This is a genomic window from Glaciibacter superstes DSM 21135 (genome assembly GCF_000421145.1).
Lineage (GTDB): Bacteria > Actinomycetota > Actinomycetes > Actinomycetales > Microbacteriaceae > Cryobacterium > Cryobacterium superstes.
This window is the reverse complement of sequence record NZ_ATWH01000005.1, coordinates 287,873-344,905: the sequence shown is the minus strand read 5'-3', so window position 1 is coordinate 344,905 and position 57,033 is coordinate 287,873. Positions and strand designations below refer to the sequence as shown.

General features: G+C 62.0%; 55 protein-coding genes and 2 pseudogenes (2 of these 57 only partly in view). 21 read left to right on the top strand and 36 right to left on the bottom strand.

The annotated features are described in order from the left end of the window. A protein-coding gene (locus K323_RS0109200) for an acyl-CoA dehydrogenase family protein (RefSeq protein ID WP_022884996.1) crosses the window boundary here: on the top strand, positions 1-422 show its end. Its footprint begins 757 nt before the window's first position; only the last 422 of its 1,179 coding nucleotides appear in the window; the start codon falls outside the window, past its left edge; its stop codon occupies positions 420-422. Between the two features lie 119 nt (positions 423-541). Here K323_RS0109200 and K323_RS0109195 read toward each other — a convergent pair whose 3' ends face one another. Then, positions 542-1,417: an NAD-dependent epimerase/dehydratase family protein gene (locus K323_RS0109195; RefSeq protein WP_022884995.1), complete on the bottom strand. Its 876-nt coding sequence runs from the start codon at positions 1,415-1,417 to the stop codon at positions 542-544. A gap of 187 nt (positions 1,418-1,604) precedes the next feature. Here K323_RS0109195 and K323_RS0109190 point away from each other — a divergent pair, with 187 nt between their 5' ends. Continuing rightward, the gene (locus K323_RS0109190; RefSeq protein WP_022884994.1) at positions 1,605-2,051 is read left to right on the top strand and encodes an SRPBCC family protein; all 447 of its coding nucleotides are present in this window, start codon (positions 1,605-1,607) and stop codon (positions 2,049-2,051) included. Positions 2,052-2,218: 167 nt separating this feature from the next. Then, on the top strand, positions 2,219-2,746 hold the full coding sequence (locus tag K323_RS30025; RefSeq protein WP_169515620.1) for a hypothetical protein: 528 nt from the start codon (positions 2,219-2,221) through the stop codon (positions 2,744-2,746). Here K323_RS30025 and K323_RS30860 read toward each other — a convergent pair. Continuing rightward, positions 2,634-2,864: a helix-turn-helix domain-containing protein gene (locus K323_RS30860; protein ID WP_084697123.1), complete on the bottom strand. Its 231-nt coding sequence runs from the start codon at positions 2,862-2,864 to the stop codon at positions 2,634-2,636. The two genes, K323_RS30025 and K323_RS30860, sit on opposite strands and share 113 nt — an antisense overlap. A 115-nt stretch (positions 2,865-2,979) precedes the next feature. Beyond that, entirely contained in the window at positions 2,980-4,389 is a 1,410-nt protein-coding gene (locus tag K323_RS0109180; RefSeq protein WP_022884992.1) for an HNH endonuclease signature motif containing protein, read from the bottom strand. Positions 4,390-4,506: 117 nt separating this feature from the next. Here K323_RS0109180 and K323_RS0109175 point away from each other — a divergent pair. The 4 genes and pseudogenes from K323_RS0109175 to K323_RS0109160 all read left to right on the top strand — a co-directional run. Then, positions 4,507-5,421, top strand: a pseudogene (locus K323_RS0109175) (IS1595 family transposase); the annotation flags it as partial. A 238-nt stretch (positions 5,422-5,659) separates the two neighbouring features. Then, positions 5,660-6,964: an O-antigen ligase family protein gene (locus K323_RS25205; RefSeq protein ID WP_022884990.1), complete on the top strand. Its 1,305-nt coding sequence runs from the start codon at positions 5,660-5,662 to the stop codon at positions 6,962-6,964. Positions 6,965-6,973: 9 nt separating this feature from the next. After that, positions 6,974-8,278 (top strand): O-antigen ligase family protein, encoded by a 1,305-nt coding sequence (locus tag K323_RS0109165; RefSeq protein WP_022884989.1) that lies wholly within the window; start codon positions 6,974-6,976, stop codon positions 8,276-8,278. 152 nt (positions 8,279-8,430) lie between these two features. After that, positions 8,431-9,534 carry a glycosyltransferase family 4 protein gene (locus K323_RS0109160; protein WP_022884988.1) on the top strand — a complete coding sequence of 368 codons (1,104 nt, stop codon included), beginning with the start codon at positions 8,431-8,433 and terminating at the stop codon, positions 9,532-9,534. Between the two features lie 134 nt (positions 9,535-9,668). Here K323_RS0109160 and K323_RS0109155 read toward each other — a convergent pair whose 3' ends face one another. From K323_RS0109155 to K323_RS25195, 10 genes are all read right to left on the bottom strand, one after another. Further along, positions 9,669-10,295: a Fic family protein gene (locus tag K323_RS0109155; protein WP_022884987.1), complete on the bottom strand. Its 627-nt coding sequence runs from the start codon at positions 10,293-10,295 to the stop codon at positions 9,669-9,671. A gap of 291 nt (positions 10,296-10,586) precedes the next feature. Then, positions 10,587-11,144, bottom strand: coding sequence for a hypothetical protein (locus tag K323_RS0109150; protein WP_157509395.1), 558 nt, complete (start codon positions 11,142-11,144; stop codon positions 10,587-10,589). A 22-nt stretch (positions 11,145-11,166) separates the two neighbouring features. Next, positions 11,167-12,354 (bottom strand): DegT/DnrJ/EryC1/StrS family aminotransferase, encoded by a 1,188-nt coding sequence (locus tag K323_RS0109145; protein ID WP_022884985.1) that lies wholly within the window; start codon positions 12,352-12,354, stop codon positions 11,167-11,169. A gap of 1 nt (position 12,355) precedes the next feature. Then, entirely contained in the window at positions 12,356-13,318 is a 963-nt protein-coding gene (locus K323_RS0109140) for an NAD-dependent epimerase/dehydratase family protein (RefSeq protein WP_022884984.1), read from the bottom strand. Position 13,319: 1 nt separating this feature from the next. Next, complete coding sequence (gmd, locus tag K323_RS0109135) at positions 13,320-14,351, bottom strand: GDP-mannose 4,6-dehydratase (RefSeq protein ID WP_022884983.1); 1,032 nt, start codon at positions 14,349-14,351, stop codon at positions 13,320-13,322. A gap of 310 nt (positions 14,352-14,661) precedes the next feature. Beyond that, positions 14,662-15,609, bottom strand: a complete 948-nt coding sequence (locus K323_RS0109130; RefSeq protein WP_022884982.1) for a sugar phosphate isomerase family — start codon at positions 15,607-15,609, stop codon at positions 14,662-14,664. Next, positions 15,602-16,732 carry an ABC transporter permease gene (locus tag K323_RS25200; protein WP_022884981.1) on the bottom strand — a complete coding sequence of 377 codons (1,131 nt, stop codon included), beginning with the start codon at positions 16,730-16,732 and terminating at the stop codon, positions 15,602-15,604. Before K323_RS25200 ends, K323_RS0109130 begins: the two co-directional genes overlap by 8 nt. Then, positions 16,729-17,496: an ATP-binding cassette domain-containing protein gene (locus K323_RS0109120; RefSeq protein WP_022884980.1), complete on the bottom strand. Its 768-nt coding sequence runs from the start codon at positions 17,494-17,496 to the stop codon at positions 16,729-16,731. Before K323_RS0109120 ends, K323_RS25200 begins: the two co-directional genes overlap by 4 nt. Before the next feature lie 11 nt (positions 17,497-17,507). Continuing rightward, positions 17,508-18,491, bottom strand: coding sequence for an ABC transporter substrate-binding protein (locus tag K323_RS0109115; RefSeq protein ID WP_022884979.1), 984 nt, complete (start codon positions 18,489-18,491; stop codon positions 17,508-17,510). Positions 18,492-18,568: 77 nt separating this feature from the next. Next, complete coding sequence (locus K323_RS25195) at positions 18,569-19,543, bottom strand: Gfo/Idh/MocA family protein (RefSeq protein ID WP_022884978.1); 975 nt, start codon at positions 19,541-19,543, stop codon at positions 18,569-18,571. Positions 19,544-19,714: 171 nt separating this feature from the next. On the opposite strand from K323_RS25195, the gene K323_RS0109105 reads away from it, so the two are divergent. Then, entirely contained in the window at positions 19,715-20,947 is a 1,233-nt protein-coding gene (locus K323_RS0109105) for an ROK family transcriptional regulator (protein ID WP_022884977.1), read from the top strand. Next, positions 20,862-21,653 (top strand): PIG-L deacetylase family protein, encoded by a 792-nt coding sequence (locus tag K323_RS25190; RefSeq protein WP_084697121.1) that lies wholly within the window; start codon positions 20,862-20,864, stop codon positions 21,651-21,653. Before K323_RS0109105 ends, K323_RS25190 begins: the two co-directional genes overlap by 86 nt. An 84-nt stretch (positions 21,654-21,737) precedes the next feature. Here K323_RS25190 and K323_RS25185 read toward each other — a convergent pair whose 3' ends face one another. Beyond that, the gene (locus K323_RS25185) at positions 21,738-22,838 is read right to left on the bottom strand and encodes a glycosyltransferase family 4 protein (RefSeq protein ID WP_022884975.1); all 1,101 of its coding nucleotides are present in this window, start codon (positions 22,836-22,838) and stop codon (positions 21,738-21,740) included. A 71-nt stretch (positions 22,839-22,909) separates the two neighbouring features. Here K323_RS25185 and K323_RS0109090 point away from each other — a divergent pair, with 71 nt between their 5' ends. Continuing rightward, positions 22,910-23,806, top strand: a complete 897-nt coding sequence (locus K323_RS0109090) for a glycosyltransferase family 2 protein (RefSeq protein WP_026851456.1) — start codon at positions 22,910-22,912, stop codon at positions 23,804-23,806. Positions 23,807-23,841: 35 nt separating this feature from the next. On the opposite strand, the gene K323_RS25180 is transcribed toward K323_RS0109090, so the two are convergent. Next, positions 23,842-24,414, bottom strand: coding sequence for a TetR/AcrR family transcriptional regulator (locus K323_RS25180; protein WP_022884973.1), 573 nt, complete (start codon positions 24,412-24,414; stop codon positions 23,842-23,844). A gap of 120 nt (positions 24,415-24,534) precedes the next feature. Here K323_RS25180 and K323_RS0109080 point away from each other — a divergent pair, with 120 nt between their 5' ends. The 3 genes from K323_RS0109080 (at position 24,535) to K323_RS0109070 (ending at position 26,733) form a co-directional block, all read left to right on the top strand. Beyond that, positions 24,535-25,497 (top strand): NAD(P)-dependent alcohol dehydrogenase, encoded by a 963-nt coding sequence (locus tag K323_RS0109080; RefSeq protein ID WP_022884972.1) that lies wholly within the window; start codon positions 24,535-24,537, stop codon positions 25,495-25,497. 118 nt (positions 25,498-25,615) lie between these two features. Beyond that, positions 25,616-26,356, top strand: coding sequence for a glycosyltransferase family 2 protein (locus tag K323_RS0109075; protein ID WP_022884971.1), 741 nt, complete (start codon positions 25,616-25,618; stop codon positions 26,354-26,356). Further along, complete coding sequence (locus tag K323_RS0109070; RefSeq protein ID WP_022884970.1) at positions 26,353-26,733, top strand: DUF2304 domain-containing protein; 381 nt, start codon at positions 26,353-26,355, stop codon at positions 26,731-26,733. The genes K323_RS0109075 and K323_RS0109070 overlap by 4 nt, the downstream gene beginning before the upstream one ends. Positions 26,734-26,746: 13 nt before the next feature. Here the strand turns inward: K323_RS0109070 and K323_RS0109065 are convergent, their stop codons facing one another. The 3 genes from K323_RS0109065 to K323_RS25175 form a co-directional block, all read right to left on the bottom strand. After that, positions 26,747-27,913, bottom strand: a complete 1,167-nt coding sequence (locus K323_RS0109065; RefSeq protein WP_022884969.1) for a hypothetical protein — start codon at positions 27,911-27,913, stop codon at positions 26,747-26,749. 99 nt (positions 27,914-28,012) lie between these two features. Beyond that, entirely contained in the window at positions 28,013-29,074 is a 1,062-nt protein-coding gene (locus K323_RS0109060; protein ID WP_022884968.1) for an NAD-dependent epimerase/dehydratase family protein, read from the bottom strand. Between the two features lie 36 nt (positions 29,075-29,110). Beyond that, on the bottom strand, positions 29,111-30,307 hold the full coding sequence (locus K323_RS25175; RefSeq protein WP_169515632.1) for an acyltransferase family protein: 1,197 nt from the start codon (positions 30,305-30,307) through the stop codon (positions 29,111-29,113). A 150-nt stretch (positions 30,308-30,457) separates the two neighbouring features. Here K323_RS25175 and K323_RS0109050 point away from each other — a divergent pair, with 150 nt between their 5' ends. Further along, positions 30,458-32,011, top strand: coding sequence for a DUF2142 domain-containing protein (locus tag K323_RS0109050; protein ID WP_022884966.1), 1,554 nt, complete (start codon positions 30,458-30,460; stop codon positions 32,009-32,011). 22 nt (positions 32,012-32,033) lie between these two features. On the opposite strand, the gene K323_RS28840 is transcribed toward K323_RS0109050, so the two are convergent. After that, positions 32,034-34,325, bottom strand: a complete 2,292-nt coding sequence (locus K323_RS28840) for a hypothetical protein (protein WP_022884965.1) — start codon at positions 34,323-34,325, stop codon at positions 32,034-32,036. After that, on the bottom strand, positions 34,325-34,597 hold the full coding sequence (locus K323_RS0109040) for a hypothetical protein (RefSeq protein ID WP_157509393.1): 273 nt from the start codon (positions 34,595-34,597) through the stop codon (positions 34,325-34,327). Before K323_RS0109040 ends, K323_RS28840 begins: the two co-directional genes overlap by 1 nt. A 371-nt stretch (positions 34,598-34,968) precedes the next feature. Here K323_RS0109040 and K323_RS0109035 point away from each other — a divergent pair, with 371 nt between their 5' ends. The 3 genes from K323_RS0109035 to K323_RS0109025 all read left to right on the top strand — a co-directional run bounded on the left by K323_RS0109035 (position 34,969) and on the right by K323_RS0109025 (position 38,698). Then, positions 34,969-35,889 (top strand): ABC transporter permease, encoded by a 921-nt coding sequence (locus K323_RS0109035; RefSeq protein WP_022884963.1) that lies wholly within the window; start codon positions 34,969-34,971, stop codon positions 35,887-35,889. A gap of 2 nt (positions 35,890-35,891) precedes the next feature. Continuing rightward, positions 35,892-37,064, top strand: coding sequence for an ABC transporter ATP-binding protein (locus K323_RS0109030; protein ID WP_022884962.1), 1,173 nt, complete (start codon positions 35,892-35,894; stop codon positions 37,062-37,064). A 77-nt stretch (positions 37,065-37,141) separates the two neighbouring features. Further along, entirely contained in the window at positions 37,142-38,698 is a 1,557-nt protein-coding gene (locus K323_RS0109025) for a DUF2142 domain-containing protein (protein WP_022884961.1), read from the top strand. Positions 38,699-38,730: 32 nt separating this feature from the next. Here K323_RS0109025 and K323_RS25165 read toward each other — a convergent pair whose 3' ends face one another. From K323_RS25165 to K323_RS25155, 5 genes are all read right to left on the bottom strand, one after another. Then, a complete protein-coding gene (locus K323_RS25165; RefSeq protein WP_022884960.1) occupies positions 38,731-39,153 on the bottom strand; it encodes a GtrA family protein in 423 nt (140 codons plus the stop codon). Between the two features lie 65 nt (positions 39,154-39,218). Then, entirely contained in the window at positions 39,219-40,223 is a 1,005-nt protein-coding gene (locus tag K323_RS25160; protein ID WP_022884959.1) for a glycosyltransferase family 2 protein, read from the bottom strand. After that, positions 40,220-41,146 (bottom strand): NAD-dependent epimerase/dehydratase family protein, encoded by a 927-nt coding sequence (locus tag K323_RS0109010; RefSeq protein ID WP_022884958.1) that lies wholly within the window; start codon positions 41,144-41,146, stop codon positions 40,220-40,222. The genes K323_RS25160 and K323_RS0109010 overlap by 4 nt, the downstream gene beginning before the upstream one ends. Further along, the gene (locus tag K323_RS0109005; protein ID WP_026851454.1) at positions 41,139-42,371 is read right to left on the bottom strand and encodes a rhamnosyltransferase WsaF family glycosyltransferase; all 1,233 of its coding nucleotides are present in this window, start codon (positions 42,369-42,371) and stop codon (positions 41,139-41,141) included. The genes K323_RS0109010 and K323_RS0109005 overlap by 8 nt, the downstream gene beginning before the upstream one ends. Positions 42,372-42,436: 65 nt before the next feature. Further along, positions 42,437-43,630: a rhamnosyltransferase WsaF family glycosyltransferase gene (locus K323_RS25155; RefSeq protein ID WP_022884956.1), complete on the bottom strand. Its 1,194-nt coding sequence runs from the start codon at positions 43,628-43,630 to the stop codon at positions 42,437-42,439. Positions 43,631-43,769: 139 nt separating this feature from the next. On the opposite strand from K323_RS25155, the gene K323_RS25150 reads away from it, so the two are divergent. Further along, positions 43,770-44,825, top strand: coding sequence for a glycosyltransferase family 2 protein (locus K323_RS25150; RefSeq protein ID WP_022884955.1), 1,056 nt, complete (start codon positions 43,770-43,772; stop codon positions 44,823-44,825). 52 nt (positions 44,826-44,877) lie between these two features. On the opposite strand, the gene K323_RS30420 is transcribed toward K323_RS25150, so the two are convergent. Together K323_RS30420 and K323_RS30415 are read right to left on the bottom strand one after the other, a co-directional pair. Continuing rightward, positions 44,878-45,588, bottom strand: coding sequence for an ATP-binding protein (locus K323_RS30420; protein WP_245570959.1), 711 nt, complete (start codon positions 45,586-45,588; stop codon positions 44,878-44,880). 147 nt (positions 45,589-45,735) lie between these two features. Further along, positions 45,736-46,077, bottom strand: a pseudogene (locus K323_RS30415) (AAA family ATPase); the annotation flags it as partial. Positions 46,078-46,535: 458 nt separating this feature from the next. On the opposite strand from K323_RS30415, the gene K323_RS0108985 reads away from it, so the two are divergent. Beyond that, on the top strand, positions 46,536-47,408 hold the full coding sequence (locus tag K323_RS0108985) for a glycosyltransferase family 2 protein (protein WP_022884953.1): 873 nt from the start codon (positions 46,536-46,538) through the stop codon (positions 47,406-47,408). Here the strand turns inward: K323_RS0108985 and rfbA are convergent. Next, positions 47,405-48,277, bottom strand: coding sequence for a glucose-1-phosphate thymidylyltransferase RfbA (gene rfbA, locus K323_RS0108980; RefSeq protein ID WP_022884952.1), 873 nt, complete (start codon positions 48,275-48,277; stop codon positions 47,405-47,407). The two genes, K323_RS0108985 and rfbA, sit on opposite strands and share 4 nt — an antisense overlap. Before the next feature lie 2 nt (positions 48,278-48,279). Then, on the bottom strand, positions 48,280-48,888 hold the full coding sequence (locus K323_RS0108975) for a dTDP-4-dehydrorhamnose 3,5-epimerase family protein (RefSeq protein ID WP_022884951.1): 609 nt from the start codon (positions 48,886-48,888) through the stop codon (positions 48,280-48,282). A 129-nt stretch (positions 48,889-49,017) separates the two neighbouring features. Here K323_RS0108975 and K323_RS25145 point away from each other — a divergent pair, with 129 nt between their 5' ends. Then, positions 49,018-49,419 carry a helix-turn-helix transcriptional regulator gene (locus K323_RS25145; protein ID WP_022884950.1) on the top strand — a complete coding sequence of 134 codons (402 nt, stop codon included), beginning with the start codon at positions 49,018-49,020 and terminating at the stop codon, positions 49,417-49,419. 99 nt (positions 49,420-49,518) lie between these two features. Here K323_RS25145 and K323_RS0108965 read toward each other — a convergent pair whose 3' ends face one another. The 7 genes from K323_RS0108965 to K323_RS25135 form a co-directional block, all read right to left on the bottom strand. Next, complete coding sequence (locus tag K323_RS0108965) at positions 49,519-49,836, bottom strand: type II toxin-antitoxin system RelE/ParE family toxin (RefSeq protein WP_022884949.1); 318 nt, start codon at positions 49,834-49,836, stop codon at positions 49,519-49,521. Further along, complete coding sequence (locus K323_RS0108960; protein WP_022884948.1) at positions 49,833-50,102, bottom strand: ribbon-helix-helix domain-containing protein; 270 nt, start codon at positions 50,100-50,102, stop codon at positions 49,833-49,835. The genes K323_RS0108965 and K323_RS0108960 overlap by 4 nt, the downstream gene beginning before the upstream one ends. Positions 50,103-50,253: 151 nt before the next feature. Further along, positions 50,254-51,465, bottom strand: a complete 1,212-nt coding sequence (gene rffA / locus K323_RS0108955; RefSeq protein ID WP_022884947.1) for a dTDP-4-amino-4,6-dideoxygalactose transaminase — start codon at positions 51,463-51,465, stop codon at positions 50,254-50,256. Beyond that, complete coding sequence (locus K323_RS25140; RefSeq protein WP_022884946.1) at positions 51,462-52,496, bottom strand: glycosyltransferase family 2 protein; 1,035 nt, start codon at positions 52,494-52,496, stop codon at positions 51,462-51,464. Before K323_RS25140 ends, rffA begins: the two co-directional genes overlap by 4 nt. A 106-nt stretch (positions 52,497-52,602) precedes the next feature. Next, positions 52,603-54,498, bottom strand: a complete 1,896-nt coding sequence (locus K323_RS0108945; RefSeq protein WP_022884945.1) for a hypothetical protein — start codon at positions 54,496-54,498, stop codon at positions 52,603-52,605. Continuing rightward, complete coding sequence (locus K323_RS0108940; protein WP_022884944.1) at positions 54,495-55,334, bottom strand: glycosyltransferase family 2 protein; 840 nt, start codon at positions 55,332-55,334, stop codon at positions 54,495-54,497. The genes K323_RS0108945 and K323_RS0108940 overlap by 4 nt, the downstream gene beginning before the upstream one ends. Beyond that, positions 55,334-55,924 (bottom strand): GtrA family protein, encoded by a 591-nt coding sequence (locus K323_RS25135; protein WP_022884943.1) that lies wholly within the window; start codon positions 55,922-55,924, stop codon positions 55,334-55,336. Before K323_RS25135 ends, K323_RS0108940 begins: the two co-directional genes overlap by 1 nt. 21 nt (positions 55,925-55,945) lie before the next feature. On the opposite strand from K323_RS25135, the gene K323_RS0108930 reads away from it, so the two are divergent. Next, on the top strand, positions 55,946-57,033 hold the 5' portion of the coding sequence (locus tag K323_RS0108930; protein WP_245570951.1) for a Fic family protein. It continues 103 nt past the right edge of the window; the window shows 1,088 of its 1,191 coding nt (coding positions 1-1,088); it begins with the start codon at positions 55,946-55,948; its stop codon lies beyond the right edge, outside the window.

Sequence of the window (57,033 nt, the reverse complement as noted above, 5' to 3'; positions counted from 1 at the left end):
AGGTTTCGTGGGCTGCGGTGGGCAACGCCGTTGGGGCGTATGAGGCTGCGGTCGCGTATTCGAAGGAGCGCGTGCAGTTCGGCAAGGAGATCGGCGGGCATCAGCTGGTGCAGGATCTGCTGGTGAAGAGCCTCGGTAACATCACGGCGTCGATCGGGATGGTGGTGCGGGTGTCGCAGATGCTCGATGAGGGCACGCAGCGTGACGAGCATTCGGCGCTGGCGAAGTCGTATACGACCTCGAGGATGCGCGAGACAGTGGCCTGGTGTCGCGAGATCTTCGGCGGCAACGGCATCACGCTGGAGTACGATGTGGCGCGGTTCTTCGCCGACGCAGAGGCGATCTACTCGTACGAAGGCACGCAGGAGATGAACACTCTGATCGTGGGGCGCACGATCACGGGCAAAGCTGCGTTCGTCTGAGTCCGTCGCGCTGATTGAGCCCGCCGCGCCCGCGACGCGCCAGATGCGCGCGGACGCACCACGCGCGCATGGCGCATGAGCGCGCAGTTGGCGCGCGGCGAGAGCGAGCGGCGAGCGCGCTAGCCGAGCACTCGCCAGCTGTGCTGCGGCGCGTAGCCCAGCATCCGTTTCGCCTTGTCGATGCTCAGCATTGTTTCGACCCCGTGCAGGGCACCGACGCCGTCGACGGATGCGCGGAGCGGCACATCGGGGAAGTACCGCGCAGCGAGTTCGGCCGACGGTGTGGACATGACGGTGTCCTCTGCGGCGATGATGAACGCCTCGAACCCCGTGATCGAGCTCTCCAGCGCGAGCCGAACCGCCTGTGCTCCGTCGCGCGCGTCGATGTATCCCCACAGGTTCCAGGAGCGCGACGTCGGATCGTTCTCGAACCCGGGGAACTTCTCGTAGTCCTCCACCTCCATCACGTTGGAGAATCGCAGCCCGATGAGCTTCGCGGTCGGGTCCCAGCGGGTGAAGTGCCTGGCCATCTCTTCCTCGACGGCCTTGCCGAGCGAGTAGGTGGACTCCGGCCGCACCGTGTACTCCTCGTCGACGGGGATGTACGGCGGCGGCGTCTCGAACGGGAGGCCGAGCACGGTCTCGCTCGAGGCCCAGACCACGTTCGTGATGCCGGCGGCGCGGGCGGCCGCGAAAATGTTGTATGTGCTCGGCACGTTGTTGGCGAATGTCGCCGAGTTGGTGGTGATGCCGGGGGCGGGAATCGCGGCGAGGTGCACGACGGCATCGACCCCGTTGTAGCGGTCGTCGATGCTGGTGAGCGCCTCGACGGTCTGGCCGTAGTCGGTGAGGTCGATGCGGATGAACGATGCGGGTGACTGGCCGCGCGGTGGCATCCGGTCGAGGTTGACGACGTCGTAACCGTGCTCGGCGAGTTCGTTCAGCACCGCCCGCCCGAGCTTGCCGCTTCCACCGGTGACGACGATTCGCTTCATTTGCATTCCTCTGTTCCCGTGGAACTGTTCGGCTCCCCGAACCACGATAGACCGATCCGTCTGACGCAATGAGTTGTCCACCAATCGCCTGGGAGGCGACATCCGTCATTAAATTCGAACAGTGAATTCAGACCGGGACTATTCTGACACCAGGCGCGCAGTTGTGAACCCAGCAGAGGAAACCACGATGGCCGTGAACTACCGTTCGATGTCCTGCACACCAGAGCATGTCTTTGAGGTGCTCGCCGATGGCTGGTTGTATCCCAGTTGGGTGGTCGGTGCGTCGCGTATGCGCGATGTCGATGAGTCGTGGCCGCAGACGGGCAGCAGGCTGCACCACTCGGTTGGGGTGTGGCCGCTGTTGCTCAACGATTCGACGTCGGTGCTCGAGTGGGATCCGCCGCGCCGCGCGCTGTTCAAGGCGCGCGGTTGGCCGGCTGGTGAGGCCGATGTTGCGATCGAGGCCAAGGAGACGGCAAACGGATGCCTGGTGCGCATCGTCGAGGACGCCGTCGCCGGCCCAGCACGCGTGCTTCCGAAATTTGTGCGTGAGGCCGTTCTTGTGCCACGCAACGCCGAGACGCTTCAGCGGCTGGCGTACCTGGCGGAGGGCCGTGCCGGCCGCGCTCACTGACACGGCTCAGCTCGAGATATTCGGTCACCGAGCAGGCGCAAATACCCCCAGTTTGCGCTGGCTTCCCCTGCCTGCATCGCCGTGCGCTAGGTTCTGAGGAAAGTGACCTTCATGGGTCGCCGCGACACGCGCGTTGCCTACGAGCACGTCTAACCGAAAGACGCCCCATGACTGCACAACATGTCTCGCACCCCGACGGTCGACGGCCACACAGACGTGGTGGACATTGGAGCGGATTGGCGCTGGTCACGGCGGGTCTGCTCGCACTGACCGGATGTGTCGCCGGAGGCTCCACATCGGCAGCTTCCACGAACACACCAACCTCGACCGCGACGCCGGATGCGTCGGCCGCTACGACGGATGCCTCGGCGTGCGTGCCCGACCCGCAGGCCGTGATCGACCTGAAGCCGAGCAAGGCGTCCTCCGGCGACGTACCCAGCGAGCTGGCAGCAACGCTCGATGCGGCCGCGTCTGCGGCGTTCGAGGCGACGGCGGCTCCGGGCGCTGTCGTGGGAGTGCGCACTCCGGAAGGCACCTGGATCAAGGCATACGGTGTCGCGGACACCGCGACCAGCGAGGCGCTCACGCCCGACGAGTTTCCGGGTCGAAATCGAGCCAGTTGCGATTCACCAGCGTCTGCAGTAGTGCGTGTGAGCTGGATCTCGGAATGCCAAGTTCACCCACGATGTCGTTGAACCGCGCAGATCCCCGGTCTGCGACGTACCCGATGATGGCGAGTGCACGGTCCGCGGACTTGACTGACGACGGGGCCACTCCCGTCGGCTCATCGCTCGTCATCCGTGACGTTGTCATCGGGCCATCCTCTCACCGCAAGCCGCTCACACCTCAGCGACAGGCTTCATATGTATGAACTTAGTCTCCATTCCTGAAACCTCTACGTCGATACCTGTCGTTGGGCGGAGTTCTCTTAGGCGGCTGACTTGGGTGGTCTGATTTTGCCGCCGCGGCGGGGTTTCTGGTGGATGTCGATCGATGGTGGTGGGATGAACCAGGGCACGTTGTCGATGACTGTGATCGACCAGCCTTGGTTGTGGATCATGTGGTGGTGCGGGCTGCAGAGCAAAATCCCGTTGGCGAGGTCGGTTGGGCCGCCGTGGGCGTTCCACCACTCCAAATGGTGCCCTTCGGTGTAGACCGGCGCCCGGTCGCAGTCGGGGTGGGCGCAACCGCCATCGCGTTCGGCCAGGGCGAGCTTCTGGCCCCGGGAGAACAGTCTCCTCGAGACACCGAGGTCAAGAACCTGGGAGTCGCCGCCGAGGACGGCGGGAATGAGTTCCGCTTCGGCGGCCATCCTGCGTGCGGTCCCGGCGCTGATGGGCTGCTCGACACCGTCGATCTGCGCTTCCCCGAGCCCGGTCATCAGGGCGTCGAGGTCCATCCGGATCACCATCGTGGTGGTCGCTGCTGGTCCCATGCTCTCGGGGCTCGACAACCCGAACCGGAGGAGATCGGTCACGGCGTCGGCGGCCTTCTGCGCGAACGTACGCGTGTCGAGTTCCTGGTGCTGGTCGTCGCACCCGTCGGCGCCCTGGCTGGCTTCGAAGCGGGGCTTGCGGAGGTCGGCACCCACGTGCCCATTCACCCAGGCGTCCATGAACCCTGCGGTGACGGGGTCGGCGTCAAGGACGTAGCGGACCATGCCGTCTCGCCGGTTGATCCTGGACAGGCCCCGCTTGGTGACCAGTTCTTCTTCGCGGGGCGCGACACCATCGGTGTCGAGGCGATCCCTCGTGTGAATGGCGAGCTTCCGGACTAAATCCGGCGCGTGCTCGGCGGCGAAGTCGACCAGGAACTCTTCTGCGATGGCGAGGTCCTCGGGGTCGGCGTTGAGTTTGGCTTCGTCCAGGTTCGATACGATCACCGCCGCCGAGTCCACCGGCAGCACCCCGGCGTCCAGCGCGGCCGCGACGGCCGGGTAGGGGACGGGGAGGCGCTCTCCGAGCAGTGATACCGGTGCGGTGGTGGCGGTGCCGACCCGGATCAGCCTGGCAGCTTCGGCCATGGTGATCCGGCCCCGATCCGCGAGCAGCTGGGTGGCGTTGCGGCTCCCCGACCGTTTCGCCAAGCTGTCCGCCCCCAACGAGGAACGGGAACTGTGATCGACCGAGGCGGCCAGGCGGGCCAAGAACGCGTACTCGTCGCGGATCACCGCGAACCCCGCTTCGATCGCCCGCACCACACCGGCGTCACTCATTCCGGCGACCTGCGCGTCAACATCCGCCCCGCCGGTCGCGGTCGGGAACACACAGGCGCCCTCCCACACCGCGGCGAACGTTTCCGTGTCGGTGAGGAGCTGTGCGGTGGGGGTGTGTGGCATGGGTCAAGTCTCCCACAATGCGAACGTTAATACCAGTGTTTGTGCGCACTTTCATGCGTGAGTTTCGAATCTGTATTCTGCATATCTGGTTGAGTGCAGTAAAGTTGGTGGATGGCCATGGAGTCTGTTGGCGGGGTCGATTTTCCGCGGACGTATCAGGAGTTCCGGGACTGGTTTCCCGATGACGCTGCGTGTGTGGCGTATGTCGAGAGGCTGCGCTGGCCGGACGGTTTCGTCTGCCCCCGCTGTGAGACGCCCAAAGGGTGGAGGATCGGCACGGGAGCGTTCATGTGTGCCGGGTGTGGTTTGAAGACCTCAGCGACGGCAGGGACGATCTTCCATCGCTCGCATACGCCGTTATCGACCTGGTTCGCAGCGATGTGGTTCATCACCTCGCAGAAGACGGGGATCTCGGCTCTGGCGCTGCAGCGACAGTTCGGCTTCGGGTCGTATGAGACCGCGTGGGCGTGGATGCAGAAGTTGCGCCGCGCGATGGTGCGTCCGGACCGGAGCAAGCTCTCCGGCGTCGTGGAGTTGGACGAGACCTTTGTTGGCGGCCGTTCCACGGGACGCATGGGCGCTTCGACGGGCAAAGTGCCGGTGATGATCGCCGTCGAGCGGGTCGATAACCGCAAGCTCGGCAGGGTCCGCTTCGGTATCGACTCTGCCCCGGGCAGCAAGGAGCAGATCGCCTTCGCCCAGCGCGAGATCGAGCCGGGGACACACATCCAGACCGACGGCGCGCGTGTGCTGCGCCGCCTCGCTGACCTCGGCTACGAGCACAGCTACGCAACCGGGTACAACTCCCCAGATATCAGCGCCGAACTCCCCGGCGTCCACCTGGTCGCCAGCCTCCTGAAACGCTGGATCACCGGCACCCTGCAACACCACGTAACCGTGGAACACCTGCCGTATTACCTCGACGAATACGCGTTCCGGTTCAATCGGCGCGACTCCAAATCACGCGGCATGCTCTTCTATCGGCTCCTCCAACAAGCCGTCATCACCGAACCCACGACCCTCAGCGACCTCTACAAAATCTAACTGCACTCAACCAGATATGCAGAATCTGTATTCGAATAGTGTTTCTTGGGGGTTGATTGCTGCTCGGGCCGGTTTCGTAGTCGCCGCTTCGTTCCTCAGCGGCTCCTCAACCAGCGAAGTTGGGTGCCGAAGTTTGAGGGCGCGAACGGCGATTCCCGGCGCCGCGGCGGAGGAACGCGCGGCGGGGAGCGAGGGTTGCGCAGCCCGCCCCAGTATCCTGAGAAACATGCCAGCAGTCCGCAGCCGCTTCGTTGTTCGCACGTTTGCGGTCTTCGTGCTGTTCACGGTTCTGGCGGGCCAGTTCTGGCGTAATCTGCTGGGCTGGTGGGGCTTCGGCGCGATCGCGTTGATCGTCGTGGTCGGCAGCATCATCGGCCTGATCGCCCTGAAACCAGACTGGAAATGGCGCAGGTTCCCGAAGTCACTCGGCGTCTTCCTCCTGCTCGCCACCCTCTCGATTGCCTGGTCGTTCTACCCCGGCGCCAGCGCCATCGGCATCACCCTGCAGTGGGCGACCACCATCGCGGCCCTGTTCATCGCCCTCACCCTCACCTGGGAACAACTCCTCCGCACGCTGGGTGCCGCCCTCCGCTGGGTTCTCGGCCTCTCCCTCCTCTTCGAACTCATCGTCGCCGCCTTCGTGCGCGCCCCGTTGCTCCCGTTCTGGGTCCAGTACGACACCCCAGACGTTCCCAAGGCGTACTACTGGTCTCGCGGCCTCCTCGCGGGCGGCGGGCCCATCGAAGGCATCGTCGCCAACCGCAACCTGCTCGGCTTCATCGCCCTCCTCGCCCTCATCGTCTTCGCCACCCAGCTCGTCGCGAAAACTGTCAGGCGCGGCTGGGGCATCGCCTGGCTCGCGCTCGCCGTGCTTATGCTGGTGCTCACGCGCTCCTCCACCGTCATCGTCGCCGCTCTCGCCGTGGCCATCGTGCTGCTGTTCGCCCTGTGGGCACGCCGGGCGGGGCAACAGGGTCGTCGGCCGGTCTATCTGAGCGCCGCGGCATCCGTTGTCGCAGTGATCACGGCCATCATCGTGGCCGCACCATTCCTGCTGCGTGCGCTCGGCAAGAGCGAAGACCTCACCGGCCGGTTCGACATCTGGGCCAGTGTCACCGACCTCGCCTCGCAGCGTCCGGCGTTCGGTTGGGGCTGGGTCGGTTACTGGGTGCCATGGGTCGAGCCGTTCCAGGGCCTCGCGGTTCGAAAGGGCGTCACCTACCTGCAGGCGCACAACGCCTGGCTCGACGTCTGGCTGCAACTCGGCATCATCGGCATCATCGCCTTCACCGCCCTGGCGCTCTCCACGCTCTGGCGCTCCTGGTTTCTCGCGGTCGATCGCCCTCGATTCGGGCTCGCCGACAATGCGCCGTACCCGGCTTCCGCGCTGATGCCGCTCCTGATCACGACCGCTCTGCTCGCCCAGGGTGTCGCCGAGAGCCGGCTGTTGATCGAGTACGGGTGGCTGCTCCTGGTGGTGCTCGCGGTCATGACCAAGCGGCAACAGGGCGCAGCCCTGCGGATGCCGTAGGCCAGCGAGATGATTCCCGAGACGAACTTTCCCACAGCGGCGGCCCTCCGGCGAGTCTTCGAGTCCCCGAGATTCGCGGCATCCCTGACCCACGCGATTCTGGCGGTGGCATTCTCCACCCATCTCGTGCGCAGCGTCATGGGTTGGGCAGGACTCATCGGAATCCTCGCCGGCATGGTCATCCTCGCCGGCGTCTCGCTCATCGCGCGACGCAAGCACATCGAATGGCACGGGCTGCTCCCGATCTCGATCCTGGTCTTCGTCGCGTGGACGGCGCTGTCGGCGGTGTGGAGCGGGTACACGTTCACGACGCTCGGAGGGATCGCTTATCAAATCGCCTTCGGCTTCCTCGCCCTCTACATCGCGCTTGTGCGCGACACCATCCAGATCGTGCGCGCCACCGGAGACGTGCTGCGCATCCTTCTTGGCCTGTCGATCGCGCTCGAGGTGCTCTCCGGCCTGCTTCTCGACCTGCCGATCACCTTCCTCGGCATCGAAGGCAACATCGGCTCCATGGGACCGATCCAGGGCGTGTTCGGCTCTCGCAACACCTTCGCCCTCATCGCGCTGATCGCCGCGGTCACGTTCATCATCGAGATCCGTGCGCGTTCGGTGCGTCACCTCGTTGGCGTCGGCTCGCTCTGGCTGGCCGGTATCAGCCTGGTGCTCACCCGTTCCCCCGTGATCGGCACCGCCGCCCTGGTTGTTGTGGTGGCTGCGCTGGCGCTGTTCGTCTTGCGACGCACGCCGGTCGAGGGGCGATGGATGCTGCAGCTCGGCTTGCTCGGCGCGACCGTCGTCGCCGCAATCGCAGCGTGGCTCGGACGCTCCCGCCTGATCGACCTCCTGAACGCGGGCAGCGAGTTCGAGACCCGGTACTTCCTCTGGCAGGAGATGTGGCGCCTCGTGGGACTTCATCCCCTCGAAGGGTGGGGGTGGACCGGGTACTGGCCGCAGGACGTGACCCCATACGGCTGGCTGGAGTTCGTGTCGAATCGCGAGCTCGGTTCTGGTCTGAACGCCTTTCTCGATGTCTATTTCCAGCTCGGACTGGTCGGGTTCGTCTCCTTTGTCGCCCTGCTCGGGCTGGCGTTCGTGCGCTCCTGGGTACTCGCCTCGAACAAGCGCTCCCTGGTGTTCGTCTGGCCGGCACTGATCCTGGTCATCCTGCTGGTGGTGTCTGCCGCGGAGAGCACCATCCTGGTCGAGTTCAGCTGGCTGCTGCTGATCATCTGTTCGGTGAAGGCCGCGCAGAACCAGAGCTGGCGCAGCTACCTCGCGTTGAAGCCGCGACCGCTGGATGACGACGAGTAGACGCGTCCGCCTTCAGAACCTGGCTGCCTCAGATTGTGATTGCAGAGACGTTGGCGCTCACTTTGCACGGCGCTGGCTGAGCTGACCAGCGAAGACGAGAGTGCTTCCGACGGAATCGGCGCCCACCTCACGAATTGCTAGGCTTTCACGTTATGCCTAAAGTTCTCGTCGACCTGCTGTCCTACACCGGCACAAAGGGCGGTATGGAAACGTACGCGCGCGAGCTCTACCGGGAGATCGGCGCGGCAAACAGTGAGTTCGAATTCGTCGGCCTGGCCAGCAAGGAAGGCTACAAGCTCGACCAGAGTTGGTTTCCCGGTGAGATCATCGATTCCGGCATCAGCGGCGAGAACCGGTTCATCTGGGCGTTCGGCGAGTTGCTGATGGTCACCCGCTGGGCGAAGAAGCTCGGTGCAGACCTGATCCACTCCCCCGCCACGCTCGGCACCATGCGGCGCGCGGTTCCCAGCGTGGTCACCATGCACGACATGCTCTATTGGAGCCACCCAGACCTGATGTCGACCGGTCTCTACACCGGCCCGGTGAAATGGATGGAACGCCGCGCGTCGAAGGCGGCCACCCGCGTGCTCACGATCAGCGATGTCTCCCGTGACGAGATCCTGACGTTCTTGAAGGTTGACCCGTCGCGCCTCGATGTCGTGCCGTTGGCCGGTACGGTGTCGCCGTCGTCTGATCGTTCGCAGTACGACGCAACGGCCCAGGGCATGATCCTGGCGACTGGTAACCGTCGCCCGCACAAGAACTGGGGCGGACTCATCCGTGCTCTCCCGCTGGTCGACGAGTCGATTCGCCCGCGTCTGGTCATCACCGGCAGTCACGGAGACGACCCGCTACGCCCGATCGTCGACGAGGTCGGCATGCAGGACTGGGTGGAGCTGAAGGGTTGGGTTACGGCGGAGGAGCTCGAGAAGCTCTACTCGACCGCCACAGTGATGGCCATGCCGTCGTTCTGCGACGGATTCTGCCTCCCCGCGCTCGAGTCGATGATGGCCGGTCTGCCCGTCATGCTCTCCGACATCCCGGTCTACCGCGAGGTCGCCGCAGACGCCGCCCTCTACTTCGAACCGACCGATCCTGCATCGATCGCGAAGGCGATCACACAAGCGGTGACGGATGCCGCCGGCATGCGCGAGCTGGTCGAGCGAGGTTATGAGCGGGCACGGGTGTTCTCGTGGCAGAAGACCGCGGCCGGCACGCTCGACACGTTCCGCACGGCCCTCGCCGACCGAAGCTAGCCGGTAAAAGCAGCCGTAGCAGACTGACGCCGCTCCTCGGCCAGAGCAGGCGCGGACCAACAATCCCTGCGATCGCTGACCAAGCGCCCGCGCCTCCGCAGCGTCGTCACAGGCGGAAAATGATTGCTCTCCCCTCAGTAGCCGAGGGGCGTGGTGCCGATGAAAATAGCCAACTCGGTCGGATCGCGGTGTCCGTCATACCGACGGAGCAGGTCAATGTAGCGACGCTTATCGACTTGCCAGTCGTACAACTCAGGCACTTCGGAGTCCTGCGCTGCTGCGAACACGAGGTCCGCCATCAGGCGCGTCGTGCGACCGTTGCCGTCGGTGAACGGGTGAATCCTCACGGTCTCGGCGTGCGCAGCAATGCCGAGTACGCGCGGGGTCCAGTCCTCGGTGTGGTGCCAGCGATAACTCATCGTCTCGATAGCGCCCAAAAGCTCGACAGCGATCATCTCCGGGGCGACACCAATGTTCAGCTCCTCCTTACGGAAGACGCCCGCCCACGTCCAGATATCGCCGTAGAGGCGACGGTGCAGTTCGCGGACGAAACGATCGGTCAGCAGGTCGTCAAGGCCCAGGCTGCCATCCAGCACAGAGGTCAACAGCACCTCGGCGACTTCCTCTTGCACAGCTTGCTCAAGGTCGTAAACTGTGGCTTTGGTGAGCGGCTCGCCCAGGACTTCTCGTACGGCCGGAAGGAGGGCACCCAGTTCGTCGTCGGGGACCGGCGTCTCACCATAGCCCGGTGCGAAGGGCATCAGCCGCGCTGGCGGCGTTCGACCAAGAACTGCGAGACGCGCTCCGAGCGCACAAACCCTGTGGGAACGGTACGACGTTCAAGTTGCGCCGACGCTTTGGTCGACCGAATGGCGGACCGTTTCACCGCATCCTTATTAGCGACACGACGCTCCATGAGTTGCACCTCCACCCGTACTGTTCCTTGTAAATCCAGCTTACCCCGCACCACAGGCTCAGAGGATAAAGATTCACCTCGCAACCTACCTACCCTCGGAATCCACGTCCACTCCGAAACATTGGAAACGACTTTCTCAGCTCGCGAGCGCAGGCACGAACTCCGCGAACCCCGCGTAGCTGATGTAGGTGAGCAACCCGTCACGATAGACGAAGCCAGCGCCTGTCGAGTTGTCAGTTTCAGGTTCGGTCAGGTACCCAGCGACCTTGCTGTCGTCTGGGGCGAAACCGGCTGCGAGGAGTTCCGACTTCCGCTGCTCCCAGTCCGTTTCGGTCATCGCGAGTTGTCCTACAACAACACTGACGTCGCCCTGATTTCCCCAACTGCAATAAAGGCCGCCCGCGTCGATCAGGAACTGGATGTATGGCTGCACATACACGTCACGAGGTATCAGGTTGCTCGACGCCAGGTCGGCGTGACCCTCCGGGCTGATGAGGGTGTCACAGCTTTCGGCTTGCAAGGCGGCAGCAGCAGTCGGTGCCGTTGTGGGTTCCGGAGTGGCGCTTGGCGCGCTCTCAGAACTGGACGGAGTCGAAGTAGGCTCGGGGGCGCTCGCCGCACAGCCGCTCAATAATGCAGAGGCCGTGAGCCCCGCGACAACGATTCCGATTGCGGCAATGCGTCGATTCCCCATGGGGGAACCCTATCGACTGAAATCAGTCCGACAGCCCGCTCAGAGTCGAGTGGAGCAAATCGATACCCGACTCCACCGGGAAGTGGTGGTTACCCACGAAGAGACCGTCTTCGTGAATCTTGTCTGCCGCGGGCAGCGACTCGGGCACGACCGCGTCGAGATAGCCCATCACCGGGTTGCGGGTGAAGTTGCCGGCCACAATTGGTCGCACCTCTATACCGGCCGCGGTCAGCGCCTTCACGACCTCCGCACGCCGACCGGCAAGGGCGCCCTCCAGTACCAGGGAGAACCCGAACCAGCTGCTCTCTCCCGTCTCCTTCTGAATGCGCACCGTCTCCAGGCCACTGAGCTTCTCCTGGAAGTACCGGGCATTCGCCCGACGCCCCTCAACCAGCGCCGGAATCTTCTTCAGCTGCTCAATACCGAGCGCACCCGACATTTCCAGCGGCCGCACGTTGTAACCGGGCAGCACAAACCGGAACAGGTCGTCGAACAACTCACCAGACTTGTCGTGTACATGGTTCTCCACCGGCAGCTCACGGGTCCAGCCGTGCGCACGCAGCGAGATCATCTCCTGGTAGAGCTGCTCGTCATCGGTGAGGATGACCCCGCCCTCCATCGTGGAGATGTGGTGCGAGAAGAACGCGCTGAACGTGCCAAGAATCCCGGCGGTGCCGGCGTAGACACCGGCATCCTTCGCGCCAAGCGACTCGCAGTTGTCTTCAAGCAGCACCAGGTCGTGCTGCTTGGCGATCGCGCGCAGCCGAGTGAAGTCGTTCGGGTTGCCCAGCAGGTTGACCGCGAAGATCGCTTTGGTGTTCGGCCCGATGGCTGCTTCGGCGAGGTCGAGGTCCATATTCAGGGTGTCGATGTCAATGTCAACGAACTTGAGCTTCAGGCCGTACTGGTGCAGCGGGTAATACGTCGTCGCCCATGACACGGCAGGCACAAGCACTTCGTCGCCGGCAGACAGGTCGATGCGCGGGTCGAGCACGGCCGCCGCGATCGCGATGAGGTTCGCGCTGCTGCCGGAGTTGACCATCACGCCAAACTTCGCGCCAAAGTGGGCCGCAAACTCGCGTTCGAACTGGGCGACCAGCGGCCCCATGGTGAAACGCCCCTTGGCGATCACGGACTGGAGCGCCGCGTATTCGGCGTCGTCCCACGAAGAGGTGGCGAGCGGGAAGGCCGGCTCGGAGTTTTCGGTCATGTCATCGCCTTCGTTCAGTGGTGCTGTCTGCGTCAGTGGATGTGTGCTGGTCTGCCAGAAACTTCTCGTAGCTGGCGGCCATGCCTGACTCAATCGTGGTCTGCGGGTTCCAGCCGAGGGCACGGGCGCGCGAGGAGTCGAGCAGGCGTTGAGGCACACCGCTCGGCTTGCTGGTGTCAAAGCTGAAGGCGCCGGTGTATCCGACAACCGCCTTCGCGGCTTCGTAGTATTCGGCAATGGAGTGGTCGACACCGCATCCGAGGTTCAACACCTCCGGCCACTCCCCCAGCGACCCGACCTGGTCGACCAGCCATGCGGCCAGGTCGAGCACATAGGTGAACTCGCGCCGGGCGGTGCCGTCGCCCCAGACCTCGACCATGTCGTCACCGTTGGTGTGCGCGGCGTGGATCTTCGCGATCGCGGCCGCCACCAGATGCCCGTGGCCGAGGGAGTAGTCGTCGTTCGGCCCATACAGGTTCGACGGCGCGGCTACCCGGTAGTTGTAGCCGAACTGCCGGCTGGCATAGGCGCAGACCTTGCCGGCCGCGATCTTGGCGAGCGCGTAGCCCTCGTTGGCGTTCTCGAGCGCGCCGGTGAGCAGGTCGTCTTCGCTGATGGGCTGGTCGACGGATGCCGGATAGATCGCGCCGCTCGAGATGTAGAGCAGTTCGGGAATCTCGAGGTCGATCGCCGCGGAGAGCACGCTGGAGTCGAGAAGCAGGTTGTCGAGCAGGTACGGCGTCGGCTGGGCGATCTTCGCCTGGATGCCGCCGACCTTCGCCGCGGCGTGAATGATGGCGTCGGGCTTCCTGCGCTCGATGAACGCGTGCGTCTGGGCGCGGTCGCGCAGGTCGGCGTCACTCCTGGTGGCCACCACGAGATCGTCGTCTGGGCGCTGGGTGTGCCAGCGTTCCGCGATGCTCGACCCGAGCATCCCGCCGCCGCCGGTGAGTAGAACGCGCAATCTAGGCGAGCTTCACCGGGGTGTCGACATAGTGCCGGCCCTCGATCTCGAGGGCGGCGATGTCGGCGTCGACCATGATCTCAGCGAGCTTCGGCGTGAGCACCTTGGGGGTCCAGCCGAGCAGGTTCTCGGCCTTCGAACGGTCGCCGATCAGCGAGTCCACCTCGGTGGGGCGCAGGTAGCGCTCGTCGAACTTCACGTACTTCTCCCACTCGAGGCCGGCGCGCTCGAACGAGAACTGGAGGAAGTCCTTGACGGTGTATGCCGCGCCGGTGGCGATGACGAAGTCTTCGGGCTGGTCGTGCTGCAGCATCCGCCACATTGCATCGACGTACTCTGGGGCGTATCCCCAGTCGCGCACCGAGTCGAGGTTGCCCATGTAGAGCTCCGACTGCTGGCCAGCGGCAATGCGGGCGACGGCGCGGGTGATCTTGCGGGTGACGAAGGTGCCGCCGCGGCGCGGGGACTCGTGGTTGAACAGGATGCCGTTGCAGGCGAACATGCCGTAGGCCTCGCGGTAGTTGCGAGTGATCCAGTACGAGTACACCTTGGCAACGCCATACGGCGAGCGCGGGTAGAACGGGGTGTCTTCGTTCTGGGGCGGCGGGGTGGCGCCGAACATCTCGGAGCTGGAGGCCTGGTAGAACCGGCATTCGAGGCCGCTGGCCCGAATAGCCTCAAGTAGACGGATGGTGCCGAGGCCGGTGGTGTCTCCTGTGTATTCCGGCTCGTCGAAGCTGACCCGCACGTGTGACTGGGCGGCGAGGTTGTAGACCTCGTCTGGCTGAATCTCGGTGAGGAGGGTGACCAGCCGGGAGCCGTCGGTGAGGTCGGCGAAGTGCAGGATGAGCCTGTGGTTCTCCGCGTGCGGCTCTTGGTAGATGTGATCGATGCGATCGGTGTTGAAGGTCGACGAGCGACGGATGAACCCGTGCACCTCGTAGCCCTTTTCGAGCAGGAGTTCGGCGAGGTAGCTGCCGTCTTGACCGGTGATTCCGGTGATCAGCGCTCTCTTGGGGCGTGTCTCGCTCATGTGTATCCGTTCCGCAGTCGTCTGGGGCGAACGAAGCCGGATCACGGCCTCTCGCAAACGTGCCTAGCTTACCGGAGCGGCGCTGGTGAGTCCCCTGAGCCGGATGCGGCAGAGGATGGCTCCGCCCCGGCGAACCTGCCCTCCGGCTGGCGCCCGAATGTTTCGTCGGAGTGGAACCGGGCGGCGTCGACGGCAAGGAAGCACGGCCTCGCATCGCGCGCGGCCGTGCTTCTCTCCTGGTGCAGCAGTGCTGAGCACTGTAATCACTCGTCGCGAGACACGTAACACTCGGGGCATTGTCGCTCAGATGTCAGGCCATCGAGACTTCGACGTTGTCTGCAACATTTCCTCGCAGCGTGTAGCTCGTGGGAGCCAGTTGCAGTAGCGACCCGGGTACGAACTCGGATACCGGCCCATAGGCGACAAGGCGGGCGATGAATCGCTGCCAGGAGTGGCCGCCACCCAAGTCCCCATCGAGCCAGAAACTACGGTGCTTTGCCCCCAGGATCTCAGCTGGACCAATCGTCGCTGCGCGCGGAGGAACCCACGACCAGTCGCTTCCGAAGCTGTGCAGGGCGTTTTGCATAATCGTCATGGGGTGAAGCTCGACCATCCGGGCGCCTTGGGTTTTGTACGTTTCGAGGTCACCACCAAACTCGTGACCGAGTTGGGGCTCCCAGAAAGCGATATGTCCGCCCCAGCCGATTCCACCAAAGCAGACATCCGCGCCACCAAGCTGGGCGATCGAGTCGCTGTAGCCCGGCAAGGTCTCCGTGGTCGGGAAATGAATGTTGGACTCGTCAGGTCGCAGCTCCTCATCGATCTTGAGAAAGAAATTCTCGTACATGGCGCGCTGGAACGAGCCGACCCACGAGTAGGGCGCTGTCTGGCCGTCTTCGTTTGCGTACTCATCCATGTTGAAGGTACGAACATGCTTCAGGGAGATTCGCTCCCGATTGATCCGTTCTGTCGCAATCTCGTACTGTGGCACCGGGCCGCACGGAAGAATCGCGGTGAGCTCGCGACCTTCGTCTCGCGCCTCGACAATGCGATCAACGAGGTCGGTGGCGAACGCGCTGTAGAAGGTCGGAGCGTCGTCGATCACACGTATCGCGAAGTCAGGATTTGAGTGCGAACTAAGCTCTTCGCGGGTGATGGCCCGCACTCTAGCGCATTCGTCGACATCGCGGAACTCGATGAACTTCGCCAGGTTGTAAGTGAACCCATCATCTGACGAGGAGTTGAGGCTCTCAGCCATTGTTGATCCTTTCTTTCGCCCCCGCGGGAGCTGGTGGTGCTGCGCCCAGTGATTCGGTCGCACGGGGTGGAGCAGGGTGTTTCCCTCTTCGAGACGCGCCCTTGCTCCGCGCCCGCCGACGATACTGATCGAAGAAGACAGCGAGAATGAGGACGACCCCCACTGCAAACTCCTGCCAGAACGGCTGGATGCCGAGGATGACGAAACCGTTTTGGAGCACAGCGGGGATGAAGACACCGATCGCTGTTCCCACTACAGATCCGATTCCACCGAACAGGCTGGTGCCGCCGAGCACCACGGCAGCGATGACGGTGAGGTTGTCGGTGGTATGCCCAGCGATCGTCGTTGTGCTGAATCGAGCGAGGCTTAGGAAGCCGCCCAATCCGGCGAGAAGTCCTGCCAGTGCGTACACCTTGATCAGCTGCGGCTTGACGGCTACACCAACGCGCCGTGCACCCTCGGCGTTCGATCCGATCGCCTTGGTGTGACGCCCGAATCGGGTCAATCCGAGGAGCAATGCGCCCAACACCGTGACGACCATAGCGATGATCACGAGCCATGGAATGCCGCCGATAGTGCCAGTCCCAATGGTGTCGGCCAGGATCGTGGGTACATTCCGGTCGTCGACGCCGTTGGTCAAAACTTTGGCGAGTCCGAGCGCGGCACCGAAGGTTCCAAGAGTCACGATCAGCGGTGGTATCCCAAAGACGCCGATGAGCACGCCGTTGAGCGCACCCCACGCCACTCCGCTGAGCAGTGCCACCAAGAGGCCGGCGAAGACACCCAGAAGCCCGGCTTCCGTTCCCCCGAACGCCGACATGACCTGCGCTGAGACAACTCCGGAGAAGACCAAAACCGAACCCACCGAGAGATCAATTCCAGCCGTGATGATCACGAAGGTCATTCCCACGCCCAGCACCAGCAGGATCGCGGCATCCGTGAAGAGACTGCGAACGTTGTACGCACTCGCGAACGTGGTCGGAGCGAGAACTGTGAACGCAATGACGAGAGCGACCAGCGCTCCGAGTATCCAGATGGTCCCGCTCCCGGCAGCGTACTCTCGGACCCTGTTGGCCAGCGTGGGACGGACGGCGGGCGTGTGCTCTGTGGTGGGAGAGCTCATGCGACATCCTCCTGAATGAGTGCACCGGTCATGGCTGCGACAAGGTCTTCGACGGTCGACTGCTGTGCTTCGAATCGCGCCACTCGCTGTCCGAGTCTGAGAACCTCGACTCGATCGGCGACAGCAATCACCTCTGGCATGTTGTGACTGATCAGAACTACGGAGATACCCTTGTCTCGAACCCGACGAATGACGTCGAGCACCTTCTCACGCTGAACTACACCGAGCGCGGCAGTCGGCTCGTCCATGAACACCACTTTCGATGCCCAAGCGATCGAACGCGCTACAGCGACGTTCTGCTTCTGTCCTCCGGATAGCGAGGCGACAGGAGCAGTGAAGCTCAGCAGTTCTGTCCCGAGCTCGCGGAACGCAGCGCGAGCCTCAGATTGCATTCTCGAGTTGTCGAGTACGCCAAGCCATCCGAGTCCCGGTTTGAGAAGCTCGCGACCGAGAAACAGGTTCGCGGCTGGATCGAGGTCGGGCGCCAGCGAAAGATCCTGGTATACCGTCTCGATGCCGAGTGACTGAGCGTGCGTCGGCGAGGTGATCGAAACCGGCTTGCCCTCGAGAAGGACCTCACCTCCGTCTGGCCTATCAGCCCCCGAGAGACATTTGACCAGCGTGCTCTTGCCGGCACCATTGTCACCGATCAACGCGACGATCTCGCCTTCGTAGACATCGAACGATGCTCCGCGGAGTGCCTGGACCTGCCCGAAGGATCGCGTGATGGAGCGTGCTTGAAGGAGTGGTTTTTTACTACTCATGATTCCTTCCGTTAACAAGTTGGCTTGTAGAGGAACTGTGCCGTTTCCTCATCGCCGAGGTTGGCTTTGGTGACGACCTTCAGGGGCGTCGCGATTTTCGCTTCGACATCCACGCCGGTGAACGCATTGTGCAGTTGCTGCACACCCTCATAACCCATGGCGTATGGGCTCTGAGAGACAACGCCGTCAACCTCTCCTGATTCGAGGAGCTTGACCTGCTGAGGTCCGGCGTCGAAGCCGACGACCTTTACATGTCCGGTTGCGCCCGCTTGCTTAAGACCGGTCACAGTTCCGACGACGTTATTGAGGTCGATCCCAAAGACGGCTGCGAGATCAGGGGTAGCGCTCAGTTGTGCGGAGACGATCGATGCAGACTTAGCGGGGTCGTTGTTGTCGTACTCCGTAGCTACAATGTCGATGTCAGGAGAGTTTGTCTCCATCCATGACGTGAATCCGCTGATGCGCTGATCACCAGTGGTGATACCGGGGCGCAGCCCGATGATGAGAACTTGCCCGGTCCCGTCGAGTTCCTCGCTCAGCGTCTGCGCCGCAAGCTCGCCGCCAGCAGTATTGTCGGACGAAATCTGCGAGAGCGAGATACTCGTGTCATCGAGGCTCGTGTCAAGTTCGACGAGCTTGATTCCTGCTTCGGCCATCTGCTTCATCGGCGCTCGAAGCGCAACACTGTCGTCGGGCCCGATGAGAACACCATCGGGATTCTTGGCCGCGACTGAATTGACGTACTTGATCTGTTCAGTGGCATCGAAAGTGCTGGGACCGGTGGTCGAATACTCGTATCCGAGTTCCTTTGCGGCCGCTTCGGCGCCACAGGACTCGCTGCTGGAAAAGTCATTTCCCGTGACTTCCTGAATGAACACGATTGATTTAGTGTCGCCGTTCGATGACTCTCCACCGGCGGCGGAGCAACCAGCGAGGAGACCGATGCTGCCGAGTGCCGTTACGCAAAGCAGAAGGGACTTCTTTGTCATTGCCATATCTCTTTCTGTGTGGGGTGGTGCAGGGGTGGGTATCTGTAGGAGTGAATTCGTGAAGATGAATTTGTGATGCGGGTTCAATCGAGAGCGTTGTGGATGTCTTCGATGGTCTTAGTGATTACGGCACCATGCTCGGCGCCGGGCCCGACGGGGTCTCCGGCGACCAGATGGCGGGCCCACGATTGCACCATCCACTCAGCCATGCCTTGACCGATGCCGTCGACCTGAGCAGAGAGCGCCCAGTGGCTGGCGAAGCGATCGGTCGAGGTATGCAGACCCTGATCGCTCATGTCGATACGCGCAGAGCCCTTTGTGCCAATGACCTCGAGGCGGAAGTCGACGATGTGCGGCGAGCTGGTAGGGAGGATCCAGGACGATCTCAAGTTGACGACGGCACCGCTTTCCAGCTCGACGAGCGCATCCACGCTGTCCCAGGTGTCGATTCCACGAGCAGCGAGAATGCCCTTGTGGCCTCGCGCCGTCGCGCTAGCTGGTGCGCTGTCCGCCAGCCACATCGCGAGATCGAGGGTGTGAGGCATCAAGAACCAACCAGGTGAGCTCTTCGCAGACCAGGAGAGCATCGATTCCGGCACGAAGTAGGTGTTGCTCAAGACGGCCGAAACGGAGACGATGTCTCCCAACTCGCCGCTGTCGATAAGCGCTCGCACTTTAAGGAAATGCGGATTCCATCGGTTCTCGAATGCAACGAGGCAGCTGACGACATTGGTGTTGACTGCGTCCACGATCTGCTGAGCTTCAGCCGAGGTTGTCGCGAGCGGCTTCTCGATCATCAGGTGCAGCCCGGCATTCGCCGCATCGAGTGCGGGCGTGAGGTGCGCGAAGTCCGGGGTGGCGATGACCACTGCGTCCAAGCCCAAGGCGTAGAGCTCCTGATGACTGCTCAACACAGGCCCTACGAAACGTTCTGCAGCGCTCGCGCGTGCCCGATCCGAGAGATCACACATTCCCGCGACCTCGACGTCTGAAACCCGGGACAGTGCCTGCCCATACATTTGGCCGCGTAGTCCGCTGCCGACGATACCAACTCGCACTAGCTCTCCTTTGATTCAATGTGATAAGAAGGTTTCTATCACTTATGAGAGGATATGTCCATCAAGCCAAGAGATTGACAGAAACCTATAAAGATTGTTTTCATATCGACAACCTCCGTTTCCGCCTGTGGAACACTGTCATCACTGCACTCACCACAATTTGGGAGAACCATGATTGAGTCGATTCACGGTGGATCTCCATCTGTGCTCCGGGCACTCAACTTGCGGATGGTGCTTCGCAAGATCAGAGAGAACGGGGCATTATCGAAAGCCGACCTCATGCGCCAGGTGGGCCTCTCGCGACCGACGATCAACGATGTGGTGGCGAGCCTTCTCGCTTCAGGTCTGATCACGAGGGCCCCTGCCGCTCCTGAAGCTCAGAACCATCGACCCGGGCCAGTACGAGATGTCTTCGATTTCAATGCGAAGGCCGGAACGCTTCTGAGCGTGGACGTTGGCGCCGAGAAGACGATCGTCTTGCTCGCGGACATGGCGGGCCGCGTGTTCGCTAAGGATCGCATCCACTCCCGGACGGATCTGACTTCAACCTTCACCATCGGCAAGATCCGGTCATCGATCTCGACTCTTTTGGAGGATCACGGCCTGAAGATCGAGGATCTGCGTCAGGCCGTGATCAGCACTCCGGGCACAATCGATCCCGAATCGGGCCGATTGAAACTGGCACCGCAACTTCCTAGCCTGAACGGTGAGGATGTCGCTGGCCTCCTCGGCCTCACCTGTCCTACAACGATCGACAACGAAATGCGTGCTGCAGTGGTCGGCGAACACTGGCGCGGGGTCGCTCAGGGCGAAGAAGATGTCGTGTATGTCGGACTCGGTGTCGGAATCGGTGTCGGCATGATTCTCCGAGGTGAGTTGTACCGAGGCGTCTCGGGTGCGGCTGGGGAAATCGGCTATCTCACCCTCTGGGACCCAATACCGCGATCAGAAGGTCAATTGGGTCCGTTCGAAGCTTTGGCTGGCGCAGATGCCTTCGCCGCACGCGGTCAGGCTTTGGCGGGAAGCGCCGCTGGTGCGCGCCTGTCCGAGATTGCCGGCGGAGCAGATCGTGTGAACCCATCCACGATAATCGCGGCGGCCGCATCCGGAGATCCAATCGCGCTCGAACTGGTCGATGCGGAGGCGGCGTATATTGCCCGTGCGATCGCGGCGCTCGTCGTCATTCTGGACCCCTCAATGATCGTCGTCGGCGGCGGAATGTCTCAGGCCGGCGAAACCCTCCTCACCCCAGTGCGTAGCCACCTGGAGGAGCTCACGCCCGCAAAGCCCCCAGCGGTGGTGCAGTCGCAGTTGGGCGATGAGGCGGCGGCGATCGGTGCGATTTGCATCGCTGTCTCCGAGAACGACAAGCTCATCGAACGCAGTTTCGGAATTGGAGATTAACGTGAAATACCTCGCCATAAGTGCGCACCCCGATGACCTCGAGATTCTCTGCGCTGGCACATTGCGCCTCCTTGTCGAACGAGGCGACACAGTGACAATGTCGAACATTGCACGGGGCGATGCCGGTTCATTCACCCACACTCCCAACGAAATTGCCGCGATCCGTGCGGCAGAAGGCGCGTCCGGGGCCAGCCTGATCGGTGCCGATTACATCGCGGGGAGTATCAGTGACGGACGCGTGAACGCGGCCGACGAAGGGCAGCGAGAACTCGTGGTCGATTTGATCCGCCGGGTTGCACCCGATGTGATCATCACCCATGCGCCAAACGATTACATGCCGGACCACAACGAAGTGTCGAAGCTCGTGTTCGACGCCGCGTTCACCGCATCGCTGCCCAACTACATCACCGAACACCATGCACACGGCTTTGTTCCCGTGATCTACTACATGGACACCATGGCGGGAGTCGAATTCCTTCCCACTGAGTACGTGGACATCTCAGACACCATCGACGCCAAGCGAGCCGCTTTCACTGAACATCAGAGCCAGCTGACGTGGCTATTAGACCACGACGGCGTCGACATGCTTGAGCAAATCACCACGGTAGCGCGATTCAGGGGGCTGCAATCGGGCGTACACATGGCAGAGGGATTCACGGTGTGCCGTACCTGGTTACGCACGCCAGCAGCGAGACTGCTTCCGTAGATTTACAGGTGGGTGGCCAAGGTAGCTCCCTTGACGACCTCTGTCCTGACGCACGTTCAATTGAGCGCCAATCAACCGTGAAGACTACCGTGCGACCATTCGGTAGACGTCGACATGTTCCTGCGCGCAGCGCTCCCAGGTGAACGTCTCGGCTCGGCGCAGGCCAGCCTGCGCGAGTTCGGCTGATCGCTCTCGTGCTTCGGTGACGCCGCGGGCGATGTCACGGGGGTCTTCCGGGTCGAACAGCACGGCGGCGTCGCCGACCACCTCGGGAATGGAACCGGCGCGGGATGCCGCAACCGGGCATCCGGAGGCCATCGCCTCGAGCGGGGGAAGGCCGAAACCTTCGTAGAGGCTCGGGAACACCAGCGCAGCCGCGCGGCGGTAGAGGTCTGCGAGCTCCCCTGCGCTCACCAGCCCGCGCCAGTCGACCCACTCCGGAAGCGGTCCGAGGGAGTCGAGGTTTCCGCCGGTGAGAACCAGGGTGAGGGTCGGATCGCTCTCTCGGAGTATCCCGACAGCTTCAATCAGCTTGGCGTGGTTCTTGTGGGCCCATCCGCGTGCTGGGTACAGGAGGAAGTTCTCACGTGGCCCGAGGTTCGCACGATACTTGGTCAGGTCAACACCGAGATGCGAGACGTGCACACGGTCGGGGTCGATGCCGAGTCGGTTGACGAGCGTGTCTTTTGCAAACTCGCTGATGGTGATCACCGCATCCGCCCGCTCAGCTGCCTGCTCGTAGTAACGGCGGCGGTAGAGAAAGTCGGCCTTCGTGAACAGGTGGGGAAGGTCAAGATGCTGCACGTCGTGCAGCGTCGTCACCCACGGCTGGCGCCCGTTCGGCCAGGGAAGCGGTGCCGTGAACGGGTAGTGCACCACGTCCGCCGATGCGTATCGACTCCGGATTTGTGGGCCACGCAGAGCGGCCTCGGCGAGAGTGGTGACTCGTTTCGCTGCCCCGAGCCCGCTGCGGACACCCTGCACCACTACCTCAGCGGAGTCGGTGGAGAACCCGGCGGCGTTCACCGGAACGAAGGCCGTTGCCGTGATGTCGGTGCGCCTGGCGAACTCGGCCAGAAGTTCCCTCGTGTACGTTTCGGTGCCGCCCATACCCCCCGGCACCAGATTCAGCATCGGAAGGGCGACGTTGAGCGGGGGCGCGGCCGCAGACTGTTCCGAACTCATCAGGGCTCGATTCTATGGGACCATGGATGCCGACCGACCGTCCCCGAATGGTGGCTGAGGACAGGACCAGCGTGACACTCGACATCATGATGCCGTTCTACGGCCGCATCGACCACTTCAAGCTCGCCGTCGAAAGCGTTCTCGCCCAATCGAACCCAGACTGGCGACTCGTGATCGTCGACGACGTCTACCCAGACCTGTCTGCCGGCGAGTGGGCGAAGAGCATCGATGACCCGCGAGTGAGCTACATCCGCAACGAGACGAATCTTCGGCCGAGCCGCAACTACCGCAAGTGCGTCGGGCTGATGGAGAGCGAGTTTGGCGTGTTGATGGGGTGCGATGACGTCATGCTCCCCGGTTATGTGCAGCGCGTCACCGAACTGATCGCGCAGTTCCCTGACGCGGCGATCATCCAGCCGGGGGTTTCGGTGATCGATGGAGACGGCGTGCCGTACACACCGCTCGCCGACCGAGTAAAGAAGCGGTATCGATTCGACCGATCCGGTGCTCACCAGTATTCCGGCGACGAGCTGGCCACCAGCTTGTTGCGCGGAAACTGGACCTACTTCCCCTCGCTGTGCTGGCGGGTCTCCGAACTGCGCAAGTACGAGTTCCGCCTGGATCTGGATGTTGTGCAGGACTTGGCCATGCTGCTGGAGATCACCAAGGGCGGCGGTTCGCTGGTGCTCGATGACTCGGTGGTTTTCAACTACCGCCGACACTCGGGCAGCGTTTCGGCCGTGACCGGTTTTGATGGGTCGAAATTCGCCCAGGAGCGCACGCTGTTCAGCGAAGCCGATCGTGACTTGAAACAGCTCGGCTGGAATCGTGGAGCGCGAGCCGCACGCTTCCATCTCTCCTCCCGGCTGAACGCTCTCACCGAGCTACCAGGGGCCATCCGCTCTCGCAACCGTGACGGTAGACGCGCCCTCACCCGACACGTCTTCGGTGGCAACGGGACGCCGTGACCACACGCGCCGCTGTACCGAGAGGCGCCTGCTAGTTACGTGCGGCTCGGCTGGAACGCGTCAAGCAAGCGCCTAGTCAGGCGACTGGAGGCACCCTTCGCATCGTGATCGGCTGCCATCACGACGCCGGCGTTTGCCTCCATGAGCAGAGCGATGTCCAGCCATTCGAGGTCGCTCACGACATCTGCGTTGATCTTCGATCGGCGGATGAGCTCCTCGAACCCGTCCGCCACGATCTGCCGCTCACGGACGAATCCGTCGCCGTGCAGGAACGACGTCACCATCATGTCTGCACAGGCCGGATGCCGTGCCTGCTCCGCAGCGATCTCCTCGATCATTTGCTTCATCTCCACCCAGGCATCCGACTTCGCGAGTGATTCGGCAAGTCTTCCGAGCCACCGTTCGACGGTCGCCGTGAAGACTGCATCGACCAGCGACTCCTTCGTGGGGAACCGTCGAAACAGGGTCGCCACCCCGACTTCTGCTCGCCTGGCGATGTCGGTCATGGAGATCGTCGTGCCCATCTCGCCGAATACTGCACCAGCCACCTCGACGATTCGATCTCGATTGTCACGGGCATCAGCGCGCAGCTGAATACTTCCTGCCAACGGCCAGCTCCTCTCGATCTCTTCGTGAGGTCTCTTCGTGATCCCTAAGTGGAACCCTCGTCTCGGTTAATGATAGCGTGCCTACGTGGAACGGTCGTTCCACTTATTTGGGGAGTGCAAATGCGTGCGGTTCAGTTCTCGAAGTACGGCGGTCCGGACGTTCTGGAGATCGTTGACGTTGCAATGCCGGTTGCGACGTCGAAGCAGGTCATCGTTCGCATCACGGCCACGAGCATCAATTCCGTCGACACCGAGACGAGATCGGGACGCCTGAGACTGCTGTCAGGACGTCGATTCCCGCAGGGAACAGGGCTTGACTTCACCGGAACGATCAGTGCTCTCGGTGATGAAGTCACCGGCTTAGCGATCGGCGAACGAGTCTGGGGCCTGAAGGCGGGATTTTTCACCCGAACGACCGGAGGGGCGGCAGAGTACCTCGCCATCGAGGCGAAGCTTGTCACGCGCATGCCGTCGAACGTCAACGATATCGAGGCGGCAGCCCTTCCAGCGGTCGGAGCAACCGCGGTCGCCGCCGTCATCGACCACGGCGCCGTCGCTGCCGGCGATCGAGTTCTGGTGCGAGGTGGCAGCGGCGGGGTCGGCAGCGCCGTCGTTCAGCTCGCCCACTCCCGCGGCGCCCACGTGACGGCACTGACCGGCGCGAAGAACCAGGACTTTGTCCTGCAACTCGGGGCCGACGTGGCCCTGGATTACCAGACCACCAAGATCGACGACCTCGGCACGTTCGATGTCGTCATCGATACCGTCGGCTCCGATGTTCTCCGGCTTCGACGGCACCTCGCACCACGAGAACGCATGGTCGCCGTCGCCTTCGGATCGCCGGCAACCCTCGCGGCCATCGCCTGGTCGTGGGTGCATGGGTCCCGTCGCATCAGGACGTTCTTCGGGCAACCCGCCGCGAACGTCATCGTGCGACTCACCGAACTCGTCGAGGCCGGCTCCATACGGCCCGTCATCGACTCCATCCACACCCTCGAGAACATCGCCGAAACGCATCGAGCGCACGAAGCGGGCGGTGGCCGCGGTAAGCGGGTCGTGGCTATCGGTGACACGGAGGCTTGAGCAACGCTGCACCGTGAACCTCGATCGCCGCGTTCAAGGATGCCCCTTGGTCCAGACAGGCTCGCCCCAGCGGGGCGGGGTTCGGACGGCTTCCGGTGCTACCCATAGAATTAGGGCCATGACGTCTCCGCTGGCACGCACCCTTGTTGTGCTGCCGGCTCTGAACGAAGAGGGGTCAGTCGGCGACGTTGTGCGTGAGGTTTTCGCCAAGCTGCCTGGCGTGCAGTGCCTGGTCGTAGACGACGGGTCGACGGATGCGACTGCGTCCGTCGCTCTGCAGGCCGGCGCCGCCGTGGCGTCGCTTCCGTTCAACCTCGGAGTGGGTGGCGCCATGCGAGTCGGATTCAAGTATGCGATCGAACACGGTTTCCACAACGTCGTGCAGGTCGACTCAGACGGCCAGCACGATCCGGCTGGCGTCGCGGCACTCGTTGAAGCGCTCGAGCGCTCCGACCTCGTGATGGGTGCCCGGTTCGCGGGCGAGGGCGACTACACAGTGAAGGGCCCGAGGCGCTGGGCGATGGTCGTGCTTTCGACGATTCTGAGCAGGCTCGCACGCACCAAACTCACCGACACGACCTCGGGATTCCGTGCCAGCGGACCCCGCGCAGTCGCACTGTTCTCCGACCATTACCCGGCCGAGTATCTCGGCGACACGATCGAATCGCTCGTGATCGCCGCGCGGTCCGGCCTGCGGATCGAACAGGTTCCGGTTGCCATGCGCCCCCGTGCCGCAGGGCAACCATCGCAGAATCCGTTCAAGGCCGCCGCCTACCTCGGGCGTGCCTGCCTCGCGTTGGTGTTCGCACTGATGCGCCCGCCCATCGCCCTGAAGGAAAGCCTGGAGGTCGGGCCGTGAGCATCGCCAGTTATGTTCTCGGCGTCATTGCCGCGCTGATCACCCTGGGCGTCGTGATTGAGATGCTCAGGCGCAGACAGCTGCGCGAACGCCACGCAGTGTGGTGGTTGATCGCCGGTACTCTCGCGCTCATCATCGGTGTCTTTCCTCCTGTGCTCGCCTGGTCTGCCCACCTGGTCGGCGTTGAGGTTCCCACCAACCTCGTCTTCTTCGTCAGCATCGCAATCTTGTTCCTGGTGTCGATCCAGCACAGCGCAGAACTGACCGTTCTGGAGACCAAGACGCGCGTGCTCGCCGAAGAGGCAGCACTGCAGAAACTGCGCATGCAGGAACTGGAGCGGCGAATTCGGCACATGGAAGCCCCATCGAACGACTGATCAACACGGCTCGTCAGCCGAGAAGCCTGGCCTTCGATGATCGCTCCCGCACCGCAAGTCCCACCACGTGCACGATCACGCCGATGGTCGGACCGATCGCCAGGGAAAACAGCATCCGAGGTGCGAGGTCACCTGGCAGCAGCAGTGCCACGATCGTGGCCACAGCAGCCACAACCCACCCGGCCGTGAAGACGCCATGCTCCGAGCGCGCCAGGGCAAGCGGACCGCTGACGCACAGCACGGCCAGCACCCCAGACGTCGCCACCAGTCCGGCCACAACCACGCCGTCGAGGCTGTAGTCGCGCCCGAGCCAGGCGAGCACCGGAGGGCCGACAAACCAGGCAACGGCAGCTGCCACCACCGTCACAGCGAGGATTAGCGCCGCCAGGCGCACGAACAGCGCCCACGCGTGGTTCGGTGCCTTGCGGAAGCGAATCACGAAGTAGCTCTGCAATGAGAGCACAACGATCACGAGCGGCGCACGAATCAGATTGATGGCGGCCAGGCTGGCACCGAGCTCAGCGCGAGGCGCCTCAGGCGACATCGCCGTGAGCACCAGCGGGTACCCGCTGATCAGCAAACCCAGCGCCGCCGCTGCCACCACGGTTCGGGCAACATTCCAGGTGAGCGCGCGGTAGCCGACGTCAAGCTCAGAGCGCCCGACGACGGAACGCCGCAAGAACAGCCACAGCACCAGCGGGGTCAACGGGAACGGCACCACCACCGCCCAAACCAGCACTCCGATGTCCTGCGTGAACATCAGCACAACAAGCACCGCGAGCAGCCGCAGCACTCCGTCGACGCCGATCATCAACGAGATCGCCCGCCAGAGCTCCAGGCCGTAAAGGGTTCCGCTGAGAACGGCCACCACAACATACGACGCCGCGCCGACCGCGAGCGGAAGCACAAACATCCAGCCGTTGCCGGCGAAGATCGCGCCCATCCAGAGCGGAGCTGTCGCGATGATCACTACGGAGGTGAGAACGGATGCCGCGGCCCCGAACACGAACGCCTGCCTGCGATTCGCCGGCGCAGCATCTGCTCGCACCGTATCGACTCGCACAGGGCCGGTGCCTCGCGTGATCTCCTGCTGCACGCCTGACAGGGCGGCGATCACCAGGTAGAGCGCGGCCCAGAACACTCCGAAATCGACATAGTCGGCTGCGGAACGCGTGGCCACCACGATGGCGGTGACCAGGTAGCCGCTGCCGCCCGCGATGACCGTGGCCAGCAGGATGAAGGTGACCCCGTTCGGGGCGCGCAGCTTACTGATCGTGGATCACGCCTGCGCGGCGATCCAATCCTGCAGGCCGGCGACGCCCCGCTCCACAGACCACTGCGGCTGCCAGCCGAGCGCAGCCGTGGTCGGCTCGATGTCGCAGGAGGCGTAACGCACATCGCCGTCGCGGTATGCGCCGGTGACGTGCGGTGCCGGCGCGTGGTGGAAGTCGGCGATGTGCTGCGCCAGCTCCTGGATCGTGGTGCCGACTCCGGAGCCCACGTCATAACGAACGAGACCCTGCTTCGGGGCGTGCTTAAGTAGCGCGACGAATGCGTCGGCGACGTCTTCGATGTAGACGAAGTCGCGGGTGATCTTGCCGTCTTCGTAGATCGGGATGGATTTTCCGTCTGCGGCCAGCTGCGAGAACAGCGAGACGATGCCGGTGTAGGAGTTGATCAGCGACTGCCCGGGGCCGTAGACATTCTGCAGCCGCAGGATAACGAGGGCCGAGTCGTGCGCTTCGACCCAGGCGGAGAGAATGTGCTCCTGCGCCAGCTTGGTGGCGCCGTAGACACTGGTCGGCGTCGGCCAGGTGCGAGCGGCGCTGCTCGCCACCGGTTCTGAATCGGGGAAGTCCCACTGGGCGTTCTCGAACTGGGCGTGCGAGCGCTGGCCGGGCACATAGAGTTCGCCTGCAGCGCTACGCCACTGACCCTCGCCGTAGACAGCCCTGCTGCTGCTGAGCAGGATGAGGCCGGGCACGATGCCCGCCCGCCCAAAGGCATCGAGCATCTCGGTCGTGCCGACCACGTTGACCCGCGAGTGCCTTGAGGCCTCGTGCAGTGACTGGGCGGTGCCGGTCTCGGCAGCCAGGTGGATGACCACGTCTGGCCGCACGGTCTCCAACAGGGTGTCCCAGGCCGCGGCATCCGTCACGTCACCGACGATCATCTCGGCATCATCGTACAGTTCCGTGGGGCGAACGGTGTCGCCGTGCACCTGCGGGTGCATCGAATCAAGTACCACCCATCGCTCTGCGGAACCCGCCAGCTTCTGTGACAGGGCGCAGCCGATGAACCCGGCTCCTCCGGTGACCAGAACCGTTCCAACCGCACTCATTTATCGACTCTTTTCCTTGACCTGTTATGCGATGATCTACGAGGCACCGTCGAGCGCCTCTTGCTTGTTACGCCTGAAGAACCCGACGCCACGACCCCACCAGTGACGAATGCCACGGCCCGGCCCCTTGTCTTTCAACGACAGCGCCGGCTTCTCGATGAGGTGCCAGCTCAGCCACGCGCATCCGACTGTGATGACGAGTGCCAGGAGTGCAAAGGGTAGGTATCCGAGCCGGTACACGCCGAAATAGGCCAGCACCTGTTCGACCAGGAATCCGTAGACGTAGATGCCATAGGAGAAATCGTTCGTCGCTCCGATCTTACGGAACGAGGCTGGCAGCCGCGCCGCGCCCCAGAGCACGAAATAGGCGATCGCCGGGTAACCGATGACCCCGAGGCCGCCGAAGAAGAGCGAGAACAAAAAGACGGCACCGCTCAGGATGCCGAGCCGGTCATCGAGGGGGATCTTCTTGGAGTACACCGCGAGGCAGGCGCCGAACAGGAAGATCAGCGGGAGGGAAATGCGGTAATGATCGGCGAAGAATGGATTGATCATCCCCGGCGCTGCTGGGTTGACAACGCTGGCCACCTGCAGGACAAAGAATAGTGCGGTCAGAATTGGGACCAATATGCGAGCGCGGACAAGGACCCCGCCGAGCACCAGAACACCGATGATGAGGTAACAGATCCACTCATACGAAAGCGTCCACAGCGAACCGTTGAAGACCCCGGTGCCGACGGTCTCGCCGTACGGCGTCGTCGTGGCAAAAATATCAAAGATGCCGTACTGCCAGATCGAAAGGTTCCAGTTCGAGAGAAGATAGCCGACTGGTCCACCTGCGCCACGATGGGCGTAGCCAGCCAACTCGCCACCGCCGACCAACCAAATAATCGGTCCCACGACCCCTGCCGCAACCAGCAGCACAACCCAGAACGCTGGGAATATTCGCAGAAATCGGTGCCACATGAACTGCATGATGTCGGTCCGGGCACCGCTCTTAGTAATGAGGTACCCGCTGATCGCAAAGAAACCGAGCACCGCGATCCCGCCAAGGTTCTCCTGACCCTTGCTGATAGCCACCATCGGGTCTTCACCCCACCCACCAAGCGGAAATGCATGCGAGAAGATCACCGCAGACGCAAGGACAAGCCTGATTATGCCGAGTGAGTTATTGCGCCCGCCCAGACCGTCGCTCAAGGAACGCCAGGGCTTACCCTCCACGGCGTCTGTCACGTTGGTCTCCAGTCCGGCGGAGCGACGCACGCGCAGGTTCAGTGCAGAACCACCGATGTCACGTATCGCCGTATAGCCTGTCCTATCCTAAGTGTTGGCCGATCCAGACTTCTGGCACCACTCAATACCCTGACAGGCGCGAATTCGTACATGACTAATCAGATTCAGGATGCCCGGAATATTCGTGGGCGTTGGCGCGACTTCTTCATCGCTTTTCCCCTCCTCCTCGCCCCGATGCTCCTCTGGTCACTCGCCTCACCGCTGATGTCGGTGCCCGACGAACCCTCTCACGCCATTCGCGCTGTGGCAGTCGCACACGGGGACTTCACCGGTCATCCCGACCCTGAAACGCCGTGGCAGATCGCCGTGACCGTTCCGGCAGACGTCGCTCACACGCATGAGCTAACGTGCTTCGCTTTCAAGCCAGATGTCACGGCAGACTGCCAGACCCCGGTGGCCGGCGACCCGGAAGCACCGACAAGTGCGACTACATCGGCGGGAATCAATAGCCCGGTGTACTATGCCATCGTTGGCGGGCCTTCATTGTTCCTGTCGGGGAACGCCGCCCTCTACGGCATGCGCTTCGTGAACGCCATCGTCTGTGCGGCACTGTTGGCATTGACTTTCATGAGTCTGAGGCAGCTCCCACACTCCCGGTGGGCCGTTCTTGCCGCAGCGGTCTCCGTGACTCCGATGGTTCTCTTTCTGGGGGGATCGATAAATCCCAACGGAATGGAGATCGCAGCAACGTCTGCGCTCTTCGCGACGCTGCTCGCAACGTTCCGAACGTCATCCGGGCAGGGCGTTCTATGGGAACGTGGTGGAATCGTTATTCTCAGCGCTGCTGTATTGACGAATACTCGCAGCATCGCGCTTCTGTGGGTGCTGCTGGCAATCGTCGGAGCGCTCCTGCTTAGCCGAGCGGAAATATTGAAACCGCTCTTTCGAAAGTGGACCACCTGGGTGATCGTCGTCAGCAGTGCATTGGTATCGCTCCTCGCAGTGGCCTGGTATCTCAGACCCGCTGAGACGACGGGCGGCGGCCCCGCCTTTGACGGAGTGGGCACCAGCGCAGGCACGGCCTTTGGTCGCATGATAATCGAGACCCTCGACTACGCACGAGAGTGGATCGGACTCTTCGGGTGGGTCGATCGAGCGGCTCCGACAGTCACCATCATGATCTGGACCGCGGTGATCTTCGGCATCGTTGCGGCGGCACTCGCGCTCGCCCGTGGGCGCGCCTGCCTCGCTGTGGCGTTCTTCAGCGCGTGCGTCATACTCGTCCCGGCATTCACTCAGGCGGCGATAGTTACCGAGATGGGCTACATCTGGCAGGGCCGGTACACTCTGGCCCTTCTTGTTTGCTTGTTGATTGCGGCCGGTATTGCGTTGGACATCCGTTTTCCCCTGGCGCTATCAGGCGTCGATGGGCGCAGAGCAACAGCCGCGATTGCCGGCCTTCTTGCCATTGGGCACCTTGCTGCTTTCGTCTGGACCTTGAAGCGTTACGTCGTCGGCGAGCGCGCCTCGTTCCTCGATATGGTGAGCAACCCGGATTGGCAGCCGCCCCTAGGGTGGATCCTTCTGACGCTGGCTTTCGCCCTCTCGCTGGGTGTCGCAAGCTGGGTGTGCGTCCGAGCGATCGCGGAACCCGCGTCACCACGAGCGTCCCCGAACCTCGAGCGCCACGCATCGTCTCAGTAGGCGCACATCGCTTCCTTGTCGCTTATGCGGCGGGGCCGGTCGCAAAGACATTGGCGAACGACACGGATACCGACATCCAGGTGGCTCCACCGTTGAGTTCGGCCCATCGTGCCAGCGACATAATGGGTCTCTTCTGTCCGCCCACCAGCTGGTAGATCGTGCCGTTCGGAATACGGATGAACTGCCCGGCATCGGCTCCGTAAGCCAGTTTCTGGCAAGTGAAGCCGTCCAGCGGAACGTATGAGAACGGATACAGAGGCGCCGTCGCCGGGGTGATCTTGTGCACTGCTCCGTCTGCCGAAACGTAGTTAGTCCCCGCGCAACTCACGCCAAACTGCAGTAGCGCCTCTGACGTGGGATAGGCGTTCAAACGGTCAGCTGACGCGAAGGAGAACACTGAAACTCCTGCCGCATGCGGATAATCGAAGCTCGAGAACGGAATCTTGTTTGTGACACCGTTGATGAGGTAAACGGTCGCATCCTCCGGCGATCGCACCAAGGTTCCCGACGTGAGTGCGACCGCCCCCGTTGGCAGGCTGCGCACGATCGTGTCGGAAACCGTCGAGATAATGGGATCGCCCGTCGCGGTCAGCGCAAGCAAGGCATCCCAACCGCTGATCGGGCGGATGTCCGACGGCATCACCACGTAGACCGTTCCATTCGACGGACTCTTGACGAATGATCCTGGTGCCACCGAGCCACTGCTCGGGTAAGTATCGAGGAACGACTGGCTCACAGCGATAGGGGGAACGGCGAAGCCCCCGGCACCCGTTTGCCAGTCCAGCCTGCCGCTACTTGCCAATACGCTCGACACCACAGCGCCGGCCAGCGAAACCGTGCCAGAGAACTCCGTGCGGTTCGATGGGATCATCCCGAGGCTTTCGGCACTCAACCCGCCAGACGTGCGCCCGGGTACTCCGAGCGCGGTCACGGTCGCAGCGGGTATCGCGTACTTCTGCCCACCGCCGAAGTATACGTAGTTGCTACTCCCCCGATGGTGAACGTACGCAGAGTCTCGTGCGATCGGAGCGCCGAGGGGAAGCGCCGACACCGCACTCTCGGTCAATACGTTGTATCCCGCAGGCAAACCAGCCTCGACCTGGGAGCGAGTGTCAAGAATCTCCCGCTTCGTGCCGAGAGTCACGTAATAGCGACTTCCCTCAACGGTGGCGAGCACTGGCCCCATCGGAGGCCCGGTGTAGAAGGCTGCGATCTGTACGTCAGTCAACTGTATGTAGCCGTCGGCAGCACAGGAAGCGCCGTAATCGGCCGCCTGACCGCACGAGACGAAGGGAAGCTTGATTCCCGAGTCGTAGAAGTAGATTGTTCCATCTGGGCCGCGCAAACTTCGGCCGACAGCGTGTGCCGTCTGGTACTTGTCAAGCTGAGCTTGCGATACATACGACACGTTACCCAGCGGCGCGAGAGCGCCAAAAATCGCAAGGCTGGTTACCGGGTGCTTGACGCCCCCAGACACCAGGTAGACGGATGCGTTGCTTGTGGTTCTCATCAGGCTCGAGGCTGTCGTCGGCGATCCAAACCAGTCACTGAAGATTCGCCAGAAGTTCCTATTCCCGTACGAGCTGCATCCATCTCCCGTGCCATACATGTTTGCCAGTGCTGCGGCGTTCGGCTGGTAGGGAGTGTAGATGTAGAGTCCCGCAGTCGCCGTGTTACGAATGAAGACCGGTGCCGAGCCGCAATCAGCGTTCGGATGAAATTGGATGTAGTTGATTCGACCGGCCTGGTAATTCCAGCGCGTGGGATTTGCCGCGTAGTTCTTGAACTGCCGTGCTGCGTTATAGACCTGGTAGAAGAATCCGCCGTATGCGGGGTCGCAGGGCGCTGTGTCCGGACAACCGAAACCCGTCGCTTTGTCGAATCGGGTCTGACTTGGAGTCGCCGACGTAACGAGACTCTGTTCCTTCTCCAAGAGCACCAGGAGCGCCTTCTGGCTGATCCCACAAGCGGCACCGACCTTGGCGATGATCTGCGACGCCAGCTCGTTTTGGGCGCCCCAATAGGTATCGCAAAGGCTTGTTGCCGCCATGGTCGGCGTGTTCTGCCGAAAGTTCGTCAGGCACGCGTATGAGCTTCGGCAGGTTGGCACCTTCGATTCCGCGAACGTCTGGATCTGCCCCCAGTCGAGGGCGGATCCGTTGTAGAAGACTTCGTCGCTAATGATGTTGGACGGATCGAAGTCCGCTGCCTCTGCCGCTTGCGACGCAGGTACAGGTACCAACTGCTGACCACCGACCGCGAGAAGTGACGTCGCCACGACGAGCGCGCAGAGCATGCCGAGGAATCGACGCATTACGGTATCTCCAATGCTTGCGGTACCGAAGAAATCTCCGTTTTCGCGGATGTGTAGTTCAGCACCACGGACCACGGCCCTTTCGTGAATGAATCGATAGGTGACTGTGCCGAGGAGCAAACTGTATTCGAGACATTCGCGATTCCTTCGCTGGAAAGTTCCACGGTCGTTCCTGTTGAATCGGAAGCAAGCACGAACTGGCAGGTACCGCCGTCTTCCACGACACCGGTCACCAGACCGGCAACGGTGACGTTCGCTCCGTCGATATCCACTCCAGCCAAACTGATCACGGCGGTGGCAGGGAAGGCCGTTTCTGTGGGTCGTGGCGTCTCGGAGGGCGACTCAGTCGGACTCGCCGTTGAAACGGATGTGTTGGAAGGTCGGGGTGCGTCGGGTGTGCACCCGACAAGTGCGAGCGCCACGCTGGCACCGCCGACGACGCACGCGGCCGCTAGCGCGCGGAGCCTAACCTTACGAAGCATTGTCATCCCCAATCCTTTGCAAGACTACCGATCATTAAGGCCAGTGATCGCCAGCCACGCCAAGGGCGACCCGGCAGTGTGGCCGCACCTACGCGTCCGCATTCGGAATGATCGCCTAGAATCATCTCTGACCTCCGAATCGAAACAATGGAAAGTGGCCTATGTCGGCATCTCCGGCTGATCTGCGAGCACAGCGGATCGCATCCGAGCCCCTCCATACTGTGGGCCAGGAGACGCGGTTCTTTCGCGGAAGCGCAGCATCGGTGCGCGACGTGTGGAACCACAGGGAGCTACTCGGACTTCTGGTTCGCCGCGAACTCAAAGCGCGCTACAAAGACAGCTCTCTAGGAATCGTCTGGAGCCTGATCCGACCGCTAGCACAGCTGTTGATCTACTACTTCGCTATCGGCCAGATCCTCGGCGCCGCGCGCGCAATCCCTAGCTTCGCTCTCTTTGTTTTCGTTGGTCTCACCGTGTGGACGCTCTTCACGGAGATCATCGGAAATGGGTCGACCGCGATCGTCACCAATTCAGGTCTCGTCAAGAAGGTCTATCTACCGCGAGAGATCTTCCCCCTGAGCGCGGTTGGCGGTGCATTATTCAACTTCGCTGTGCAACTGCTGATCCTCATTCTCGCCACGATCGTCATCGGCGAGATACCGTGGCACGTCCAATTGCTCTACGCACCCTTGGCAATTGCGGTACTCGTGGTGTTCGGTACCGCAGTCGCCCTTCTCCTTTCGGCATTGAATGTCTACCTTCGCGACATCCAGCATCTGGTCGAGGTCTCCCTCATTGTGCTGTTTTGGGCTTCGCCTATCGTCTACTCCTACAGTTTTGTGCACAATGAGCTTCAAGGAAATTGGATCGAGCAGTTGTATCTGCTGAATCCGGTGACTCTGGTCGTGCTCGGGATGCAGAAGGCATTCTGGGTAGCGGGCTCCGCGCAGGGCCCGAACGTCAACTGGCCGGCCGACCTCGATCTGCGTTTGGTTCTCGCCCTTGCCGTCAGCGTCTTACTTCTGTGGTTCGGGCAGCGCGTGTTCTCGCGGCTACAAGGTAACTTTGCGCAGGAGTTGTGATTATGGCCGAGAACCCAACGATCGTCAGCATCGACAACCTGTCCAAGCGCTTCATCATGCACAAGGACAAGTCTCTCAAGGAACGCCTCGTCAACTTCGGTCGCGCCCGCCAGCATCGGGATGATTTCTGGGCGCTGCGCAACGTTTCCCTCGACATTCCCACCGGGGAAACGCTCGGGCTGGTTGGGCACAACGGGTCGGGCAAGAGCACCCTTCTGAAAACAATCGGCGGGATCATCCAGCCGACGTCGGGCAGCGTGCAGCGGCGAGGCAGGTTGGCCGCTCTCCTGGAACTCGGCGCCGGATTCCACCCCGATCTCACAGGCCGGGACAATGTCTACCTGAACGCGGCAATCCTCGGTCTCACTCGGAAAGAGACCGACCGTTACTTCGACGCGATCGTGGATTTCTCCGGCATTGAGAGCTTCATCGATACACAGGTCAAGTTCTACAGTTCCGGCATGTATGTGCGACTTGCTTTCGCGGTGGCGGTGCATGTGGACCCGGATCTCCTCCTCGTTGACGAAGTCCTGGCCGTCGGCGATGAACCGTTCCAGCGCAAGTGCATGGCAAAGATCGCGGAGTTCCAGAGCGAAGGACGCACGATCGTCCTGGTCAGTCACTCAGCTGATCAGGTTGGTTCACTGTGCGATCGTGTCGTTGTGCTGCACCAGGGTGAGATCACACACGACGGTGACCCCGCCGAAGGCATCCGCATTCTGCGCGAGGGCTACGAGGCGGACCGCAAGCTTTCTGACAAAGTGGCTGAGGGCGCCGATGCGCGCCGGCCCGCGTACTCGATCACTTCCGTCGACGCTACAACGCGAGAAGATGCAGAATCGATCAGTATCATCCTTGACTACCTGATCGAGATCTTTGAGCCCCAGGACGAATGGGGCATCGGTCTATCCATCGAGAACTCGCTCGGTCTGCATATTTATAGCATGACGTCGTTTGGCCTGAACGCGACACTTCCAAATACGGTCGGCAGTCATCGGGTACGGATTACGCTTCCTGATGTTCGCCTAGGGGCTGGGAGCTATGTCGTCAACACCGGGCTGGGAAACCAGTCGGGATTGAACTTCGATGAGCGACCGCGCGCCGCGAGCTTCGATGTTACGGGTGCTGGCTTCGGCTACGGTCTCATCCGAATCTCTCCAGATATCGCCAGCTGACTTACGGAAATAGCCTTCGGATATAGAGCCCGCGCTACGAGTCGCACATCGATTCGAGAACTGACGATTGGAGTCGGATGCCAGACGGATTCCCCAGCCCGCAATTTCGCGCTTCGAGGCCGCGCTTTGTCTTCCTCACCGCATTCGCGGTGCTATTCGCTCTGAGCATTTGTTGGGCGTTCTCTTCGCCAATGATGTCTGTGCCGGACGAACCTTCGCATGCGATCAAGGCGGCTGCCGTTGCCCGCGGGCAACTCACTGGGACCCCGAATGATGTACCCGGTCAGTCCGTCGTCACCGTACCTGAATGGGTGGCAGAGGGACATGAGCTCACCTGCTCTGCTTTCCAACCCGAGGTGACTCCGAATTGCGCAACAATCGACATCGCAGATAGTTCGCGTGATACTCGAACGGTCACTACAGCGGGCAACTATAACCCCATCTATTACGCCGTTGTCGGGTCCGCGTCTCTTATTGCCGACGGTTACCTCGGCCTCTACGCCATGCGTCTCATGAGCGCTCTTGTCAGCTGCATCTTCCTAGCCGCAATGTTCACAGCAATAAGCCAGTTGCGGAATCATCGTTGGTTGATCGTTGCGGCCGCAACGAGCGTCACCCCCATGGTCCTTTACCTTAATGGATCGGTAAACCCGAATAGTCTTGAGTTTGCGACGACAGGGGCGGTGTTCGCAAACCTACTTCTACTCTTGGAAAAGAACGGCACCCCGCGTGTTCACCCGCAGACTGTCATTTGGATTACGCTCGGCGCATCCATGCTCGCAAATACCAAGGCGCTGTCCTTATTGTGGCTACTCATCGCAGTTGTCACGGCATTCGGAATTGCCGGGGTATCCCAAATTCGGCAACTCCTCAAGAGCGCATGGTTCTGGTCCGGCACCGCAGTCATAGGAATCGCGTGTGGTTTTGCACTCTGGTGGGTCGCCACTGCGGGTAGTTTAGAGAGCCCGACATTCGCGGGAGTCGGTTCGTCGTATCTCCAGGGCCTTCAAACGATGTTTGATCGAACATTCGACTACGCAAACGGGCTGATCGGTTATTTCGGCTGGCTAGACACACCCGCTCCCGCCGGCGTTCTCGCATTCTGGGCTTTTCTGGTCGGTGCCCTAATAGTCACCGCACTTGCACTTGGCTCTGGACGAGCAAGGTGGGGTCTGATCTTCGCAATTGCGTGCTTTGTCGTCCTACCGCCCATTCTTCAGGCCGCAGTAGTGACAGAACAGGGGTACATATGGCAGGGCCGCTATATTCTGGCGCTTTTTGTCATTGTCATCCTCTCGGCAGGAGCGACCCTGGACCGACGCTTCGCCGGCGTTGGCAATTCATGGGAGCCTAACCGCCTTGGCGCCTGGATCGCTGTTCTCGCGACAATCGCGCATGCATACGCCTATATTTGGGTGCTGCGTCGCTATGTCATTGGCCTCAGCGACACCGCGTATTGGCAAGACATGTTCAGAGTGCCAGCCTGGCAACCACCATTCGGCTGGGTAACTTGGGCTCTCATCTACGTCGTAGTCGCGAGTTGTGCGTCATTGCTCATCTACCGCTTGGTGCGCGGCGACGAGTCCCCTCCCGACATGCGACCCGCACGCAAAGACGTCCAAGAAGTCACCTGAATTCTGCCGCCTCGCACCCCACACCGCTAGGGCTACAACGTAAAGTCTTGCCTGGGTTTTCCGCGGGGGGCAGCGTACACCCAGTATTTGTAGGCAAAGAAGTTCCAAGTCGTCGTCACGGTTGTTGCAACGATTTTCCCTCCGCCCCACCCCAACACCGAGAGATTGATGGTCTCGACAATCACCACCGACGCCACGGTGTTCAACGCAACAAGCAGAAGGTACTTCACCAGGCTTGGGCCATACGGTGACTTTGAGCCAAATACGACTCGCTGAAACGTATAAGAGAAGAAGAAGCTTGTGAGGAAGGCAACAGCCGTTGAAATACCCAGCGGCCAGCGCAATCCTTGACTCAAGAGAGCTAATAGCCCAAAGTCGAGCAGAAATGCCGCACCGCCCACGACAAGAAATCGCATGATCGTGCTCTGCGAAAGCCGACGGAACATCGACTTCATTGGTTTCGACTCCCCTGCAACCGTGCAATGGCGAGTCGACTTTCGAACGCCGTGCAAAGACTATCTCACTGGGTACCGCCTTCACGGTATTTCCGACTGTGCTCCAACGAGCCGGCGCGAATTGCCCTGGTGTCGGTCAGATCCACCAAGGTCGAGGCCCTATAGCTCCTCCACTTTGCGATGTGATAACGCGGATTCACCAATATCCAATAGACACGCTTTTTGCGACTGAAGCTACGGTCGCGAATCAAGCGAGCAGTATCGGCGAGTATTCCGCGAATGGTCAACTTCCACTGACCGATTCGGCCGAGTGGTGGAATGTTCTTGCCGATCTGACGGAGCCCGACTGTCTCGTCGAAGATGCGTCTGCGGTACTCATCGAGCGTCAAATCATTCGAGTGAATCACGGCGCCGCGCGGAGCATAAGCCTTGCGATATCCTGCGGCGATGAGATCCTGACCGAACAGCATGTCTTCGGAGTAGCGCACGTCGCGGTACGGGATGGTTTTCAACAGGAAATCGCGTTTGGTGGCCGAATTCACGTCAGAGTAAAACCCAATGGCATCCAAGAGTCCTTGGTCAGTCGCGAATCCGTCGTTGTAGAACACCGTCGTCCCAAAATCGGGACCGAAGCCGGCGAAGACTCCTTCGATTTCGTATTTGAGGAGTGGAAAGCAACCTGGTCTCGGGATTTGCTTCCCCATGACGGCCACCACGCCTAGCGGCTCGTTGCGCATCGGAGCGAGAATCTCAGTCAGCCAACTCAGAGTTGCCGGTATGGCATCGTGCGTCAGATAGGCAATGTACTCGCCGCGAGCAAGTTCGGCCGCCAGGTTCCTGGTCTTTCCATGCCCGAATTCGGAGTTGACGATTTCATGCAGACGAACACCCTTGCGCGAGCGCACAATCTCCAAGGTGCGATCAGTCGACCCGGAGTCAATAACGAGAATCTCATACTCCCCGTCGAAATCCTGTGAAGCCAACGCTTCGAGGATTTGCGCAATGTATTCCTCGCCGTTGTAGGTCAGGACCGCAACGGTGGCATCGATCTTCATTCCCACTTCGGTCATACCGGCATCACTCGGATGTTCTCCCACGTCTTTCGTATACCGCTCTCCAGTGTGTCGACAGGGAGCGTGCCGAATTCCTCTGTGTACCGCGTCGTATCGAGCACCACACGGTCAAGGTATGTCGACGGCACAGGGCGCGCGTCGATGGTCGGTTTGATACCGGTGACCGCCCGGATGATCTCCAGCAGCTCCGACAGACTCGCGCCGGCACCGTTCCCGATGTTGTAGACGGAATGTGTCGAGGGTCGCCCAACGGTCTCACCAATCATGCGAACAGCGTCCTCCGCGTAGATGTAATCGCGAACCATCGACCCGTCCCCGAGGACCACGAGCGGCAGGCCTTCCGTTAGACGATGGAGGAAAATGGGTATGACACCCTGGCGTTTCACTGCGCGTTGCCTTGGCCCGTACGGATTCGAGATGCGGAATGAGACAGATTCGAGCCCAAACTTCCGATTGAAGTAGCGAAGATATCCTTCGATCGCCAACTTCCCAATCGCATACGGAGAAACAGGAAGCGGCGTCACGTTCTCGTTGAGAGTCTCGAATGGTTGGTCCCCATAGATTGCACCTCCCGTGGAAGCGAAGAAGACCTTGCGGACTCCGGCATCAACGGCGTCTTGAAATAGTTCAACGCTCGACGCGATGTTCGTGCGAATGTCTACGGTTGGGTCATCCTCGGCGCTTGCCGGAGTTGTAGCGGACAAGAAATGGAACAGGTACTCCTGCCCTTCGACCGCCTTGCGCATGTCGGCACGGTTCATGAAGTCACCGCTGAACCTGCGCACGTCAGTCGACTCGTATGACACTGCCGAGGCCGAGAATCGGTCAAAGGCGCTGACGTCATGACCCCTGCGAACCAAGTCGTCGACCAGCGACGAACCGATGAAGCCATTGGCCCCGACTACGAGGCATTTAGCCACGTACGGCCTCCTCCAAGATGCGCACGAACTGACGACCGGAGGCATCCCATCCGTGACCCTCGACGCTCGCAGACGCTGCGGCCGACTGACTACTGAGGTCCTGACGATCGACGATCTCTATCATTCGCTCGGCCAAAGCATGCGGAGACGCAGCTGCAAATTCGATGTAGGGGTTACTCGAGACCATTGAGTTGTTGTCCCCCGAATTCACAACCGGAATGACGCCGGCAGACAAAAGTTCAAGGGGGAGCAGCGACATGTTCGTGAGGGAGATCACCAGACCGGTTGCGCAGCGGTTGTAGACCGCGTTGAGCTCGTCGATCTTGAGATCTTTGAGGTTCGTGTACTCGAAGGGGATGTCGTAAGTGCTCACGTCCCAGCCGGCCAGGTTGATCCGGAAGTCGGGACGCGCTTTGGCGAAGTGTTCAAGTGCCAGAATGCCTAATTCAAAACCACGACGCGGCGTCACCGGGCGTGCGTAGAACAACACCTCTTTCCGTTGACTCCTGTTTGTCAAGTTATAGAACTCCCGATTCGCGCCGAACTCGAAGGACGACGTCTCCATCCCGTACTCAGTATGGAGCTTGTGAGCAAGCCAACCACCCGCGGTGATGCCATGGAATCCGAAGCGATATGTGTTCTCCGCCAGAGTGGCTTCAGATCCGACCGCGAAGAAGTAGGGCTCGAAATCCTGGACGAAATAGAAACGCCGGGCAGCCGATTTGTCTCGGAACACGGGATAAGCGGTCTCCCAGCCGGTTGCGAACAACGCGTCAACGTCGTCGCCCACGCCTGCCGCGGTGTAATCGTGAATCGTTGCCCGCGTGCTGGCGTACGAGGGCGAGGACTGGATCATTTCGCTGATGAGGCGAACGCTGTAGGGCTGGTGCGCGCTGTAGAGGTATACGCGGACGGTATGACCGGCACGTTCGAGATAGTCGATAAAACGAAAGAGGTTTTGGTGACCACCGCTCGACTCCCCGGGCGGAGACATGATGAAAGCAACGGTCAATGATTCCTTGGCCGTGAACCGCGGATTGACCACGGCAGGATGAGGAATACTCCAGTCGACTTCGCTGGCGTCTTCATACTTAGCTTGGAAGACGATCTTCTGGGAGCCCTTCAGCGGTGCTGGCGGGCGAAAAACTACCCTCAACACGCGATTAACGACAGCCCAAGGACCCTGCTCCTTCAGCAACAACCACGCTTTTTTCAGTGAACTCACTGGACAAGGCTACTAGCCCGGCCGGTTTCGCCCCCCAGCATTCGCACAGCTTGGTAAGAGTGGCTCTACCGTGCGCTCGACTGAGCATCCATTGCGCGGTCGAATGCCGCGATGAATGTCTCGCCCGGGTCCGCCCAGTCCGTGCTTGCGACGGACTCGGCCATCATCCTGGCCCGCTCGATCTGGTTCGGGTTCTCGACGATCTCCACGAGCTTGCGCGCCATCGCCCCGGGTGACATCGGCAAGAACTCCATGTGAGGGCTGTCGAAGACCTCGCGGGTGTTTGCCGCGTCATTGACAACCGGCACAACACCGCTGCCCATGACCTCCATCGGCAACAGCGACATGTTCGTCAGGGAGAGGATCAGAGCTCCCGCACACCGGTTGTAGACACCGTTCAACTCGGAGATATCGAGGGCCGTGTGATTCACGTAAGGGAAGGGAACCTCGTATGGCGAAATGTCCCAGCCGACCATGTTGATGGTGACGTCCGGCCTCAGCCGGTGGAACTCGGTGAGCACCAGCTTGCCGAACTCGAACGCCCTGCGGGCCGTCGGCGGGCGGGCGTAGAAGAGAATCTCGTTACGCGGCTGATCGTTGACAAACGAATAGTGCTGCTTGTCGACGGCGTAATCGTAGTAGTCCCCCGGCATGCCGTAATCGGCGGTGAGCTTCTTCGCAAGCCACTTGCCAGCGCTGAAGCCGTGGAATCCGAACCGGTAGGTGTTCTCGGCCAGCACGAAGTCACTACCCCACGGGTAAAAGGCCGGTTCGAAGTCCTGCGTGAAATAGAACCGGCGAGCATTCGTCGGGTGGTGATATGCGGGATACGCGGTTTCCCAGCCCGTCGCAAAGATGACGTCGGCGTCGCGATCGATTCCGACCGCCGGATCGTAAACGCGTAGGTCACCGGCCAGATCGGGATAGGCGCTCGTGGTCTGCAACATCTCACGGATCGCGACGGTGTCGATCGGCCGGGACTCGGTTGTATAGAAGTACACGGTCACCGAATGCCCTGCCTTCTCAAGGAAGTCCATGAATCGGAAGGCGTTCTGGTGCCCGCCACTCGTGCGGCCAGGAGGTGAGATGATCCAGACGATCTTCAGATTGTCACGCTTGGGGGCCGGAGGGTCGGTTTGGAACAGCGGAGGCACTGTCCAGTCGACGGCGATGGCGTCTCTTGGGTGGACCAGGGACTCGCCGAGCTTGTTGGTGTTGAAATCAATGGCCAGCCGGTTGAAGGTTCGCGAGGCGAACATCCGTGGTCCTTCGCTGCGCAGCGATCGGATCGCACGCTGAAATCTCCCCAAGCCAGTTCTCCTTTGAGTCTTGTGGCGGCAGGTTCACACGCACGCCCTTCTTATAGCCTAGAGCCTGACCTGAAAGCAAGGGAGTGCGATGCCAACGTCTGAGCGAGTGCGATGCACGGTCATCGTGGTCAATTGGAACGGCGGCGATGACACTGCCGCTTGTCTGCGCTCGCTTATCGGCCAGAGTGCCGAGGGCGTGGCGATCGACCTTCTGGTTGTCGACAACGGTTCAACCGATGGGTCGGCCGAGAGCCTCGAACGCGACTTCCCTTCGGTGACGATGCTGCGCACCGGGCACAACCTCGGCTTCGGCGGCGCTGTCAACCACGCCCTGTCCGCGACCTCCGGCGACTACGCGGTCCTCGTCAACAACGACGCCCTGGCGGAAGACGGTTTCGTCGCTGCACTCCTTGCGCCGTTCAGTACCGACGACCGCATCGGAGCCGTGACAGCGCGCATCGTGCTCACCGGTCGCTTCGAGCCCGTGAGTGCCGACGTTGCGGGTTCGTATCGTCGCTCGGATGGCAGCCATTGGACACGCAGCGAGGTCGGCGGGGTCGAGCTTCTCAACAGCACCGGCAACATCGTCTCGCGTTCCGGCAACGGCCAGGACAGATCATGGCTCGTTCCGGTCGACGACGACAACAGCGCGGAGGAAGTCTTCGGATTCTCCGGCGGCGGATGCGCGCTGAGACGATCCACACTCGTCGACGTCGGTGCTTTCGACGATTCGCTTTTCATGTACTACGAGGACACCGACCTCGCCTGGCGCATGCGTCGCCGAAGATGGAGCATCCGCTACGCGCGCGACGCAACACTGCACCACCGTCACGCCGGCTCATCTGGAGTCAACTCCCCGCTTTTCCTGGTCAACAACGTGCGCAACCGGATTCTCACCGCTGCCAAAAACGGCCCGTCGAGCATGCTCCTGGCCTCGCTGTGGAGAACTCTTGGCAGCCTCGCCAAATCATTCGTGCAGACGTTGCGCGGGCGCCCCAGCGCTAACTCGCGATTTCGCGCGACCGTCTCTGGACTGCTCGGCGCGCTGCGACGGCTGCCGCACGCGCTGTCGATTGGACGTGAACTCGATACCAACGCACGCGAACCCCGGTCGTTCATCCGCGACTGGACAATCGAAGACTGACTGCTTGCGGAAGTCGGTGCTTGTCAATCGCTACCGAAATCTGCGCGAAAGATCACGAGCCAAGTGAGCCGATAGCAACGACTTCAATACCGTCGGGTCGACGGTAGGACGGGCCACGACCAGTCACGACTGCGAGCACGGGTGGTTCCGGGTTCGACGTATCGACATTACGGGCAAAGCGCAAGAGTGATGCGGCGGCAGCATCGATGGTCTCTGAGCTAGAGCCAAGCTTCACTTCGAACGCGGCCCAACGGCCGTCTCGCTGCTGGACGATCGCATCAACTTCGTTTCCGGTGGAGTCGCGTGCGTGGAAGACTTCGGCGCCAAGCGGTTGGGAGAGAACTCGGAGCTCGTGTACAGCGAGCGACTCGAAGAGCTGGCCAACGAAGGCGAGGTTCTGGCGCAGTGAGATGACGTCCGCGCCGAGCAAGGCTACAGCGAGCGATGGATCGCAGAAGTGTCGCTTGGGCTCCTTACGAAGCGTGGCCGAAGATCGTAAATGTGATGACCAGGCGGGCTGATCCTCAATGACGAAGATTCGTGAGAGAGCATCAAGATAATCGCGCACTGCATCCCTCGACAGCGACGCCTCATCGCGGGCGAGCGTTGTGACCGTGACCTCGGTTGCGGTCGAGCGAGCTAGCGCTAGTAGAAGCCGGCGAACTCGCTGAGGATCTCGGATCGTACCGGCGGTGCGCACGTCGACCTCAGCTACGAACGTGACATAGTCGCGTAGCGCTGCGAGGGTATCGGCGGTTGTCATGCGCAGGAGCGCAGGCCAGCCGCCTGTCGCAATGCGTGTGATTAGTGCGTCAAGGTCGAGCCCAGGGTCGACCGCTCGGGCTGGTTCGCCGTTAAGTAACGCTTCGAGTGATACCGTCCCGCTTGAGTGGCCGCTCTCCTGGAGCGTCATTGTGTGCATCCGGATTCGCGCAAATCGCCCAGCGCCCGAGTGTCGAGTGGCGTCTGTTGATGGTGCCGTCGAACCAGTCAGAATGAATTGGCCTGCGGTGTGTCTCGCGTCGACCTCGCGCCTGATCACATTCCACAGCTTTGGTTGAAGCTGCCATTCATCAAAGAGCCGCGGCACCGCGCCTTCGAGTAGCAGCTGAGGGTCGGTAGCCATGAGCGCCTCCACGCTCGGGTCGGTGTCGATGTGCACGATGCTGCGCGACCGTCTCGACGCAGTTTCTGTCTTCCCGCACGCCTTTGGACCTTCGAGCAAGACAGCGCCAGCGCGCGCGAGTCCCATTGCGAGCTCCGTGTCTGCTATTCGCGGAATGTATGCCACTGCATCCTCCATGACGTAAAAATGACGAGTCGTCAATTTGACAGCCTATCAGTCGTCAATTTGCAGACGATCGAGTCGTCGTTTTGCATACCTTCCAGTCGTCAATTCGGAACCATCTGAATCCGGCTGATTGAAACTCCTGCGGTTCGACTAGGGGCGTTAAACCTGAACAGCGTGAAGATCTCGAGCACCCTCCCTCATCCGGCCATAAACGATGACAGGACACTGCTCAACTCGGCTCAGATGCAGTGCCGGCGCGATTGTGAAGAAATGGCGAAGCAAAAGAGCCTCAGGGATCCATTCAAACCGACTGCACGCGCCGGGCGGCGTCCTGATGCGACAGACTGAACCAGCGACAATGACTAAACTGGGCGGTTGATGCTGAGTAAAGGACTTAATCGAGTGACTGAAGGCGAAGAGTGACGGCTGGTGATGCACCGCTGGTCTCAGTGGTCACCGTGAGTTACGGCTCTGCCGCGGTGCTTGCCGGGTTCTTGGCCTCGATCGCAGAAGCCTCGTCCGACCGACCGGACGTCGTCGTCGTCGACAACAAACCAGGCGACGCTGACGGCGTCGAAGAACTGACGGTTCAGTACGGCGCACGCTATCTGCCGATGCCGCAGAACGCCGGCTATGGACACGCCATGGACGCAGGAGCCGCAACGGTGCCCGAGTCAGTCCAGTGGATTGTGATCAGCAACCCAGACATCGTTCTCTCCCCCGGATCGATCGACGCCATGGTGGCCTCGACCGCCGATGCCTCGGATGTCGGCGCCGTCGGTCCTGTCGTTCTGACCACAGAGGGCGAGGTTTATCCGTCAGCCCGTGCCATCCCGTCACTCAGAACTGGCGTCGGCCACGCGCTGCTCGCCAACATCTGGCCGCAGAACCCGTGGAGCCGCTCCTACCGCCAGGAATCGGAGGCACCGCCACGCAGCCGCGATGCCGGTTGGCTGTCTGGCTCTTGCCTGCTCGTTCGCCGAACCGCCTTTGAGTCCATCGGCGGCTTCGACCCCGGCTACTTCATGTACTTCGAAGACGTCGACCTCGGCTACCGCCTCGGACAGGCCGGGTGGCGCAACATCTACACGCCAGACGCCACCGTGACACACTCTGGTGCGCATTCGACCAACGAAAACTCCGCCATCATGATCCGAGCGCACCACAAGAGCGCTTACCGCTTTCTCGCCAGCAAGTACCACAAGTGGTGGCTATGGCCGGTGCGGGCGGGCCTCCGCGTCGGCCTCGGCGTGCGCGGCTGGTTTCTCGGTCGGCGCGGCCTGAACCGCTAGCCGGCCTGGTCTGCCAGCAGGCGCTGCAGGTAGACGCCGTAACCGCTCTTCGTGAGCGGAGCTGCGAGAACCGCTAGCTGCGCGTCGTCGATCCAGCCGGCACGCCAGGCGATCTCCTCGACACAACCGACCTTGAAGCCCTGCCGGTCTTCGATGACGCGCACGTACTCCGACGCCTGCATCATCGACTCGAACGTTCCGGTGTCGAGCCAGGCTGTTCCCCGATCGAGCACCTGAACGTGCAACTTGCCCTGCTCCAGGTAACGCTCGTTGACCGTGCTGATCTCCAGCTCACCCCGCGCACTCGGTTCGATCGTCTTCGCGATCTCCACCACCGAGTTGTCGTAGAAGTACAGGCCGGGAACCGCGTAGTTGCTCTTCGGGTTCGTCGGCTTCTCCTCGATCGAGAGCGCCGTCATCCGCTCGTCGAACTCGACGACACCATACGAGGTGGGGTTACTCACGTGATACGCGAAGATGCGCGCCCCGTCGATCTCCGAGTTGTTGCGCAGCGACGACCCGAGCCCGGCACCGTGGAAGATGTTGTCACCCAGCACCAGGGCGACGCTGTCGTCTCCGATGAACTCCTCACCGATGATGAACGCCTGCGCCAGGCCATCCGGCGACGGCTGCACCGCGTACTCGATGTGGATACCGAGTTCAGACCCGTCGCCGAACAGCGCTTGGAACTGCTGGTTGTACTCCGGCGTCGTGATGATGAGGATCTCGTTGATGTCGGCCATCATCAGCGTCGACAGCGGGTAGTACACCATCGGCTTGTCGTAGATCGGCATCAGCTGCTTCGAGATGCCCTTGGTGATGGGCCAGAGCCTGGTGCCGGAACCTCCGGCGAGAATGATTCCGCGCATGGCTACTTCCTGTTGTTGAGCGAGTCGTAATAGGCACGAGCGGCGTCCCAGGTGGGCAGCAAACCCGCCTCGGCGGCCTCGGCGAGGCCGGGTGCATCGGTGTCTTTCGGCGAGAGGATCAGCTCGCCGGCAGCGTCCGGAAACACCAGGGCGACGTCTTCGTCGACCGGGTTGATGCCATGCTCACGCGACGCGTTGAAGACATCCGTCACCAGGTAGCTCACTGTCGCGTCGTCGGTCAACGCCACAAACGCGTGACCGAGACCCTCCGCGATGTAAATCGCCTTGTGGTCGGTGTCGTCGAGAAGCACCGAATCCCACTTTCCGAACGTCGGCGATCCGACACGGATGTCGATGACGAAGTCGAGCACGGCGCCACGCGTTGTCGTGACGTACTTGGCCTGACTCGGCGGAACGTCGGCGAAGTGGATGCCGCGTACCACACCCCGCTTCGACACCGACGTGTTCGCCTGGCGGATGTCGAGCGAATGACCGATTGCCTCCTCGAGGCGGTCGAATCGGTACCACTCGAGAAAAACGCCCCGGTCGTCGCCGAATTGCTTCGGCGTGATCTCATAGGCGTCTGGGATGGAAAGCTCACGGATTTGCACGCCCCAAAGTCTACAGACTCGCCCGATGGGCACCTTGGGGTCAGCCGAGTGCGGGTGGTGGGACGGGGGAATGGAACGATTGCATTCCATTACCTATAGTGGAACGAATCCATTCCATCGGAGGCTGCCATGCTCACTTCGAACCCCGTCGACGTTGGCGCCGTCGTGCGTCAGAGACGAATTGACCTCAGCATGTCCCAGACGGAGCTCGCCGAGAAGATCGGAACCACCCGCCAATGGATGTCCCGGTTCGAGAAGGGCAACGCCGACGTCAGCCTGTCCCGCGCGCTCGCCATCCTCCGCGAACTCGATATGACCGTGGACTTGCGACCCAGAAGCCTGAAGACCAACACCCTGATCCCGGCGGACTCTCTGACGAGGATCAACAAGTCCATCGCTGCTTCGCTCCACTCCGCAGAGCTCACTGCACCACTCCGGGAGGCCCTCGAAGCGAATGCGGCCACCTTGACCGCCAGGCTGACCGATACACAGCACCAGCGCAGCGCCCCGATGCACTCCTACGAGGACTGAGATGGCGGAGATCCTCTCCGCATAAGAGTCTGGCCAAACTCTCGCCGTCGCTTGCTCCTCAGTCCGCGGAGGGTGGTGGTTGGCCGGGGTGTTGGCGTCCTAATCTCGCGTGGCTTCGGTATCGCGAAGGATCGTCTCGTAGTCTCGTCCACCGTAGAAGACACCGATGATCGCCACATTGCGGTCGAACACCGCGAACGCGATGACCGTCCGCTTCTTGTAGCTTGTCGTTCGAAGTCCCGGGCGGATATCGCTGCGGGCTGTTCCGCGGTATGGGAACTGAGCCAGGCCCTCGCAATAAGTGACGACCGCGTTTGTGTAACGAGTGGCGATCTCGGACGAAGCCACGGCGATGTATCGGTACAGCTCGGCGAGCTGGTCTTCCGCTTCAGGAGCGAATACGACTTTGTAGGTCACCGGTTCACAGCTTGCTCCTCCACGAGCCGATTCCTCACGTGTTCGACGGAAACCGCGCGGGTCGGGTCGTCGGCCAGGGCGTCGTAGGCCGCACTTACTTCGTCGCGAAGCCATGCCTCCACCGCCCGGTCACGGGCAAAAAGCACACGCAGGCCGTCGCGGACGGCCTCACTCTCGCTCGCGTATTCGCCCGCCTGCACTCGGGCGCGCAGCGAATCAGCCATGTCGTTGGGGAGAGTAATGCTCAGTTGTCGTGTGGTCCGCATGATCAACCTCCGGTAGTCGATGGGACTAAATCCTACTCCCGTGTAATGAAGACAAACCGATCAACTTCGAAGGTTCGGTCGGTTTCGAGATGCGTCATCGTTCCTCAGCCGCTCCTCAACGGAGCTGAGGAGGGTCTCGACCTGCGAGGGATCAGCCGAGGGCTCGGAAAGAAGTCACACCGTCGACGACACGTTCGAGTTGCTCGTCGCTGAGGCCGGCCCAGAGCGGCAGGCGCACCAGCCGCCGGGAGAACGACTCCGTCACCGGCAACGGACGCAGCGTTCGACCGAACTTCTGGCCCGCCGGGCTGGAGTCGAGCGGCACATAGTGGAACGGTGCGCTGATGCCCTGCGCACGCAGATGCGCGATCAACTCGACCTGGTCGTCATGCGTGGGCATCGACAGGTAGAACAGGTGCGCCGTGTGGTCCCGATCATCCGGCACGCTCATCAGCCGCACCCGCTGTTGGTCGGCCCAATCGCCGAGCTCGGCCGCGTAGGTGTCCCAGATGTGGTGACGCAGCGCCTGGATCTCTTCGAACTGCTCCAGCTGCGAATCGAGAACCGCGGCGTTCAACTCGCTCAGCAGATAACTCGATCCCTGGTCATTCCAGGTGTACTTGTCGACCTGCCCGCGCAGGAACCGCGAACGGTCTGTGCCCTTCTCGCGCACGATCTCCGCGCGCTCCATCATCCCTGGGTCATTCACCAGAATGGCGCCGCCCTCACCGCAGTGCACGTTCTTGGTGTCGTGGAAGCTCTGGGTTCCGAAGGTGCCCATCGTGCCGAGCGATCGGCCGCGGTAGGTGCCGCCCAAGCCATGCGCATTGTCTTCGATTACGGGAAGTCCGGCTTCCTTTGCAATGGACAGGATGTCGTCCATCTCGGCGGCCACCCCGCCATAGTGCACGACCGAGAGCGCCTTCGTCTTCGGGCCGATGGCCTCAGCCAACTGGCCTACGTCGACATTGCCATGCGCTTCGTCGATGTCGACGAACACCGGCACCGCTCCACGCGACACGATCGCGGCAGCCGCCGACGAGAACGTGAAACTCGGGATGACCACCTCGTCACCCGGCTTCAGATCGAGCAGGATGCTCGCCATCTCGAGAGCGTGCGTGCACGACGTCGTGAGCAGGGCATCCGTCGCCCCCGTGATGGCCTTGACCTTGGCCGTAGCGGATGCCGTGAACGCGCCATCGCCGTGCACATGATCGGAATTCAAAACGGTGCCGAGGTTCTCGAGCTCCCGTCGCGACCGGAACGGACGACTGAAGACGACGGGGGTCGGAGGCACGCCCAAGTATGGCACGGTGGGCGAATCTGCTGCCGGAGTCTCGACGGGCGTCTCGATCTGGGTCACAGGCGCATCCCCTCGGCGTGGGCCGGCAGGTGCAGGGCAGACGGCTGCGCGGTACCGGGCGGATCCACGACCACATAGAGTGGGCGCCCCATCGCAACGTTCTGCACCGCGCCCAGATATTCGGCGATGATGCCGAGAGCGATGAGGATGGCACCCGAACAGAGCAGCACGATCACCATGAGCGACGGCCAGCCTTGCGGCTCCGGCACGTTGCCGCTCGCGTAGGCGATGACGATGTAGACGGCGATGACCAGGCCGATCAAGGCGATCAAGGCACCGGCCACACTCACCAGCCGCAGCCCTCTGGTGCCGCTGGTGACGACGAGCCGCCAAAAGTAGGCGAGGAGCGCACGAAGCGAGTAGGTCGACGGGCGGCCGGCATCCGACCGGAGTTCCGTCGGGGCGGTGGCGATGTTGGTGGTCACCCACGACAGCGCGACGTCGAGGTAGACGCCGGGAGCGGCGAAACTCGTGAGCTGACGGGCCATGTCTCCGCGCACGAGTCGGAAACTCTGGAAACGGGAGGAGTCTGGCGTGCCGAACACGGCCCCGAGCATCCGTTTCGCCGTTCGGGAGGCAATGCTGCGCAGGAAGCCATGCGGGCGCTCATTGGTGAAATTCGCGTAGACGACGCCCGCCCTGGTGGCGAGCCCGACATCGAGGAACTTGCCGATGTCGGCCGGGTCGTGCTGGCCGTCTTCGTCCATGGTCACGATCCAGGTGCCGGTGGACTCCGCCATGCCGGCAAGCGTTGCGGCATGCTGCCCGAAGTTGCGGCTCAGCCAGACGACGTTGACGACGGGATGCGCTTCGCTGAGTTCGAGGATGACCGCGTCAGAACCGTCAGGGCCGTCGTCGTGGACGATTATCACCTCGGAGACGATGAACTCGGCGCCGGCAGGGGTGAGCGTCGGCACAGTGAGCGGAAGGAGCTCTTCGACGACACTGCGGAGGGTGAGCTCGCCGCGATAAACGGGAATGACGACAGAGAGAGCGTATGGAGGGCTGTCTTCGCTTCCGCTGCGTTCCACGACTGGCAGCTTATCGCTGTCAGTGCGGGCCGTGTCTAGTGCGCGCGGCGAGTGGCATACACAACGTCCCGAATGGGGGGCGAGCTCAACAACAGGGCACGGCGGTCTAACGGAGGGGCAGGAAGGTGAAGCGGGAGTCGTCGGAGGTGACGGCATCCGTCTTCGTGACCGCGGCGAGCGCGTCAACGGTCGCCTGCGCCTGGTCTGCATAAGCGGCACGGTCGATCACCACACCGCAGGCGCCCTCCTCGGTGATCGCATCGACGAAATCGTGCGGCGGCAAGGCCGCGATGTCACCGAGACGGTCGATCTCGGGTCTCCCCTTGATGCCCCCACCAGTCCAGTGCAATGTGTCGGAATGCAGGAACAGGCGCAGTTGAGCGGTGTCGAAGACACCGTTCACCGGTGGCGACTCTGGGAACGCGATGTACGGCAGCTGGAAGATCAGGCAGTCGGGGTCCACGTCCGTCTCGATCACCTCAGCGAACGCCTGGTCTGACGCGTACTTGGCCTCGCGCTGCGCGACGGCGTCATGATTCACCGGCGGCACCTGGTCCCAGACCGCCACGGCGATCAGAAGCACCGCAACCGGTGCGCTGACAAGCCACGCCCTTTTGCTTGCTGCCGCGATCGACTGGTCTCGCAGGATGCGCCGCACCAACAGGTCGAGCAGGATGCCGACGGCCGCCAGACACAGCAGCGCAACGAAGATCGCCAGGCGATTCCACGCCCGAATGGGGAACGACACGAACGACAGCAGGGTCGAGAGACTGCCGACCGTGCCGAACAGCAACGCGATGAGAGTCAGGCCGGCCAAGACCGAGAGCGTGCGCACCGCGACCGCGTTGGTGCGCCATCCGTTGCGGGCCGGACGGGCACCGAGCTGCCCGGCGCTCAGCAGGAAGAGCACCGCCAGCACGCAGAGAGCGACGAATCCGGATGCCGCGATCAGCCCGAGTGCTGGATGCTCGGACGGCAGTGGATAGAACTGGTCATACAGCGACCGCAGCTCGCGGAATGGCCCGAATCGGTGCTGAGGCATCGGCAACAGCAGTTGCGCGATCTTGAACGAGTAGTGCTCCGCCTCGGGTGGACTGCGCAGGAACACCGCAGCGTTGGTGCCGTTCTGCAGTCGGTAGAGCAGATCGGGCAGCATGTTCAGCAGCACCGCCGCTACCACGATCAGCCCACTGCCGGCCGCACCGAGGAACCGTGGCCACAGGCGCATCCGCCAGAACGCGGCGATGCCGGCGATGGCCAGGAGCAGCAGGAAGAAGATCGAATAGTAGCTCGACGCGGTGCCGAGCAGCAGGCAGATGGCGAGCACACCGGCGTTCTGCCAGGTCAGGATGCGCACGTACCAACGGCCTGCGGCGCGCATCCGCCAGATCGGTCGCCCAGCTCCCACCAGGTAGACGAGCCCGAGCGCGAGCGGAACGACGTAGTACGACGCCAGGAACAGATGCCCCTCACCCTTGACGAAGTGATACGGAGCGAGCGCGTACACCACGGCGAGCGCCACCGACAGGATGCGCGAGACCCCGACCAGGCGCAGAAACCACACGGCGGCCATCGCCGCCAGGGGGAACCCGAGCAGAAAGTACAGGTTCATCACAAAACCGAAGTCGTGACTGAACACGCTGAGCACGAGCGCGGCGAAGAAATGCAGGTTGTCTGCGGTCGGATAGTCGTTGTAGTGCTGCCCGAATGGTGCGCCGAGCAGCGGCTGCGACTCGTACCAGCCGGTCTCGATCACGGTTTTGAAGTGCGACGCCACCGCGAGGGCATCGCCGTTGAAGTAGAGCGGAACCCGCCAGTCGATCGAGCCGAGATCCCTGGCGAACCACACGGTGATGAGGCTGAGCAGCGCTGCCGCCGCGTAGAGGATCCAGCTGGCGCGGAGCAGGCGAGGGCGAGTGGTTGACCCGTCGGATTCTGTCGAGACAGCAGTGACGGATTCAGCGGCGACGGATGCCGGGGTCACGGATACCGGTGCGCTCACGCGGCTGCACGCATCCGTTTGCCGTTCACCAGGTAATAGCCCCGACGGGCGAGTGCCATCGCCTCTGCCTTGCGGTTGCCCCACCAGACGTCGGCGGCGCTGATGTCGTTCGGTGCCTGTTCGCGGCACCAGCGGTGGTAGGCCTTCGCCTGGCTCGCCTGGTCGTTCACGAGTGCGACGCTCCACTGTGCGGAGTTGACCCGGAAGGCCGCGTAGGCGTGGTCGACCGGGAGGTAGTCGCCGCGGAACAGCACGCGGGAGTAGCTGGTCTGGTCGATGAGGTAGGGGAACTGGCCGTCCCAGCCGCCGGCCGCCTCGAGCGTCTCCCGCCGCATGGTGACGCATCCGGGTTCGCCGAAGACGTTGGTGCCGCGACGGATGGTGGTGCGCACGACGTCGACACCGGGCTGGCGAGTGCGTTTGACACCCTGCAGGCCGCGCTTCCGGATGGTGACGCCGCCGCGAGCGTCGATGATGTCGCGCGGGGAGGAGACGAGCACAACCCCTGGGTTGGCGTCGAGGGCAGCGATATGTGCGGCGAGCGCGCCCGGGTAGAGGAGGTCATCGCCCGGGAGCAGTTTCAGATATTCGCCGGTCGCGGCTTCGGAGACCCGGCGCCAGTTCGCGGGCGCTCCCCCGCCGCTCGGCGTGGTGAGGAGAGTGACCCGCGGGTCGTCGGCGAAGGTGTGCAGCAGCGACCAGGTGCTGTCGGTTGAGCTGTGGTCGGCGACGATCAGCTCGAAGTCGGCATCGTGCTGGCTGAGCACGGATCGCACCGCGTCTTCGATGAAGTCTTCGTTGTTGAAGGCCGGGATGACGACGGAGAGGCGGGGCATCAGGTGTCTCCGGGTTTCTGAGGCGGGCGGCCATCGTCGTGTTCATGGTTCGGGTCGTGTTCGTGGTTCTCGAGTGCCGCAGCGGCAGCTCCGGGGTCGAGCATGAGGTCTTCCGGCCCGGGCTCACTCTCGGCCGGGGTGCGCCGAAAAGAGAAGCTGCGGTGACCGAAGTAGCTGATCAGGGTGGTCACGATCAGGATGGAGAACTGGGCGAGGATGCGGTTCCAGCCGAAGCTGACCAGGATCGGCAGGATGATCGCGTTGATGATGATCGAGACCAGGTAGACGCTCTCGAACCTGGCCAGGTCGCGTAGCACGTGGCCGCGCACTTTGAACACGAAGGCGCGGTACATCACGAAGGCGAAGAGCACGCCGAGCACGTGGGCGCAGGCCAGAACGGCGAGCGAGCCCACGACCGGGTTGACGGCGGCGTCGAGCCAGGTGCCGATGGTCAGGTCGAAGGCGATGAAGAGAAGGAACCCAACGCCGGTGTTGGCGGCCCCGACGAGGAGGAACGCGATGCGCTGGTCCCTGATCAGGCGGAGGAGGATTCCCGGCGCCGCGTCCTGGGCGTCGCCGGCGTTGTCCACGGGCATCACTCTAGCGATCAGGTGATCTCGACGTCTGGGTCACACGCTGACGCGATCGGCCAGCGTCTTGCGACACATCGTGAGTGCCGTCATCCAATAAACACCATAAACATGCTATTTTGTTCTGAAATTAGTATGTTTATGCCATTAATTGGAGACACGATGCGTTCGTTCGCTGATGTCGATTCACTCGTCGGGCTGGTGCCCTTCACCATCGTCAGCGATCTGCGGGTCATCGACACGGGCCGCGGAAGTGAGGCGCTGTTTCAAGACAAACTTCCACACCTGCTCACGACTCTTGCTGATCGTGCACGGGTGGCGAGTATCGAGGCGTCCTCCGCGATCGAGGGCGTGTTCGTAGAAGACCGTGCACGCGCCGCAGCGATCCTCGCAGGAAGTATCGAGCAGCTTCGCAATCGAAGCGAACAGGAACTCGCCGGATACCGTGCGGCGTTGGATTATCTCTATCAACAGCCCTGGCGCCCGTTGAATGCTGGATTGCTGCTGCACCTTCACCGACTGCTGTTCGCCTACACAGAGGCATCCGGTGGAGAGTTCAAGCAGGTGGATAACCTCGTGATCGACCGGCTTCCGGACGGAACGGCCGTCAAACGATTCACGCCAGTATCAGCGGGACAGTCTCCCCACCACGGGGAGGAACTCATTGCTCGCTACCTACTCGCCCAGCAGTCTGGTCGACACCACCCGGTCATTCTTGTCGGCCTCTTCGCCTTGGATTTGCTGACGATCCATCCTTTTATCGACGGAAATGGGAGGATCACGCGGGCATTGACGAACGCTCTCCTGCAAGATGCCGGCTACGACGTCACCCGTTACGTGTCGTTGGAGACGCTGATCGCCTCTTCTTCGGATGCGTACTACGCGGCGTTGCTCTCGTCGACCGACGGTTGGCACCAGGGGGTGCATGACCCGTGGCCCTGGTTACGCTACTTCGTTGGACTCGTCCGCCGTTGTTATGAAGATTTCGCAACATTGACATCGGCTGCCCGTTCGAACGGGAACAAGCAGGATCGCGTGCGCGACTACGTACTCAATCACGCTCCGAAGGTGTTCCGCATCGCTGATATCAGATCGGCGCTTCCCGGCAT

What these genes read in the sequence shown, in the direction of transcription:
- K323_RS0109030 (WP_022884962.1), top strand. Translation starts at nt 35,892, where the DNA reads ATGGCCGAGAACCCAACGATCGTCAGCATCGACAACCTGTCCAAGCGC.
- K323_RS0109075 (WP_022884971.1), top strand. Translation starts at nt 25,616, where the DNA reads ATGACGTCTCCGCTGGCACGCACCCTTGTTGTGCTGCCGGCTCTGAAC.
- K323_RS0109105 (WP_022884977.1), top strand. Translation starts at nt 19,715, where the DNA reads ATGATTGAGTCGATTCACGGTGGATCTCCATCTGTGCTCCGGGCACTC.
- K323_RS25145 (WP_022884950.1), top strand. Translation starts at nt 49,018, where the DNA reads ATGCTCACTTCGAACCCCGTCGACGTTGGCGCCGTCGTGCGTCAGAGA.
- K323_RS0108940 (WP_022884944.1), bottom strand. Translation starts at nt 55,334, where the DNA reads ATGCCCCGCCTCTCCGTCGTCATCCCGGCCTTCAACAACGAAGACTTC.
- K323_RS0109190 (WP_022884994.1), top strand. Translation starts at nt 1,605, where the DNA reads ATGGCCGTGAACTACCGTTCGATGTCCTGCACACCAGAGCATGTCTTT.
- K323_RS0109060 (WP_022884968.1), bottom strand. Translation starts at nt 29,074, where the DNA reads ATGAGTGCGGTTGGAACGGTTCTGGTCACCGGAGGAGCCGGGTTCATC.
- K323_RS0109120 (WP_022884980.1), bottom strand. Translation starts at nt 17,496, where the DNA reads ATGAGTAGTAAAAAACCACTCCTTCAAGCACGCTCCATCACGCGATCC.
- K323_RS0108960 (WP_022884948.1), bottom strand. Translation starts at nt 50,102, where the DNA reads ATGCGGACCACACGACAACTGAGCATTACTCTCCCCAACGACATGGCT.
- K323_RS25185 (WP_022884975.1), bottom strand. Translation starts at nt 22,838, where the DNA reads ATGAGTTCGGAACAGTCTGCGGCCGCGCCCCCGCTCAACGTCGCCCTT.
- K323_RS30420 (WP_245570959.1), bottom strand. Translation starts at nt 45,588, where the DNA reads ATGACAACCGCCGATACCCTCGCAGCGCTACGCGACTATGTCACGTTC.
- K323_RS30860 (WP_084697123.1), bottom strand. Translation starts at nt 2,864, where the DNA reads ATGACAACGTCACGGATGACGAGCGATGAGCCGACGGGAGTGGCCCCG.
- K323_RS0109025 (WP_022884961.1), top strand. Translation starts at nt 37,142, where the DNA reads ATGCCAGACGGATTCCCCAGCCCGCAATTTCGCGCTTCGAGGCCGCGC.
- K323_RS25155 (WP_022884956.1), bottom strand. Translation starts at nt 43,630, where the DNA reads ATGTTCGCCTCGCGAACCTTCAACCGGCTGGCCATTGATTTCAACACC.
- gmd (WP_022884983.1), bottom strand. Translation starts at nt 14,351, where the DNA reads ATGAGCGAGACACGCCCCAAGAGAGCGCTGATCACCGGAATCACCGGT.
- K323_RS25150 (WP_022884955.1), top strand. Translation starts at nt 43,770, where the DNA reads ATGCCAACGTCTGAGCGAGTGCGATGCACGGTCATCGTGGTCAATTGG.
- K323_RS25160 (WP_022884959.1), bottom strand. Translation starts at nt 40,223, where the DNA reads ATGACCGAAGTGGGAATGAAGATCGATGCCACCGTTGCGGTCCTGACC.
- K323_RS0109150 (WP_157509395.1), bottom strand. Translation starts at nt 11,144, where the DNA reads ATGGGGAATCGACGCATTGCCGCAATCGGAATCGTTGTCGCGGGGCTC.
- K323_RS25165 (WP_022884960.1), bottom strand. Translation starts at nt 39,153, where the DNA reads ATGAAGTCGATGTTCCGTCGGCTTTCGCAGAGCACGATCATGCGATTT.
- rfbA (WP_022884952.1), bottom strand. Translation starts at nt 48,277, where the DNA reads ATGCGCGGAATCATTCTCGCCGGAGGTTCCGGCACCAGGCTCTGGCCC.
- K323_RS0109160 (WP_022884988.1), top strand. Translation starts at nt 8,431, where the DNA reads ATGCCTAAAGTTCTCGTCGACCTGCTGTCCTACACCGGCACAAAGGGC.
- K323_RS0109165 (WP_022884989.1), top strand. Translation starts at nt 6,974, where the DNA reads ATGATTCCCGAGACGAACTTTCCCACAGCGGCGGCCCTCCGGCGAGTC.
- K323_RS0109080 (WP_022884972.1), top strand. Translation starts at nt 24,535, where the DNA reads ATGCGTGCGGTTCAGTTCTCGAAGTACGGCGGTCCGGACGTTCTGGAG.
- K323_RS0109130 (WP_022884982.1), bottom strand. Translation starts at nt 15,609, where the DNA reads ATGGCTGAGAGCCTCAACTCCTCGTCAGATGATGGGTTCACTTACAAC.
- K323_RS0109035 (WP_022884963.1), top strand. Translation starts at nt 34,969, where the DNA reads ATGTCGGCATCTCCGGCTGATCTGCGAGCACAGCGGATCGCATCCGAG.
- K323_RS0109195 (WP_022884995.1), bottom strand. Translation starts at nt 1,417, where the DNA reads ATGAAGCGAATCGTCGTCACCGGTGGAAGCGGCAAGCTCGGGCGGGCG.
- K323_RS28840 (WP_022884965.1), bottom strand. Translation starts at nt 34,325, where the DNA reads ATGCGTCGATTCCTCGGCATGCTCTGCGCGCTCGTCGTGGCGACGTCA.
- K323_RS25205 (WP_022884990.1), top strand. Translation starts at nt 5,660, where the DNA reads ATGCCAGCAGTCCGCAGCCGCTTCGTTGTTCGCACGTTTGCGGTCTTC.
- K323_RS0109115 (WP_022884979.1), bottom strand. Translation starts at nt 18,491, where the DNA reads ATGGCAATGACAAAGAAGTCCCTTCTGCTTTGCGTAACGGCACTCGGC.
- K323_RS0109050 (WP_022884966.1), top strand. Translation starts at nt 30,458, where the DNA reads ATGACTAATCAGATTCAGGATGCCCGGAATATTCGTGGGCGTTGGCGC.
- K323_RS30025 (WP_169515620.1), top strand. Translation starts at nt 2,219, where the DNA reads ATGACTGCACAACATGTCTCGCACCCCGACGGTCGACGGCCACACAGA.
- K323_RS0109180 (WP_022884992.1), bottom strand. Translation starts at nt 4,389, where the DNA reads ATGCCACACACCCCCACCGCACAGCTCCTCACCGACACGGAAACGTTC.
- K323_RS0109145 (WP_022884985.1), bottom strand. Translation starts at nt 12,354, where the DNA reads ATGACCGAAAACTCCGAGCCGGCCTTCCCGCTCGCCACCTCTTCGTGG.
- K323_RS25190 (WP_084697121.1), top strand. Translation starts at nt 20,862, where the DNA reads ATGAGGCGGCGGCGATCGGTGCGATTTGCATCGCTGTCTCCGAGAACG.
- K323_RS0109155 (WP_022884987.1), bottom strand. Translation starts at nt 10,295, where the DNA reads ATGCCCTTCGCACCGGGCTATGGTGAGACGCCGGTCCCCGACGACGAA.
- K323_RS25200 (WP_022884981.1), bottom strand. Translation starts at nt 16,732, where the DNA reads ATGAGCTCTCCCACCACAGAGCACACGCCCGCCGTCCGTCCCACGCTG.